Origin of the sequence: Natrinema sp. DC36 (assembly GCF_020405225.1) — an archaeon.
GTDB lineage: Archaea > Halobacteriota > Halobacteria > Halobacteriales > Natrialbaceae > Natrinema.
In genome coordinates this window covers 1-57,671 of record NZ_CP084474.1, presented here as the reverse complement: position 1 = coordinate 57,671, position 57,671 = coordinate 1, and the positions used below count along the sequence as shown (strand labels likewise).

General features: G+C 54.0%; 50 protein-coding genes and 4 pseudogenes (1 of these 54 running past the window's edge). 30 read left to right on the top strand and 24 right to left on the bottom strand.

The annotated features are described in order from the left end of the window. The 5 genes from LDH74_RS22870 to LDH74_RS22850 form a co-directional block, all read right to left on the bottom strand. On the bottom strand, positions 1-427 hold the 5' portion of the coding sequence (locus tag LDH74_RS22870; protein WP_226043056.1) for a GAF domain-containing protein. Its footprint begins 344 nt before the window's first position; the window shows 427 of its 771 coding nt (coding positions 1-427); the start codon lies at positions 425-427; the stop codon falls past the left edge of the window. A 167-nt stretch (positions 428-594) separates the two neighbouring features. Beyond that, complete coding sequence (locus LDH74_RS22865) at positions 595-873, bottom strand: hypothetical protein (protein WP_226043055.1); 279 nt, start codon at positions 871-873, stop codon at positions 595-597. Between the two features lie 169 nt (positions 874-1,042). Beyond that, on the bottom strand, positions 1,043-1,237 hold the full coding sequence (locus LDH74_RS22860) for a hypothetical protein (protein WP_226043054.1): 195 nt from the start codon (positions 1,235-1,237) through the stop codon (positions 1,043-1,045). An 856-nt stretch (positions 1,238-2,093) separates the two neighbouring features. Continuing rightward, the gene (locus LDH74_RS22855; RefSeq protein ID WP_226043053.1) at positions 2,094-2,285 is read right to left on the bottom strand and encodes a hypothetical protein; all 192 of its coding nucleotides are present in this window, start codon (positions 2,283-2,285) and stop codon (positions 2,094-2,096) included. Between the two features lie 52 nt (positions 2,286-2,337). After that, positions 2,338-2,535, bottom strand: coding sequence for a hypothetical protein (locus LDH74_RS22850; protein ID WP_226043052.1), 198 nt, complete (start codon positions 2,533-2,535; stop codon positions 2,338-2,340). 1,465 nt (positions 2,536-4,000) lie between these two features. Between LDH74_RS22850 and LDH74_RS22845 the strand changes: the two genes are divergently transcribed. The 3 genes from LDH74_RS22845 to LDH74_RS22835 are packed head-to-tail and all read left to right on the top strand — an operon-like array spanning position 4,001 to position 6,334. Further along, positions 4,001-4,480: a hypothetical protein gene (locus tag LDH74_RS22845; protein ID WP_226042811.1), complete on the top strand. Its 480-nt coding sequence runs from the start codon at positions 4,001-4,003 to the stop codon at positions 4,478-4,480. Next, on the top strand, positions 4,473-4,898 hold the full coding sequence (locus tag LDH74_RS22840) for a hypothetical protein (RefSeq protein ID WP_226043051.1): 426 nt from the start codon (positions 4,473-4,475) through the stop codon (positions 4,896-4,898). The genes LDH74_RS22845 and LDH74_RS22840 overlap by 8 nt, the downstream gene beginning before the upstream one ends. Continuing rightward, positions 4,895-6,334 carry a 7-cyano-7-deazaguanine synthase gene (locus LDH74_RS22835; RefSeq protein WP_226043050.1) on the top strand — a complete coding sequence of 480 codons (1,440 nt, stop codon included), beginning with the start codon at positions 4,895-4,897 and terminating at the stop codon, positions 6,332-6,334. The genes LDH74_RS22840 and LDH74_RS22835 overlap by 4 nt, the downstream gene beginning before the upstream one ends. Positions 6,335-6,345: 11 nt before the next feature. On the opposite strand, the gene LDH74_RS22830 is transcribed toward LDH74_RS22835, so the two are convergent. After that, on the bottom strand, positions 6,346-6,753 hold the full coding sequence (locus LDH74_RS22830; protein WP_226043049.1) for a hypothetical protein: 408 nt from the start codon (positions 6,751-6,753) through the stop codon (positions 6,346-6,348). A 154-nt stretch (positions 6,754-6,907) separates the two neighbouring features. On the opposite strand from LDH74_RS22830, the pseudogene LDH74_RS22825 reads away from it, so the two are divergent. Next, a pseudogene (locus LDH74_RS22825) lies at positions 6,908-7,399 on the top strand (TFIIB-type zinc ribbon-containing protein); the annotation flags it as partial. Here LDH74_RS22825 and LDH74_RS22820 read toward each other — a convergent pair. After that, positions 7,331-7,567: a hypothetical protein gene (locus LDH74_RS22820; protein WP_226043169.1), complete on the bottom strand. Its 237-nt coding sequence runs from the start codon at positions 7,565-7,567 to the stop codon at positions 7,331-7,333. The pseudogene LDH74_RS22825 and the gene LDH74_RS22820 overlap by 69 nt on opposite strands. A 69-nt stretch (positions 7,568-7,636) precedes the next feature. Between LDH74_RS22820 and LDH74_RS22815 the strand changes: the two genes are divergently transcribed. After that, a complete protein-coding gene (locus LDH74_RS22815) occupies positions 7,637-7,909 on the top strand; it encodes a hypothetical protein (RefSeq protein ID WP_226043048.1) in 273 nt (90 codons plus the stop codon). Positions 7,910-9,173: 1,264 nt separating this feature from the next. Here the strand turns inward: LDH74_RS22815 and LDH74_RS22810 are convergent. Further along, a complete protein-coding gene (locus tag LDH74_RS22810; RefSeq protein WP_226043047.1) occupies positions 9,174-9,650 on the bottom strand; it encodes an ArsR family transcriptional regulator in 477 nt (158 codons plus the stop codon). 115 nt (positions 9,651-9,765) lie between these two features. On the opposite strand from LDH74_RS22810, the gene LDH74_RS22805 reads away from it, so the two are divergent. Then, on the top strand, positions 9,766-10,548 hold the full coding sequence (locus tag LDH74_RS22805; protein ID WP_226043046.1) for a hypothetical protein: 783 nt from the start codon (positions 9,766-9,768) through the stop codon (positions 10,546-10,548). A 33-nt stretch (positions 10,549-10,581) separates the two neighbouring features. Here LDH74_RS22805 and LDH74_RS22800 read toward each other — a convergent pair whose 3' ends face one another. Next, positions 10,582-10,962 (bottom strand): hypothetical protein, encoded by a 381-nt coding sequence (locus tag LDH74_RS22800; protein ID WP_226043045.1) that lies wholly within the window; start codon positions 10,960-10,962, stop codon positions 10,582-10,584. Between the two features lie 546 nt (positions 10,963-11,508). Between LDH74_RS22800 and LDH74_RS22795 the strand changes: the two genes are divergently transcribed. From LDH74_RS22795 to LDH74_RS22755, 9 genes are all read left to right on the top strand, one after another. Next, on the top strand, positions 11,509-11,832 hold the full coding sequence (locus tag LDH74_RS22795) for a hypothetical protein (protein ID WP_226043044.1): 324 nt from the start codon (positions 11,509-11,511) through the stop codon (positions 11,830-11,832). 229 nt (positions 11,833-12,061) lie between these two features. Beyond that, positions 12,062-12,991 (top strand): hypothetical protein, encoded by a 930-nt coding sequence (locus tag LDH74_RS22790; protein ID WP_226043043.1) that lies wholly within the window; start codon positions 12,062-12,064, stop codon positions 12,989-12,991. A 24-nt stretch (positions 12,992-13,015) separates the two neighbouring features. Continuing rightward, a complete protein-coding gene (locus tag LDH74_RS22785; RefSeq protein ID WP_226043042.1) occupies positions 13,016-13,330 on the top strand; it encodes a hypothetical protein in 315 nt (104 codons plus the stop codon). A 679-nt stretch (positions 13,331-14,009) separates the two neighbouring features. After that, positions 14,010-15,299, top strand: coding sequence for an orc1/cdc6 family replication initiation protein (locus tag LDH74_RS22780; protein WP_226043152.1), 1,290 nt, complete (start codon positions 14,010-14,012; stop codon positions 15,297-15,299). A 1,456-nt stretch (positions 15,300-16,755) separates the two neighbouring features. Next, positions 16,756-17,094 carry a hypothetical protein gene (locus LDH74_RS22775; protein ID WP_226043041.1) on the top strand — a complete coding sequence of 113 codons (339 nt, stop codon included), beginning with the start codon at positions 16,756-16,758 and terminating at the stop codon, positions 17,092-17,094. A gap of 777 nt (positions 17,095-17,871) precedes the next feature. After that, the gene (locus tag LDH74_RS22770) at positions 17,872-19,026 is read left to right on the top strand and encodes a hypothetical protein (protein ID WP_226043040.1); all 1,155 of its coding nucleotides are present in this window, start codon (positions 17,872-17,874) and stop codon (positions 19,024-19,026) included. A 25-nt stretch (positions 19,027-19,051) separates the two neighbouring features. Then, positions 19,052-20,614 carry a hypothetical protein gene (locus tag LDH74_RS22765; protein WP_226043039.1) on the top strand — a complete coding sequence of 521 codons (1,563 nt, stop codon included), beginning with the start codon at positions 19,052-19,054 and terminating at the stop codon, positions 20,612-20,614. Between the two features lie 6 nt (positions 20,615-20,620). Beyond that, complete coding sequence (locus LDH74_RS22760; RefSeq protein WP_226043038.1) at positions 20,621-21,994, top strand: ATP-binding protein; 1,374 nt, start codon at positions 20,621-20,623, stop codon at positions 21,992-21,994. Positions 21,995-22,113: 119 nt separating this feature from the next. Continuing rightward, positions 22,114-22,506 carry a hypothetical protein gene (locus tag LDH74_RS22755; RefSeq protein WP_226043037.1) on the top strand — a complete coding sequence of 131 codons (393 nt, stop codon included), beginning with the start codon at positions 22,114-22,116 and terminating at the stop codon, positions 22,504-22,506. A 54-nt stretch (positions 22,507-22,560) separates the two neighbouring features. Here the strand turns inward: LDH74_RS22755 and LDH74_RS22750 are convergent, their stop codons facing one another. Then, a complete protein-coding gene (locus tag LDH74_RS22750) occupies positions 22,561-22,851 on the bottom strand; it encodes a hypothetical protein (protein WP_226043036.1) in 291 nt (96 codons plus the stop codon). 45 nt (positions 22,852-22,896) lie between these two features. Here LDH74_RS22750 and LDH74_RS22745 point away from each other — a divergent pair, with 45 nt between their 5' ends. The 6 genes from LDH74_RS22745 to LDH74_RS22720 all read left to right on the top strand — a co-directional run bounded on the left by LDH74_RS22745 (position 22,897) and on the right by LDH74_RS22720 (position 34,968). Beyond that, positions 22,897-23,463: a hypothetical protein gene (locus LDH74_RS22745; RefSeq protein WP_226043035.1), complete on the top strand. Its 567-nt coding sequence runs from the start codon at positions 22,897-22,899 to the stop codon at positions 23,461-23,463. Further along, entirely contained in the window at positions 23,463-26,120 is a 2,658-nt protein-coding gene (locus LDH74_RS22740; protein ID WP_226043034.1) for a DUF87 domain-containing protein, read from the top strand. The genes LDH74_RS22745 and LDH74_RS22740 overlap by 1 nt, the downstream gene beginning before the upstream one ends. Further along, on the top strand, positions 26,107-30,651 hold the full coding sequence (locus LDH74_RS22735) for a PH domain-containing protein (RefSeq protein WP_226043033.1): 4,545 nt from the start codon (positions 26,107-26,109) through the stop codon (positions 30,649-30,651). The genes LDH74_RS22740 and LDH74_RS22735 overlap by 14 nt, the downstream gene beginning before the upstream one ends. A 57-nt stretch (positions 30,652-30,708) precedes the next feature. After that, the gene (locus tag LDH74_RS22730) at positions 30,709-31,635 is read left to right on the top strand and encodes a DNA primase (RefSeq protein ID WP_226043032.1); all 927 of its coding nucleotides are present in this window, start codon (positions 30,709-30,711) and stop codon (positions 31,633-31,635) included. Next, positions 31,628-33,163: a primase-associated protein gene (locus tag LDH74_RS22725; protein ID WP_006111188.1), complete on the top strand. Its 1,536-nt coding sequence runs from the start codon at positions 31,628-31,630 to the stop codon at positions 33,161-33,163. The genes LDH74_RS22730 and LDH74_RS22725 overlap by 8 nt, the downstream gene beginning before the upstream one ends. 1,283 nt (positions 33,164-34,446) lie before the next feature. Continuing rightward, the gene (locus LDH74_RS22720; protein ID WP_226043031.1) at positions 34,447-34,968 is read left to right on the top strand and encodes a hypothetical protein; all 522 of its coding nucleotides are present in this window, start codon (positions 34,447-34,449) and stop codon (positions 34,966-34,968) included. A 289-nt stretch (positions 34,969-35,257) separates the two neighbouring features. Here LDH74_RS22720 and LDH74_RS22715 read toward each other — a convergent pair whose 3' ends face one another. The 3 genes from LDH74_RS22715 to LDH74_RS22705 form a co-directional block, all read right to left on the bottom strand. Continuing rightward, positions 35,258-35,566 (bottom strand): HalOD1 output domain-containing protein, encoded by a 309-nt coding sequence (locus LDH74_RS22715; protein WP_226043030.1) that lies wholly within the window; start codon positions 35,564-35,566, stop codon positions 35,258-35,260. Between the two features lie 263 nt (positions 35,567-35,829). Next, the gene (locus LDH74_RS22710; RefSeq protein WP_006111185.1) at positions 35,830-36,093 is read right to left on the bottom strand and encodes a type II toxin-antitoxin system RelE/ParE family toxin; all 264 of its coding nucleotides are present in this window, start codon (positions 36,091-36,093) and stop codon (positions 35,830-35,832) included. Beyond that, entirely contained in the window at positions 36,086-36,373 is a 288-nt protein-coding gene (locus LDH74_RS22705; protein ID WP_226043029.1) for a ribbon-helix-helix domain-containing protein, read from the bottom strand. The genes LDH74_RS22710 and LDH74_RS22705 overlap by 8 nt, the downstream gene beginning before the upstream one ends. Before the next feature lie 788 nt (positions 36,374-37,161). Between LDH74_RS22705 and LDH74_RS22700 the strand changes: the two genes are divergently transcribed. Then, positions 37,162-38,043 (top strand): DNA-binding protein, encoded by an 882-nt coding sequence (locus LDH74_RS22700; protein ID WP_226043028.1) that lies wholly within the window; start codon positions 37,162-37,164, stop codon positions 38,041-38,043. Positions 38,044-38,202: 159 nt separating this feature from the next. On the opposite strand, the gene LDH74_RS22695 is transcribed toward LDH74_RS22700, so the two are convergent. Then, positions 38,203-38,652: a hypothetical protein gene (locus LDH74_RS22695; protein WP_226042702.1), complete on the bottom strand. Its 450-nt coding sequence runs from the start codon at positions 38,650-38,652 to the stop codon at positions 38,203-38,205. 24 nt (positions 38,653-38,676) lie between these two features. Beyond that, positions 38,677-39,015, bottom strand: a complete 339-nt coding sequence (locus LDH74_RS22690) for a DUF6516 family protein (RefSeq protein ID WP_226043027.1) — start codon at positions 39,013-39,015, stop codon at positions 38,677-38,679. A gap of 1,161 nt (positions 39,016-40,176) precedes the next feature. Here LDH74_RS22690 and LDH74_RS22685 point away from each other — a divergent pair. Together LDH74_RS22685 and LDH74_RS22680 are read left to right on the top strand one after the other, a co-directional pair. Next, on the top strand, positions 40,177-40,452 hold the full coding sequence (locus tag LDH74_RS22685) for a PadR family transcriptional regulator (RefSeq protein ID WP_226043026.1): 276 nt from the start codon (positions 40,177-40,179) through the stop codon (positions 40,450-40,452). Positions 40,453-40,544: 92 nt separating this feature from the next. Beyond that, positions 40,545-40,847, top strand: a complete 303-nt coding sequence (locus tag LDH74_RS22680) for a hypothetical protein (protein ID WP_226043025.1) — start codon at positions 40,545-40,547, stop codon at positions 40,845-40,847. A gap of 78 nt (positions 40,848-40,925) precedes the next feature. On the opposite strand, the gene LDH74_RS22675 is transcribed toward LDH74_RS22680, so the two are convergent. The 4 genes from LDH74_RS22675 to LDH74_RS22660 all read right to left on the bottom strand — a co-directional run bounded on the left by LDH74_RS22675 (position 40,926) and on the right by LDH74_RS22660 (position 43,051). Next, positions 40,926-41,702 (bottom strand): AsnC family transcriptional regulator, encoded by a 777-nt coding sequence (locus tag LDH74_RS22675; RefSeq protein WP_226043024.1) that lies wholly within the window; start codon positions 41,700-41,702, stop codon positions 40,926-40,928. Further along, complete coding sequence (locus tag LDH74_RS22670; RefSeq protein ID WP_226043023.1) at positions 41,668-42,168, bottom strand: hypothetical protein; 501 nt, start codon at positions 42,166-42,168, stop codon at positions 41,668-41,670. Before LDH74_RS22670 ends, LDH74_RS22675 begins: the two co-directional genes overlap by 35 nt. Before the next feature lie 83 nt (positions 42,169-42,251). Further along, positions 42,252-42,443 carry a hypothetical protein gene (locus LDH74_RS22665; RefSeq protein WP_226043022.1) on the bottom strand — a complete coding sequence of 64 codons (192 nt, stop codon included), beginning with the start codon at positions 42,441-42,443 and terminating at the stop codon, positions 42,252-42,254. 224 nt (positions 42,444-42,667) lie between these two features. Then, positions 42,668-43,051 (bottom strand): hypothetical protein, encoded by a 384-nt coding sequence (locus LDH74_RS22660; protein ID WP_226043021.1) that lies wholly within the window; start codon positions 43,049-43,051, stop codon positions 42,668-42,670. 430 nt (positions 43,052-43,481) lie between these two features. Here LDH74_RS22660 and LDH74_RS22655 point away from each other — a divergent pair, with 430 nt between their 5' ends. Further along, positions 43,482-45,335 carry a DUF4365 domain-containing protein gene (locus tag LDH74_RS22655; protein WP_226043020.1) on the top strand — a complete coding sequence of 618 codons (1,854 nt, stop codon included), beginning with the start codon at positions 43,482-43,484 and terminating at the stop codon, positions 45,333-45,335. A 292-nt stretch (positions 45,336-45,627) separates the two neighbouring features. After that, positions 45,628-46,457: pseudogene (locus LDH74_RS22650) on the top strand (hypothetical protein). Between the two features lie 107 nt (positions 46,458-46,564). Here the strand turns inward: LDH74_RS22650 and LDH74_RS22645 are convergent. Continuing rightward, positions 46,565-47,484, bottom strand: a pseudogene (locus LDH74_RS22645) (winged helix DNA-binding protein). Between the two features lie 138 nt (positions 47,485-47,622). Between LDH74_RS22645 and LDH74_RS22640 the strand changes: the two are divergent. Beyond that, complete coding sequence (locus tag LDH74_RS22640) at positions 47,623-47,946, top strand: hypothetical protein (protein ID WP_226043019.1); 324 nt, start codon at positions 47,623-47,625, stop codon at positions 47,944-47,946. 448 nt (positions 47,947-48,394) lie between these two features. Here LDH74_RS22640 and LDH74_RS22635 read toward each other — a convergent pair whose 3' ends face one another. Then, entirely contained in the window at positions 48,395-49,846 is a 1,452-nt protein-coding gene (locus tag LDH74_RS22635; protein WP_226043151.1) for an AAA family ATPase, read from the bottom strand. A gap of 1,253 nt (positions 49,847-51,099) precedes the next feature. Continuing rightward, positions 51,100-52,142 (bottom strand): annotated as a pseudogene (locus LDH74_RS22630) (Cdc6/Cdc18 family protein). Between the two features lie 214 nt (positions 52,143-52,356). Here LDH74_RS22630 and LDH74_RS22625 point away from each other — a divergent pair. The 3 genes from LDH74_RS22625 (at position 52,357) to LDH74_RS22615 (ending at position 55,991) form a co-directional block, all read left to right on the top strand. Beyond that, positions 52,357-53,742 (top strand): hypothetical protein, encoded by a 1,386-nt coding sequence (locus tag LDH74_RS22625; RefSeq protein WP_226043018.1) that lies wholly within the window; start codon positions 52,357-52,359, stop codon positions 53,740-53,742. Positions 53,743-53,818: 76 nt separating this feature from the next. Continuing rightward, a complete protein-coding gene (locus LDH74_RS22620; RefSeq protein WP_226043017.1) occupies positions 53,819-54,913 on the top strand; it encodes a hypothetical protein in 1,095 nt (364 codons plus the stop codon). Position 54,914: 1 nt separating this feature from the next. Beyond that, entirely contained in the window at positions 54,915-55,991 is a 1,077-nt protein-coding gene (locus LDH74_RS22615) for a hypothetical protein (RefSeq protein ID WP_226043016.1), read from the top strand. Between the two features lie 87 nt (positions 55,992-56,078). Here LDH74_RS22615 and LDH74_RS22610 read toward each other — a convergent pair whose 3' ends face one another. Further along, positions 56,079-56,519, bottom strand: coding sequence for a hypothetical protein (locus LDH74_RS22610; RefSeq protein WP_226043168.1), 441 nt, complete (start codon positions 56,517-56,519; stop codon positions 56,079-56,081). Positions 56,520-56,533: 14 nt separating this feature from the next. Then, on the bottom strand, positions 56,534-57,445 hold the full coding sequence (locus tag LDH74_RS22605) for a ParA family protein (RefSeq protein ID WP_226043015.1): 912 nt from the start codon (positions 57,443-57,445) through the stop codon (positions 56,534-56,536). Positions 57,446-57,671 lie beyond the last annotated feature (226 nt).

Below are 57,671 nucleotides of genomic sequence, written 5' to 3'. Positions count from 1 at the left end.
ACTGATCGACGCAACGAAGTCGCTGGCAATCGTCCTCGAACAGCCAGATACTGACCCACGGAACCTCGAGAATGGCTGTCGCAGTTTCGGTGATCGTTCGAGCAGCACGCTCGGAGTTGCCGTCGACGACGTCGTCATCGGTCGGCGTGTAGACCGTCTCGTCGGCGACGGCGACGGTACCCGCGCCCGCTCCCGCGACGGACCACGCGGCCTCGAGTTCTTCCCCGTCGAACTCGTGGCCGTCCGGGATGTATCTGGCGTGACCGGTATCGCCTCGATGTGACGGCCAGTCCTCGTTCGGTCCCGGATTGACATCCGGATCCGGAAGCCCGTCGACGTCAGCCTCGGCGGCTCCGGCCCCTACGAAGCGAGTCCGGTCCCCATCGACAGCGCTGCCCCAGTCGCCAGCACGGATCGTCGGTTCCACATAACGACAAGGCGTACGAATACTGGTCATATTCCTATCTGCCAATTAACGACATTCCGTACCTATGCAATTGTTTCAAACTGTTCAGGACGCACCTGTAGTTACCAAATCCGGTGTGTCCGTTTCGCGCCCGGTTCGAAAGAAAGAGATCGTAGTACCAACTACCGCTACTCGCCCTCGAGCCACTCGTCCAGCTCGCCGAGCGCCCCATCCGGGACGATCAACTCGTCGTACTCCGCGGGGTCGAATCGATACTCGCTCTCCCGACGCAACGTCACGTAGAAATGCGACTCGTCGATCGGGACATCGGTTTCCGTCACCGGCGAGTACTCGCTTCTCGCCGTGTTGGTCGTTCGACGGGAGACGGTCGAGACCTGCCAGCCGTCGTCGCGATCGGGCGGCGACCGGCCGCGGAACTGTTGGCTTCGGGACTGCGTCTCGGGCATACGCGAAGTCGGCACTCAAGGGATATGGGTCCGTCGGCGAAAGGGGACGGACGCGAGTAACGAGGTTCCCTGGAGTCCCTTTTCGGCCGGTCGCCACAGCCGGCCATGCGGAGTGTCCATGCCCTGTGGGATATCGCTTCGGGCGGGTTTCAGAGTGTGAAGGTCAGACTCACTCTGCCTCTCGATACTCGTCTCGAAGTTCCACGACGGCGTTCACGAGTGAATTGTAGGTGATTGTGACGCCGTCTTCCCCCGCGCGGATGGACTCACTCGAAACGACGACGTTCTCGCCGTCTTTGTAGAACTCAATTCCCTCGGTGGTATCCAGCAACTCGAGGTCGTCGGTGTCGGGGATATCGGGCATCAAACAGAATTGGGTCTCGAGGGCTATGGGTCCATCGGGAGCGGAAATGGTATGCGAGACGGAGGGACCATGGAGTGTATCCCGTCCGACTCTATGGGTCGGCCGGATCGTCAGCCGGCCGTGTGAGAGCGCAACGGCATATGTGATACCGCTTTGGACATGAATCAGTGGGTGAGAGGGCTACGGATCGAGCAGCCAGACGACGCTAAAGACGGCGAAGATTGGGAGGACAACGCCCTTCGGAATCAACGTTTCTTCGTCCATGAAAATGAATTCATGTCCGGAGTATGACTCCTTGAGATTGTACTGTATCCACAACCTCTGACAAACAGCCATCACCGTGATGATCGGCCTCACCAGGGTGGAAATAAAGCAACCTCCAAGCGACCAGCAGATGCGACGGCCAGCGCTGTCTTTCGACTAGCGGATGAAAGCCGTTGTGCTGGCAATCTCCACGGACCAATCCCTATTGGCATCGGACTCAACACGATTGCGGCCCTTGGTTTGGCTGTCGCGTTTGCACGAACGCGACTCCCCCAGACGCCGCGAGCGGGCGTTTTCCTGCCTCGCGCCGCCGCGGCTCTTTCAGAGATATGCATAGATTGGTAATAACTGACATAGTAGACCCAATTGTCGCGTCACATCCCCAGTACGCGACATGCCCGCCAACTCCGCTCAAACATATAGGCGGGCGGTTTTCGAGATACACCGGATTTTGAGTGAAATCTGCTGGCCACATGACTGATACCCCTCGGCCGGATAGTCACGACTGTCAAGTTCGAGGTATACGCGACAGTTCGATCAAGCCGTCCGGCGGCAGTTGCTGCCAGACGCTTTCGCTATAGCTACGCGTCCGTCAGCGGTACTGGTCGCGGAAGGACCCGCTCGAGACAACGTCGTCGATCGTCTCGCCACGCTCGGCGGCTAGATCCCGTGCCCGTTTCCATACTCGCCGGGCATGGTCAGGATCACGCTCCCGGAGATCGTTGTGATAGGCGACTAACGCCTCAGTTAGGAGGGGATCGTTGATCGTCAGGGATGCAGACATACAATCGGGGCCAACGACTGCCGGTAAAAGTGATTCGGCCGACGGGTCACTCCTACCGTTCGTTCTGGATCCGCTCGAGCGTCAGAACCCCTTCTCGCCGCGTCTCCCACTCTGAATCGGAGTTCGGAGACGCGGGCAACAGTGGTTTGCCCTCGAAGAACGATCGGACTGCGCCGTAGGCGTTCCACCGAGTCGTGTTCGTCGGAAATGCGGGATACTCCTCGTCAATCTCTCGATCGGTGAGCAGCACTTCCCACCCGTCGGCCGTCTTCCGGCACTCGATCGAGATATCGGTCTCGAGGTGCAGCCAGACCGTACGGTCGTAGGCACGGTGCGTGATCGTCCAGCCGTCCGGAGCGCTGGCATCGAACAGCGGGATGTATCGGCAGAGCGTCCCGAAGCGACCGACGTAGGCCGTGTCAGTACCGGGTCTGTTGGTGTACTCATGACTAGTGAAACACCGGTCGTACCATGCTCAGACACACCCTCTCGGCGATTAAAACCGTACTGGGGGCCAACCGATACGTATCGTTCTCTCGCTACTGATCTTCCAAAAATTGATCTCCAAAGTCTTTAAGCCGACACAACCACCACTACCAATTGGTGAGGCGTCGGAACCCGAGTGGAAACTCGGGTGACCGGCTTCTTAGAGAACAATGCTAACAACGACAGTGGCCACTGTCGAGAGTAGTGTGATCGTTCGAGGACTCGCTGTGACCTCGAGTCGCAAGTTCAGACCCGTTTGACCGGGACTATCGCGACCTCGATCAGACCCAGACTCCAGTTGTTCATGGCCACCGCTATCCGGTAGTTCACTCATCGTCGTAACTCCTAACGTAGTCCTCCAGAAGGGATCCAAGATGGTGTGGCGTCGGAACCCAACTTCGTTCAGACTACAGGCCAGACAAGGTCCGGTCGGCATAAAAAGGCACCCTTTACGCGCGAGCGTGGACTCGAGTACCGGTTTTCTCCAGATTTTGAAAATATACCTTCTCGTCTCAGAAACTCCTCTCCCAAAATGAGAAATGAAGAGTAAGACAGTGACTCAAATGTGACCGTCCTTGAGGCGCTAATTACGTCAGTCCTCGAGCACGCCGGCCTTCTCGAGCTCGTCTCGAGTAATCGCCCGAATATCGGCCTCACTCCGACCGGTATCGTTCCGCGTAGCGGCGACCTCCTCGTTCAGCGCAGCCATGGCCTCGAAGACGTCCTCGAGTTGGTCGTTCCTTCTCCGGATTGAGCGTAGCCTGTTCCAGCTTATCCGAGATCATTTACACAGGATATAGTGACAGGAACTAATATACATCCGGGATCTCCGAATGGATTTGTTTCCATCCCCATAGTCTGTATAGGAACATGATGGCAACAATAGGAGTAGAGACGGAAGACAAATCGGAGAAGATTACAAGATCGGTGACCGGGTCCAGCTTGTTCTTGACAAAGAACTAAGTCCAGACAACTAGTAGCACGGCAAGAAGGTCATCTCACCGGTATAGAATTCGATGATGCCGGCTCGGTAACTGGGAATCCTAAAGACAACTTTGTATACAAGATTGAACTGGATGGCAGAGAGTTACCGGACCTCCATTTTAGAAGGTGCGATCTCAAAAAGCCGGAGTAGTTACCGAATCTTTAGTACTAACACGAAGAACCCAAGGCGCTGGTGTCACTGGCCAATAACTATTTATCGTTAGTGTTTCAAACTTTCTATATAAATGGGAAGTGCATCTGCTAGTTCCTCAGCTGCATCTAATATAGGCTATGAGGATGCGAAAAAGGGGATGAACAAAGCCTTAGAATCAGACAGAACTCAGATCGCAGTTGATATCGCTGTGACAGGAGCTTTAGCAGTACAGCCCAACGGTCCGGCAAAAGTCACGACCTACTCCTACCTCAAACACACAAACACCTTTATCCAGACAACGAACCAGGACGGTATCCAAGCAGGTATCGAGGCCACCGGAAAAAGCGCTATCCAAGGAGAGATCGTAAACCAGATCTCTGGAGGAGTAGTTCACAGCTCACAGCAAGCGGTTTCAGCGGCTTCTGAAAACGAGACAGTAGGAAGAGGGGTTGATGAAGTAAACAACAACTTTGGCACGCCTTCAGAGGAAGCCGCGAAAGCTACTCTTGGAAGCGTTATCTCAAACGGTGCTGATGCGATGAAGACAAAAGGTTCGAACGACGATGAGTGAAAATCCGTTCGTAGACGATGAGGAGGCGGAACAGAACATCCAGGAGTTCATCGAAGAACATGGGAACGAAGGCCTGTTTGTGGTCTACTTCCGCCAGTTCATCTTTAGCTTCATAATGCAGGAACTGAAGTCTAGCGACGACGAAATCAACGATATTGGAACACAGCTTCATCTCAGTGCAGACGGCGATCAGTTTCTCAAAGATCAACGCGAACAGATGTTGGAACGGTGTGAGCACTGGGCTCAAGACCTCGTCGACCATCTGAAAGAAGATGACGTCGTATCCGAGGTCATTGAATCCGGAGACATCTCTCGGCTTGAAGACGACGACATTGAAGAGCGCGTTCATCAATCGATACACGAGAAGTTCGGCGAATGGGAAACTCTTCTCGAAACATTTCTGGAGGACCTAGAATGACGACGGAGAAATACTTCGCTCTGCGGCATCCTGAGTTTCGGAAACGGGCTGACTCGAAGATCCGGGAAAAGGATGAGACGGACTACGAAGAGGTTATAGCGGTTGTTCCATACAAGGAGGACAAGTTTCCTCATGAGGAGGATTATAACAGAAGGGTACCTGCGGAGGCAGATGAGTCTATCAAATACGATCACTCTATCACACATCACCTATTCGGAGAACGGGTACCAGATATTGTTTTAGATCTTGTTGAGATTTCAGTGATCACGTTTGCTGCTGATAAGGCGGCAGACCGCGGAATCCAGATTGACAACGAGGATCTTGATGAGAGCCGGCTTAACACCCGGAACATCAAACTACAGATCCCGGTCCTCTCACCAAAGATGGCGACCGAAGAGATGGAACAGCTCTACTCGGAGATGGTGTCTCATATGACTCGAGATATCATCGAGTACGACTTCCAGCTCGTCGATAAGCAAGAATCCGTAGAGGTATCTACTAATCAGAGTGAGTTTGATGCGGTTTGTCTTCTTTCAGACGGATTGGACAGCACAGCCGGGATCTACCATAACCTGAGGCAAGAAACAGACTCGGAGCACGTTACAGTCAACTATGGAAGCGGAGCCGGATCGAAGGCCAAAGAGATAGCGGACCAAGCAGATGTTAGTTCACGGATCTTCAGAACACAGTACAACGACAAGGGTGAATCGACACAGTTCTCTCGAGGACTGCTTCATCTTAGCTTTGCAGCTGTAGCGGCGTCAGCCCATGGAACCGAGGAAATACGGTGTTTCGAAAACGGGATTATGGCCCAGTTCCTCATACTATCAGAGGGCTGGATGACCACCAGAACAGTTTCACCGTTGTTCTTGACCTACTTCAACAAGATACTGGACAACGCTCTTCCACAACCCATCGAAGTCAAGAACCCGTTCGTCAACCTCACCAAAACAGAGATCATAAACAAAATTCCCAGCACAGAGTTAGTCCAGAAAACCCTTTCCTGTCCTCACAAATCCTGGTTCGGACATAACAACTGCGGGCTCTGTATGCCCTGTCTCATACGGAATATCGGTATCATCAGAAGCGACCATGAAATCCCATTAGAAGTTCTATCCAGATACGATCCACTGCTTTCAGCGGACTTCGAAGACCAATCCTTCGAGGTAGATGGCAACGAAAATCTGAACAATTCTGCAAACACTCCAAGTATATTCTTCAAAGGAATAACGGAGATTGCATACTTCTGTCGCCGTATCTTAGAGGATGACCCTCGCGATCTCGCAACTGAGCATCCGGAGCTATTGAACAAGCCGATATACGAACAACACCGTCAATTCGCTGAAAACTTCACAGAAGCCTTAGAACTAATTTCCGAGCAGAACTCTACCATCCAGACCCTAATAACCGGTCAACAGCACAAACTACCCCAGTAGCCCTGTAGGATCTATCGATTTTCACGGATCTGTTCCTGCAAATCTCTAAACGACTGTTGGAGCCGAGCCATCTGCGTTTCAAGCTCAAGGACACGGTCAACTAACTCCTCGTACTCCATCACCTGACATTTCTCCGTTTTTCGATCGCTGTCTCGGAATACTAGCTCTGCATCTTCAGTAAGGTTTACCCTTTCCGGTGCTTTGAAGATCCGTTTCTGACCGTCGACAACTTGCTCAGTGTAACCTTCCGGTTTGTGGATAGTGATCAGTCCGAGATTTTCGAGCTTTGTGAAACAGTAGTTGACCTCGTGGTTCTCCAACGTGGTTTCGGAAGTGATCTTCTGGACATCATCATAGCCTTCCCGAATCTTCTTGAGGACCGCTAGATCCTTCTCTCGGAGCGGGTGTTCATCACTCATAGAGCCCTTCGTTACGTTGTTAAGGACTACAACGCCGTAATTCAATCACGCCAAATCTCTCAGTAAGTGTGCCAGTCCTGTACAGAGTCTTTCGTCCCCTCAATGGGTGAGGGATTCGCCGTGCTGGCGAATCTCCAATAACTGGTGAGAAAACATGGCAACGAGAGATATCTATGAAACGAGCTTCGACGAGGACATCTAGACAAACTCCAGCACGAACCAATGTCCGGAGCGCGATGGCCTGGTCACTACCAACTCGGTCGAAACCATCTGTGTGGACTGTGGACTCGTTATTGACGAGCAACGAATCGACCACAGCCCTGAATGGAGAACTCACGATCAGGACCAGCGAAAGCGGACGGGTGCTCCACTTACAGCAGTACGTCATGACCGTGGACTTTCGACCGAGATCGGTCGCTGGAAAGATGCGAACGGAAACAAACTCTCCGGACGAAAGCGCCAGCGGCTATCCCGAATGTGGCGTGAACAGACTCGTGGCCGGTTCCAGTCGAAAGCCGAGCGAAACCTCGCACACGGGCTGGGTGAAGTTCGAAGAATTTCGAGCGTCCTCGAGCTTTCAGACTCGGTCCGTGATCAGGCGTGCCAACTGTTCCGGAGCGCTCAAACCGAAGACCTGCTTCGAGGCACTGAACTGGCGAACGCCGAGATTCCATTTTAATTCATCTACGTCAACCATGCACAGAAGAAGGAACTGGTCTGTCTCGAACAGTTCTGTGATGCAGGATTGGCTACCTATCTTCGCTCCCGCCCCGTCGTAATCGGTGATGCCGTCGCACTCTATGGGGTCGACCATCAGAAATCGTGGGACCACGGTCAGCTAGGCTTTGAACGTCCACCAAGCGGGGTCGCGACTCTCCTCTGTATGCATCAATCGGTCGCACCGCTCACCGGGAATCCGAACCCAGATTGTCACCTGCAGGAGATTCTCGAAGAGAGCACGATTTCGATAGACGGACTTGCTCTCGGCCATCTTCATACGAACGCTGAGAAGAAATTGAATGGCTGCTCCGCGTTTTGTGGTGGGGCGACAGAACGACTGACTAGCGACCTTGAGCCAAGCGTCGAAACCATTACTGTCGAGAAGGGAGAGATCCGCCGTGAACGCCATGTCTTGCAACCCCACAGTAGTCCTTAATCTTAAGAATAAGGTTAATTTTGCGCAGGGCTGGGTTTTCATTGAATCCTCGAGAGCGACAACATCGATACGGTACTCCGAGAATACGATGTCGTCCTCCCAGCAATTTCGACGAACGGAGCTCGCAACTTGATGAAGCGGCTCCGTAAGGATGCCGACCTCGCCTTCGACAGTGACTATCTGAAACCCCACGGCGCTCGTCGAGGACTAGGCACGAACTCTACGCTAACGGTCATGCTGAATTAGCGCAGTCAGCGCTCCGTCACGCCAGTATCGAGACGACCTACGAATCCTACTCCGATATCCAAGCTACAGAGACTGCGCAGCAGGTCGATGATCTACTGAGCGAATGATTTAACCAACAGGAAGTTTCTGTAGTAGTTTGTTGGTTAAGAACCAGCACTAGCGGAAGACCACTTAATCGTAATATTAAGATTAAATTTGCTCAGAAATCGACGTGTCGAGAGATCACGTGCCGACACTCACGGTGGGGAAGGAACTCAGAGGCACGTTCTGCCGTTCCATTCTCGTGTTGACTCGCATGTTCCTTGATAAGTGACTGAAGCATTGTGAGCAGAACAGCTCCATCTCGAGACTCTATATCTCGTTTGATGCCACAGATTTCTGTCGTTCGATAGTCATCGGGCCCCATCCACTGGTAGACGTACTCTTGGAATTAGCTCGGGACGAATAGTTTTGTACCCGTCTTAGGTTCGACATCGCGGTACTTTCCGTTCCTATAATCGTGAATGCTCGATCTTCATCTAATTCCGTGCGTTCAGTTACCTCGTCGGTGATTCCTCGTATACTGCAATTGCCCTCAGTCAGTTTCCTGCATAGAATCTCTGCGATTTGCTGGGCCTGAGACTTCGGTATTCCTTCATAATACTGGTGTATCGCCTCAGAACGAGCGTTAACGTCGTTCCAATTGTACTGTGGAATCGTCTCTGACGGTTCTTCCTCGGTACAGGTGTTCCCAAATACCTGGTCAATGAGTCCCATAGTAGGATTAAGATTTGTTACCATAAAATGATTTACACGAGTGAAGGAGTGTTACACTCGCTTTTTCATCGAGTCAATTCAGACATCAACCCTAATTTTTAATCTTAAGAATAAGATTATACCATATCAGCCGAGGTTCAGCGCCAAGATGAATAGGAGAAGTTCAGTCGGAGAAAAAATGCTTTCCGAAAATTCGTTGGATAGGGTGCCGGCAGTCCGACTAAGAGTCGATCGGGTTGACCTTTCCTATCCCGGACACCCGTTATAGAGCGTTAGGTGTCTCGGACTCGGGTTCATCAAACTCGAGGGCGTCAGTGACGGCCTCAGGGAGATCTGGTCGCGGAGCGTCTTCGTGACGCATCACCCGCTCAGACTTGTTCGTCTCCTCATAGACTGCGCGTGCTATCGGGACGCCCCGGAGGAAGTTGTGTTCATAGAGGATCTCGACACCGCGTTCAGTCGGTCCCCAGAATTTCGAGGGGAGATTCCGCGTTGACGCATTCGGTTCATGAACGTAGACGTCAAGGATACCTGTCTCTCGAAGCCGCTCAAGTTGGTCGAGGATAGCGGCCTCGTTCTTCGGGATCATGTAGTCAAGTTCGGCCAGCGACACGAGGTGAGCTGGATGGCCGAGGATTAACTGGATGATGAGGTGCCGAGTCTCCTGCGAGAGCAGCTCACGTATTCGTCGCTGCTCTGCAAACGGATCCTCGAATCCCTCCGGAGCCGTATCGCTCATATCTCAACCTAGCCTTCTCGACTGCATAATGGTTTGGGTTAACTAGGTCAATGAAGTCGTTGTTTAACTGAGTCAATCAGAAACGCCTATGACCCAGCCAATTGTGTCCAACGGTATGAGTGGTCCGTCCGTTCCGCCGAACGCAGGCAAAATCATGGCAGCCGTGCAGCGGGCGTTACGCGGCCTTGACGTCGGGTCCACCGAAGCGACCCAGATTCTGTCGTGGGCAAACAGTGAGACGCCGGCAATCTACGACCGCGACCAGACTGCCTATCTCGTCCTTGGAAGCTATCGTGATCCGTATCTCCGACGCGTACGGGCGGTCAGCGATCGATTGAACCGCCGCTATGGAACATACGCATTTCTCATCGGCGACCTCACCGACATCGATATCCCACGTCTCCCTGAGTTTCGCGTGAAATTCCACATCACAGCAACACTCAGTGACTACGTTGCTGCCGTCTTCGAACAGGATGCAGGTGGTGAAGTCAACGAACTCGGCAAACTTGGTGAAACCGAGTACTTCGAGAAGGCGTTCGCCTTCCCCCGCACGTACCACTGGGAAATGGAAGAAAATCTCGCAACTGAACGCGATGTTCTCGCTGCTGGGGCACAGATTATGGCTGCTACGGACATCGACGAGGAGACGAAAGCTGCAGAACTCGAGGCACTCGTCGACCGGGCAGAACACGCTGGTATCGACATCACGGTCGACGACATGACTAGCAAGCTCGAGGATCAGCAGATCGACGTTCCCTCGTACAGCTGGGTTCACTTGAACGACTTTCGCCTCTTTGAACTCCACAGGCGGTGTTATCCCTGGACAACTGTGGATGAACTACTCAGAGCAACGGACGAGCTTCCAGGGTCTCCTAGACCGGGCTGGGAACAACAGTAGAAGAATAACCTTATCCTTAAGATTAAATTTCTCCTATGGGCGTACTTCCTCCAATATCTCGAATGCATTCGAAAGGAAGCCTCGCCAGCCATTCTTCTCAACGTACTCGAAGTCCGGGGAAAGGATAGCGAGTTTTGTGAGTTCCTCTTCCCATCCAGCCTGAGGGTGAGTGTAGACGATCCAAGGGGCAAAGCTCGGTTTGGGGTAAATCTCGTACTCACCACCACGCTCACCCCTAATTCTCAGGGTTGTTTCGCCAATGCTCGTTCCAAAGCCAGTGATAGTGTATGAAGTCGAGTCGTAGTTCCAGTCTACCGTCTCCCAGATTACCCGATAGTCGCTAACAGTGCTCGATCGATGCTTTCCAGCGAGTAATTGCTTCAGTAAGAACCTCGAATACAGATTTCTCTCCATGTCGGGTCGACCAATTGAGGACGACACCACTCTGAGCGGACATCCAGAGATGTTACTTTCCAGATACAATAAACAAATCGCTATCAAATACTCCAAGCTATAGGAGACGCATTAATCCTAATCTTAATTCTAGTATTAAGATTAGTTCGGTTGGACATCGGCAACAACAGCAATCGATAGGCAGGAGAGGGTAGAAGAGTCTGCGAGAGTTTAGTGAATTTGGCTGCAGGACAGGCTGCGATGGGGACACCATTTGCAGTGATCGCCTGCAGTGTAGTCATCATAGGTCGAGCCTTCAGCCTCTTGTAACCGTGTGAGGAGGTCTTCCCGACACTGATCTAACTCGTCTCTCGAAAACGAACGAGTACTCATGTCGGGGCCAACTGAACCGACATAGACATAGCCGGCTTCATCGATTAGTTCGTCGAAGAGCTGTTGGCATGCGAGCAGGTAGATCGGTAACTAGATGTTGTCATCGAGAATAGCTCTCCAATTTAACCAACAGGACTAATGCCTTCTGCCCCCAATTGTTGGTTAAGTCGTCACATGTCGTACTCAGAACCAACGATCCCACCCGAGGTTCCCGGAGAGTTAGCGGCCTTACTCGATGAGTGTAATGCGGAAACACTCCGATCTATTGCCAAGTATGTAGGTGCACTCGCAGAGTATCAAGAGCGAGAAGAGCGGATCAACGAGGGTGAAGATGAAGAGACTGCTCGAGAACACCCTGAGGATATGCCCGAAGATGTCCCCACCAAAGCGACGCTGACAGAGAAGGAAATCAACGGGAATCGATATTACTACTGGCAGTGGAGAGAAGGTGATAAAATCAAATCCCAGTACAAAGCCCCAGTGAATCCAAGCGAGTGAGGGTTAACCAACATCTGGCTGATTGCTAGCGCACATGTTGGTTAATTCTGTGGACTTGTTGTTGCAGGTACCGATATCAATATCTTGCTGTACGGTGGATATCTTCCCCGTATTCGGGAGAATCAGATCTCAATAGATACTCAATTCAGAGCGTGGCCGAAGTAGCCGAGGTTAATCTTAATGTTAATGTTCAAATTAGATTTAAGTCGATTGAGTATGTGCATCCACTATGAGCGACCAATTCACCGAAGCCCTCGATCAAACAGAGGAGGCACAGGAAACCTATGCGAATCAACTCGGGATCAAACCAGAGAAGATTCCGTTTACGGCTGAAACACTTCCTGACGCGGGTATTGCGGTACGCACGAATCAAGATCTGCTCAATGAAGTTGCGAGCCACATCCTGAATCGAGCAGGCCACATCTCGATCGTCGATGAACGGGGAGCTGGGAAATCTCACTTCCGTGATCTCGTGTACGATGCTCTTTCAGAGGGGCCTCGGAGCGAGGAGTTCCGAGTCGCTCGAATACGCGAAGTCGAGTCCATCACAACCCGTCGCTTCTATACGCGTCTTCTTGACGAACTCAGTGAGTACAATGACCTTGAGATTCCAGAGTCGTACCCTCATGCCACAGACGAAGTTCGTCAGCTTGTCGAAGAGGTTGCCGAACAACTCGAATCTCTCAATATCGCGTGTATCATCCAGGTTGACCAACTCGAGGATGCAGCTCGGAATACACGAACTTTCGAGCAGCTACTAGCCGCTTTGCAGAGCGTCGGTGACCTCGGAGAAAGTGAACCTGTATTCATTCTCTTCCTGTTCGGAACTGAACGTGCTGGTGATCGAATTGACGAACTGCGTGAGACGCTCAGTTCGCGACTCGTCGCAAAGGATCGAACATTGGAACGGTTCGGATTCGCAGAAACCGAGGAACTCATCGCCAGGTGGCTTGCCTGGGCCCGTGAAGAAGAGTACGATTCTGGATATCCGTCTGACCCCTATACAGCGAATGCCATCGAGACTATCGTCGAGGTCAGTGATGGGACCCCGCGTGATACTCGACAGAAGTGCTATCATGCCTTCCGAGCTGGCGCACAGCAGTTCGCTGCCGAACGAGACGTCGAAATCACGAACGAGACGTTAGACGCATATCTTTAATATTAAGGTTAAGAATAAGGGCGTATGAGCAACGACAATCCATTTGGCGAAGCAATGGATGAGGCATCGGAGGAAAAAGACCGAGAAGACCAGCAACCTACATCAGACTTCGATACTGAACCCTACTATGACGCGCTCAACACTGGCGTAAAGGACCACACGATAGGCGTCTCCGTGAGCGAAGAGATGCATCAGTTCTGGCGTGAACTCCAGGATACAGACGACGTCGACGTCGACCCTGCCCAGTCCATTCGGAATCATCTCGAAAATCTCGCGCATCGACATCCCGACGTGTTTGAACGAGCAATGCGAAAGCTCGAAATCGATCGCGAGATGTGATCATCAAGTTAACCAACAGAGAATTGATATCCAATCCATTGTTGGTTAACTAACTCACATGATCGAATACAGCTCTTAGATTAGTGGATACGGCTACACTATACCAGTTTCTTCGCAGTTACGATATCAATCAAATCCACAACGACATCGTCAATTCGGCTATCCTCACCGAGGATGTCAAGGGTAGCTTCGAGATCTGTTTTCAGTTCGAACCGGCGACGAATGAGTCAGAGTTTACACTTCGATGCCGGGGTGTCAGACGTATAGCTTACACTTCGATGACGGGGGAGACGGAGACCGTGTCGAAGAACAGACACTCAGATTCGCACGAAGTTGAGGCGAACCTCATTACACATCGATGGCGGGGGGCCTCTTATCAAATGTACTTCGGAGACGGTTCTATCACAGAGAGCGTGAAACCGGATATTACGGGGATAGGTTAGTTATATTGCCCGAATAAACATCGACGGGGGTGAATCTTTTTAACGCTCCGGCGTACACTAAGCGTATGACCGGTAGTGATCAAGACGGGACGGATCAATCTCTTCTTGGTGAAGGAACGCATTCTAGAGTTGACGAAGAACAAATAGAAACTGCTCATGAAGAAGTTGTCGGAGACACGGTGCCGGACCAAGATAAAGTAACTACTGAAGACAGTACTCAGCGATCGATCCGGGACATGCTCGACGATGAGGGGGAGACATCAGTCTTCGTCAATCGAGACCTTGTCGAGCCAGACACAATCATCGATGAGGAGCGAATCGTCGGTCGTGACGATCAACTTGAATCTGTTGTCTCATTTCTGAAACCGACACTCCAAGGAAATCGCCCCCCGAATATGCTGTTATACGGTCCTGCTGGGACAGGGAAATCACTCATCATCGGGGCAGTCACACAACAAATTATCGAGCTCTGTCAATCGAAGGGCAAACGCTTCGGTGTAGTTGATATCAACTGCCAGCCGATCAACACCCTCGACCAAGCAGTCTTCGAACTCGTCCAGACCGTTGCGAAGGATGTCGACACGAAGATCGGCGTACCTGAAACGGGCGTATCGACGAAGCATAAATATCGACGACTGTATAAACTTATCAACGAACACTATGACTCGGTCATTTTTATCCTCGACGAGATTGACCTCTTGGTCGGCCGGCGAGCAAAGGACGAACCTGCCTATTCAAAACTACTCTACCAGCTGTCACGAGCGAGTAATACAAACGAAATCGAAGGGCAGGTATCAGTTGCTGCACTGACGAATGACCCGAAGTTTATGGAGGACATCGACGGTCGTGCCGAGAGTTCATTTAATCCGCGAGATGTCTATTTCCCAGATTATGACGCAAATCAATTACGCCAGATACTCGAAAATCGTCGTGATGCCTTTCGGTCTGATGCATTAACTGACGACGTATTACCCCTCGTATCGGCATTTGCAGCACAGAGTCATGGGGACGCACGAAAAGCAATTGATTTGTTTCGCGGTGCCGGTGATCTCGCGGATGAACGTGGTGACGAGAAGGTTCGCGAAGACCATGTCCGCGAATCCCAGGAGGAAATTGACAAGGATCGGTCATTAAAACTTGTGGAGGGACTGACGACCCAAAAAAAGATCTCACTTTACGCGACAGCCTCTGTTGCGCATTTCTCGAATTGGTCAGGGAGTTCCGTTCCAAGTCCAGTTGGATTCAAGGTCTATCAATGGATTACCGAAGAGATAGATGCTGACCAGATGACCCGCGAGACATACGTCAAGTATGTCAAAGAACTCTCCACCTATGGTCTGATCTCGTCCTCCCGGAAGAGTCGAGGACGTGGTGGCGGAATGTACATGGAGTTCACCTTCACAGGAGATCCCGCAGCAATGATGAACCGAATTGTCGATGATACTCGAATGGAAGCAGTTTCCGATCAAGAAGATCTCCTCCGAACTGTCATCAACTCACAGTTAAAGAAGTTCCATAATCAGTGAGTTAGCGGTGGGCCACGCAAAGGAACTCCTCGATCCCTCACCCCCCGTCTTCGATGTGTAAACTTGGATCCGATCCGATAAGGACACATCTCAAGGTCAGCAAAGTGTTACTGACACAATCAATGAGTGAAAAGTCAGGGGCATTATCAAGCTTCCTCAAGAACTGCGACAGAAGACTGCATCCCAATGTTCTCGTGAACACCCTCCCCCCGTCATCGAAGTGTAAACGGCAGAAAGAGGTGAAGGTCGAAGATCGGGATGAGAGGTTGTATCGGTATCAGAGGACACAAGAACGGAGATATCGCAACAAACAACCATTGTGACGGTCTCGATGAGAAGAGAAACTACGCTCAGTTCGTCGGAGTTGATTTCCTCCTCACCTTGCTATCAGGTCTAGTGCGGATATGGTTATTACGCTTCCTATATAAAACCTTGCCAGACTAGAGACAACCATGAATTAGAACGTGAATCTACTGTTTGAGACCGCCTCTACTGTGTATATCTCCTTTTTTCGTCGTTTTTCACTCTTCTCACGTTCTGCCCCCACTCCTCTCGCAGAGTTTTACACATCGATGACGGGGGGGGAGTGTGGGGAGGTCGAGTCTTACTCGCAGGATACCCTCACTGGCGAGCCGACATCGGCTGCACTCTTCTTACTGTCCGATGGCGCTTAGCGTCGCTACGATCAAGGACCTTCCAGATAAGTTCGCTGTATCATCTCTCACTACTCGATGATAATCCTTGTCTGCTTTTCAATTGCAATATTGTATCTCTTTTTCATGAGTGTAGGCTAACATTGGCTTAGCTGTTAACCCCGCGACTTTAGGTGCGGGAGGAGGTCAATTGCAACCCTAAGTCTCAATAGTTACTCGGTGGAGTCTTTTGGATCGACGGGTGCGATGTACTTGTTCTTCCAGGAATTCCCCTTGCGCCACTGGCAGTACCCTCATCGTCAGTAGGATCGGTCGAAATCCCGCGTTCTTCGAGGGCAGTCTGTTCATCACCAGTGATCGAGGCTGCGTTCTCGAGTTTCAGTGACTTCACGCTCGCGTTTAGCGCGTTTCCAGCGGACAAGTTGGTCAGCATATGTACTCACTTGGTCGAGGCGCTCGGGTAGCTGGCGTTCGAGTGGCTCGTAAAGGGCGTGCGGTCGACAAACGGTCCATACGCTGGTGATGAAGGGGTTCGGTTCCACGCCAACCATATCATTCCGTTGTCAGACGGTGGATCGAACCGGCTGTCGAATGTTTGCGGCGCTAGCAATCGCTCTGTGGGTCGTCCTCGTTGTTCGGAGAATCACCCTCTCCACAGAATGGGCTCATTAGGTTGATCGTGTGGCTGCCAGTCATTCTCGGAGCATAGGCAATTGCCTGTGACTATATACGATGTCCGATATAATTGTATCTATGGATAAATTAAGGATCAAATCTAAATACGAGCACCTAAGAGAGCGAGTATGGCACGCAAAACGAAAGGTGCCCGAGTCCTGACCGTCCTGTTCGCATTCATTGCAACTACTGGGATAGCTGCTGCCCAGCAGAGCGAGATCAACAATTCTTTGTCGGAGATTGAGTCATTCGTCGCAACAACACTCGGCCAGATCGGTGTCATCGTCTTTCTCGTTGGTGCCGCTGCCTGGTTCGTCTCCCGCAAGCATGCCGACCGTGCCCAGTGGGGTTGGCGAGGTATGTGGGGCGGCGCTGGGATGATCGTCCTCTCAGTTAGCTATAACGTGTTCGTGACGCTCTTCGAAAACCTCGCCCCGGGGATGGTCATGCCCTGGATCGCCTTCTAAGTAGCACAGCCAATAGAATCACGACTTACCCCCAATCGATCCCCTTTCACCCCACCACGAATGGATGGCCAACGATTGTCGCTTGTACTGCTGCTCATTGTCACCTTGTCACTTTCAATTAGTGGTACGGCGACGATGTCCACCGCGGAGATGACGGCCAACGACACAGACGTCTTCATCTCCGATAAACCGGATCCCGAGGCTGGCTCAGTCCCACCGTTCGTACTCCCAGACCTCGAGGACGTCGATGAAGAAGAGAATATCTCGGTAGCAGAGCTAAGTCAGACCCGCGATTTCCACTATTCGACGACCCAACCCCCGTATCAGGTTGGCCCGGATCAGCAGACGCTGCGTGAGTACCGCCTCGACCAACTCGAGTCGATCAGGCGCAACGAGTCGACGAGTCTCTGGCTCCCCGACTCACACCGATCGAATGGTACACTCGTAACGGATGCTCACGTAACGATCCTTGGGACGGCAGAGGGGACACAAACCCGTCTCGAGTCGGACGCAGGAGACCAGTACGGGAATGAGAGTGAGTTATTGCTGGTACCGCGTGACGGGACGGTCCTCACCCACCTTGATTATTCGACTCGCATCCCGGAGGGGACCTGCGTCACGACCAACCAGACCCGGACCTGCCTCAACGTCACACTCCTCGATCAAGAAACCGACCGGACACTCGAGATCGGGTCTCAGTCATGGAGTGGCGATCCAGAGACACCTCATCAACTCGACTACGCGGACGCGAACGCGAGCGGGGCGACAACACTGGAGGTGGAAGCGACGATCACCTCGAGGCTTGCAGTCCAGGAGACCACCTACGTCCGTGAGGGGACTGACTGGGTGCTATCGAATACAACCGACAATGAGACACTCGAGCTCTCCCACACGGTCCAAGACGAGGCTCCCGTTGTCGTCACGACGAACCAGGAGCTGTCGATCGAGCAGACGATAATCGAATCAGACGACGGCATCGACCGGCTCATCCTCGAGTTCGATGGCCCGGAGACGCTCCATGACCGTCGGCTCTGGAGTACTGTGACGTTCGAAGAAGGCGCTGGCAGGATCGAGAATATCTGGGGCGTCTACTCACAGCGCCAGTATGATACCGCCACGCGGGGTCATCGGCCAAGTGATGAGCTACTGATCTCGCCGGATCAAACCGAGTCCAATACGACGGTACCGGTGCTCAACGACGCATCGTCGGGAGTGTCGACAGGGAATGAGACGCTCGAGCGACAACTTCCAGCGCCAGCGACCCAACAGGAGACCGTTCCGTTCCCGAACATCCTCGAGAAGCAACTCGTCGCACAGCGAGATGACCCCACGCTTGAGGGAGAACCAACCAACCTCGTAAACCCACCAGAACTAGCTAGTTCGAATAGCTTCAGCTTCGCATCCGAGCCAGCACCACTCGATGAGGACGTCAATCTCTCCTCGGTCGAACCGCGTGGACAGACGACGCTCACCATTACAAACGCAGAGCAGCCGATCGCAGAGGTTCGCGACATCCACGGCGATCCAATACCGGTATCGACACAGACTGTCCAAGAGCGCGCCGCTCAACTCGAGACGGAGATCCTCAACGACACGCATGCAGAGTTCCACCTTTTCGAGGAAGATACCGGCGAAGCGCTTGGCAACAAGACTCTCTGGCTCCACGGTGCTGCCCAGGGACAGGTTACGACCGGCTCGGACGGAACCGTAGTCGTCAAACGGAGTGACCTCTACGTGAGGGCTTCGTTCACGGGCGAGACCGATCCTGCGGAAGAGGTGTACTACAGTCCAGTTGAGACGCAGGCCACATTCCAGCCAGAGGCGTTCAACATTTACCAGCTACTGATGAGCTTCACTGGAGCATTCGTCTCGATCATTGCCTTCGTGATTTTGTACATTCCGTTCGCGTATATGAGGGGTGCAAACAAATGACCGTTCGAACTCGATCCAGTACTGTGTGGGTGCACACCCACTCCACAGCTTCCGCGCTGACGGCCACAACAGAGACCCTGCTAAATCAATGACCATTCCCAGACTGTCCGTTCCGATCAAAGGCATCACAGAAAGCGTCGACCCTACGATACTGGGGTCGGCCCAGAAGAGCTTCCCCATCCTTCTAGGTGGTGATCCCGCCATCATCGTCGCGTTCGTCAGTGATTGGATCGCCGACTTCTTCATCTACATTTTGACTGGGATCCTGGGGTTCATCACTACCCTCGTTGCGGGCGGGATGCAGTCGTTCATCATCTTCGATAGTCCCTACAATGATCCGGCAATGCAGGGTGCCTTCGAGCACAATCTGGCAATTTTCCCGCAACTGCTGGTGATCGTCTTCATGGCTGGGATCGCCTCTGCTCCGTTCTCCGATCAGCGGGAAGTGACGAACTTCATGCTGGTCTGGAAAACGTTGAAGGTAATCATCTTCGTCGCCGTCGGCCGTCAGATTATGCACTTTGGTCTCCTTCTGACAAACGCGATAATCCTGCACATTTACACCGACGACTACGGTGATGCGTTTGGCCCCGAAGTGCTCGAGGCTGGATTTGAAGGGGCAGCTTCGCTGGGCGCGGGGGCCATCATCGGTGGGATCATAATCAACTTGATCTCCGTCGCAGGCATTCTGCTCGCGCTCGGAGTCTTTGTGTTCCGGGAGTTCCTCTTCCACGCGACATTCATCTTACTCCCTGTTCTTGGGGCCATGTTGTACCTGGATTTCGGTCCACTCCGCCACAGCTCGGCGATCGCGAAAACACTCTTGCGGGCAACAGCGTACATGCTGCTTGCAGGGATCGTGATGGCGGGGCTACTCCAAACAGGTGCGGCAGCCGTTGGCGCGTATTCGGATGTCGCCGTCCAGGGCGAGGAAATGACTGAGGCAGAGTTTGGCGAACTCATCGAAGCAATGCTCTTCTGGCTGATCGGACTGCTCGCCCCTGCCCTCGTCGGCCTCAAAGCTGCCGCGATGGCAGGGATGTCACCGAGGGGTCTCGGCCGTCGGAGTGCAAAGAGCAGTTCGAGTTCTCAAAAGCAACCCTCTTCAACAGGCAAGTCGGGTGGGAAGTCGCGACGCACTGCATTGATGGAGCAGGCGAGGTACGGAGGAGCGAGAGGGGCCAGATGGGGCGACAGTCTGACGGGTGGAAGGGCGAGCAGTGCTGCGAGCAGAGTGGGATCACGCGTCGGCCAAACGAAAGCAGCAGTTGGGAGTGCAGCTTCGTCGAAAATCCCGGATCGATATGTGAGCGGAGGTAAGAAAATAGGATCAGGTGCGAAGAAAGGTGGAAAACGCGCAGCTTCGGACGTGAAAGCTGGAGTCTCCTACGGACCTCGAAATCTTCATGAATCCCCGACTGAGTGGGCGGCGGCCGGGTTGGAACGCTATCGGGAAAAGCCCGTTATCGACACGTCGTCTCAACAATCGACCAGTGGTGGGGCAGTTGAAGCTAGCACCAATGCTGCAGACACATCGCCAGACCCGGAATCAAGTCAACAGACACTGGACGAATACGACAACAACTAACGGAAGATGGAAGAAACATCCCAACCTAAGAGTGTCCTGAAGAAAGTCGTTGTCGGCAGCATTTCTCTCAGCCTCTTTACTGCGAATTATGTTATTGTTCCACTCGGGATCATTTGGATTGTATCGTATTTTTCCGATCCGATTATAGCGCTAATTGCAATCCCTGTGATTTGGATGGCGACCCCATTTACTGCACTTCTGCTGACTGGTGGTCTCTACCCACTTCATGGTGACAAGCCCGAACAAGCGGATCGGATCTGGCTGGTTGGAACTTTCATTGGAACAGCGATATTGACAGCAGTGTGGTTTCTTCCTGCCTGGGAGAATAACTGGCCTGCTTCCGCAAGCATCCTTGCTCCGCTCCGAATACCCTCTATGTTTGATAACTTTTGGTACATGGGAGCCAGTTGGCTCGTGTGTGTTCCACTGATGCTATCTGTGAGTATTGGAACCACCGTAGAACTTCTCGACGAGAAAAACTCGACGGGAGAAGGAGAGCAGACAGATACAGTGGACGCGACTGCTCAGAGAGAGAAAGCCGAGACCAAACCCAAGACGTCCCACTCCAGCGATGGAGCGACTCAAGAGCAACCTATTCCCTCTCAACTCCAATACGGCTGGCAGTCTGCGCCTGATACAAGATTTGCGGACGTTGGTGGGATCGAGCCGCTCAAAACGGAGATCGAGCGCTCGGCGATCCGGCCGCTGACCCGACTCGATGCCGCCTACGAACGCTTCAACATCTCTCCACCGAACGGCATCCTCTTCTACGGTCCTCCAGGGACAGGCAAGACGCTGTTCGCTCGAGCCATTGCTGGCGAACTCGGCCACCCGTATCTCGAGCTCTCGGCGGGCGATATCAAATCGCGCTGGGTCAATGAGTCTACCGAGCAGGTCAACCGACTGTTCGCGGAGGCCGCACAGTTCGATCGGTGTGTGATCTTCATCGACGAGATCGACGCGCTGCTTGCCTCCCGTGAAAGCGATGTCAATCGCGAGCACACCCAGGTCGTCAACGAGTTCCTCGCTCACCTGGACGCCGACGATCCGAATTACCTCGTTATCGCAGCTACGAACCGCGCTGAACTCCTTGATGAGGCGGCCACTCGTCGGGGTCGCTTTGACCAGCAGTACGAACTCGGCCTTCCAGATCGCGACGCTCGAGAGGCCATTTTCCGCGTCCGGCTCGACGAGCTACCGACGGACCTTGACAATACCGCATATAGGAAGATGGCCGAGCAGACAGAAGGGGTCAGTAGCGCAGATATCGCTGGGATTGTCGACGATGCCGCAATGCGCGCCGCCGAACGCGACGCTGACGAACTTACGCTCGAGGATCTCCACATGTCGCTCCCAGACCAACCAGACCAACGGTCTTGAGACCGTGCCCAGCAAGAGGTAGGTTAGGGCCGCAAGATCGTTCAAAATGTGCGCTTCATTGGAACATCAAAATTGGGAGTAACTTTTAACTATATATCCCTAAGACGTACAGATTGCCTATGGAAACATTCCCTATCGCAGGGCGTGTCGTTAATACGAAGTTGGTTTTCGGGTTGACCGCCCGAGAAGCTGGTGAGGTTCTCGTTGTTCCGTTTCTGGCCATGGGTATTGCCCAAAGCCTCGGCTTCACTGGGACACTGTTCCTGGGTGCCGGCGGGATCGGACTCGCCATCGGCATCCTCACTCTGCTGGTTTCCCCTGCCGGCCAACGACCCATCAGCTACGCCCGTGCCGCCGCCGAGTACTATCTCGGGTCGAATGAGTACCACAACCGGAGAACGCGACCTGAACCAGAGACGCCCGTCACTCAGGACGTTGTCTACGTTCGGCAGGCTGGCCTCGATATCGAGACAATCGAAGCCGAGCAGGAAGCGGAAGTTGACGGACGGTGATCGATGATGGGGACTGCACCCACCGACGAGACAGCCACCGAAACAGCCGCAGAATCACACGACGAGGACGAGGAGCCCGTTGTCCAGCCGACTGCCAGCAGTGACCACACGCCGCCCACACCCGAGTCCGACCTCGAGGTCCTGCGAGCACTCGACAAATTCCTTGACGATATCGACACGGATCTCCCAACCGCTCGAGAGCGCTCCCGAGCGCGTGATCACTTCGACCTCAAGGATCGCCTTGGTGGATCGACAACGACCCAGGAGACACTCAGCTTCGACTACGTCCGAGAGGATGGCATCGCCGTCGATGGTGACAGTTACATCGGCCTCTTGAAAGTCCATCCGCAGAACTGGCTCTCGCTCAGTGAACAGGCTAGACACGACACGATGAGCGCGTACATGTCCTTTCTGATGTCGCTTGAGTTCAGCGTGGCCGTCCCCTGCTACCCGAAAACGTTCGACCTTACGGGGCACCTCGAGCGCTTCTACACGGCATCATCGAGGACGACTACTCGAGAAGAGACGCCGATCCTCCAGTACGGACGGAAGTTCTACATCCAGTGGGCGAGCAACCAGATCAGAGACGCCGACCTCAAACAACGCGATTTCTACATCGTCACCCGTGTCGACGCCGACCAAGTCCACAAGAATCTCGACACGGGAAGCGTTCTGAGCCAGCTTGGCGATCTCCCGCTTATCGGCGCCGCCTGCTCACGAGTGCTCGCTCATACGCCATTCGGCAATTCGCACGAGGATGCACGAACTGAGCTCTGCATTCGCGAAGTGAGACAGCGACAGCGCCGGATTATAAACAAGCTCGGCCGGACGGAGGTCTCGATCGACCAAGTAACTGACCGTCAGGAAACCATGGAAATCCTATATCACTACTACAACCACGTCGACCCGCAGTTCGAGAAGTTCAACCAAGCGACCAAAACGGAGGGTGAGTACTGATGGGCTTCCTTTCAGGACTTCGTTCTCGTCTTACTTCGGGCAATAAGCACACGCTCAAGGAGATCGATGACGAGACGTTCGACCGGGCAGCAGCGATCCTCGAGGCTAACGGCGACGACCTTACCAAGGAAAACATCCGCGAGCAAGCCGAGCATCTCCTCGAACTCGAGGAGGTCGACGAAGGGGAGTTCCGATTGGGTGTCATCCAAGACGACACCGAGCAGTCGCTCGCCGACCGAGATATCATCGCCCCACGAAAGCTGAAAGAGGTCTCCAACTTCTTCGAATCGGGGTACATGATCCGTAACGACAAGTTCGTCCGTACGTTGACGATTCACGGCTACCCCGAACGCGTCCCCTTGGGCTGGCTCGATGAACTGTATACGACGAACGATCACGTTCGGGTCACTCAACACATCCAGCCACGCGATACCGGCTCCGTCCTCCGTAAGTTGCAGAAACGCCTCACCCAGTTACGGGCTCGCCTCCACAAGAAACACAAGAAGAGCCAGACCGACACCCACGAGGAGGAGGCCGACCGCGACATGGTCCAGGATCTCATCTGGGATATCATCCTCGGGGAAACGAAGCTGTTCGACTTCGCGATTTACATCGAAGTGGTTGCCGACACCGAACAGGAGCTCAACGAGGCAACCGAACGCGTCGTTGATTCACTCAGTACCGCGAACGCGGAAGCAGTCCCCCTCGAGAAACGGCAAGTCGAATCACAGGATGCGCTTGGCCCCCTTGGTGACGATCCGATCAAGTCGACCCAGTTGATGCAGGAGACCGCCATCGGCACGATGTTTCCGTTCATTGAGCCGGTGATTACCGATCCCGAGGGAATCTTCTATGGGTTTGATACGACGGACACACCCGTAATCCTCGACAGATACGAGCTCTCCTCGTACTCGAAAGCAATCGCCGGTACAATGGGTTCCGGAAAAACGTTCGCCGAGAAACACGAGATGTACCATCGGTTGATGATGGACCCCGAGATCGAGATGCTGGTTCTCGATCCGCTTGGAGACTTCGTCGACTTCGCGAATGATCTTGGTGGGCAAGTGATCCGCTTCGGCGGCGATAACACAGTCAATCCGCTTGAGATCCAGCGGGGCATCGACGACGCTGTGGACGATCCATTTAAGAAGAAATTGCGCTCGGTGATGGAGCTGTTTCGCATCCATTTCTCGGCGGTGACCGAGCAGTCGTTAAGCAAGGAACAAGAGGGAATTCTGCGGCGAGCGGTCCGACTTGCCTACCTCCAATACGGTATCACGGAAGAGACAGTGACCCACGAGAACACGAGCCCGACGATCAAGGACCTCCTTGACATCCTCGCGGAAATCGCCGACGGTGGCCTGCCATCGGAATTCCTGGAACTCCACGAGGATGCGAACGACGAGCGAGTGTGGCCCGAGATTGACCAGCTCGAGACACGATTTCGGGATGGCGACGAGCAGTACGCTTACCAATTATTGCTTGGTCTCGAGGCGTTCCAGAAGGGCGGCGAGAACGACAATCTGACCGGCCGGACGAACGTCGAACTCGACAACCGTTTAGTCGTCATCGACATGTCGATGTTTGCTGACACGGGGCAGGCACCACTGTTTATGCACGTGATGTTCGACTGGATCTACCAGCGAGCGGCCAGCGATCACGACCGCCGGACGCAGGTGACGATCGACGAGGCTCACTACCTGTTGCGGCGGGAGGCGACGACAGATATGATCGATCTGTTCATCCGGCACAGTCGTCATTTCAACACGGCAATCACGCTTATCTCCCAGACTGTCGATGAGTTCGTCGCCCAGTCGGACGGCCAGTCCAAGGAGGCCGCCGAGAAAGCGCGCAACGTATACAATCTCTGTGATATCAAGCAAATTTTTCACCACGAGTCGGTCAGCGACGAGATGGTCGACTTCCACGACCTCACCCCTTCCGAGCAAACGTTCCTTACGACGGCCCAGACTGGCGAAGACGGGGGCTACTCGGAGTTTTTGTTGGGTGTCAATGAGTGGTCGAAACCACTCGCACTCCACGTGAACGACTACGAAGTCAGCGTCCTCGATGATGATCTCGATCCGTGGGAGTATCTCGCTGAGAACCGGTATATCGACGCCGATGACGCCAGATTCCTTGCCGTAGAGGACCGACTCGAGGACTATAAAATTCCGGAGTCGTTGCTTGAGGAGGCGGATCTGGATGAGATTGATAAGGAGTCTGAGACCGACGAGGCGGTCGTCGAGCACGCCGATCAAGAGCGAGCCGATGTGAAGACCGAATATTACGAAAGAGACATTAGTGAGATTGCTGAGGCCGGCCAAGGAGCGACAGCAGCTGTAGATGAGGGACCAGGGGAACCGCATGAGAAGAGAGCGGAGGATTCTCGTGCTGAAGCCACAGCGGATCAAGAAGACGATCTCACCACGATCACTGGAATCGGCGAGACGTACGCAGGGTATCTCGCCGAAGCGGGTGTCGAGACGGTTGGCGAGCTCGCTGTGGCAGATACCGAGTCACTTTCAGAGAAGATGTCGATCCCGCACACGTTGCTTGACGAGTGGGTCGATGCTGCTAGCTCGATCTGTGAACCGGAGACCGCGAGTGGGGAATCCTCCCCGACTACGGAGGTGACAACCGATGCAGACGACTGAGATAACCGAGAGTAACCCCAACGTCGACGCTGAATCCCTTGAATGGATCGTGACAGAGGACGAGCAAGTGGAGCAGATCTCCGACCTGGACGTGCAGTGGACTGGTATGCCACTGTTTCGAGGCGGATCTCGGACATTTCTGGTCGCACTCGTCTTCATAGCGGTCGCGCTTGCTCTTGCGACGGAGAGCATCGCCGGGGTCACAACAGGACCGTCGCTCGTCGGGCTCGAGTCCTACACGCTCGCGGTGGAGGGAACTAGTATCGAAATCCCACTGTGGTGGCTGAGTGCTATTCCGTTCCTGGTTGGCCTGATAGGCATCGCGATCAGTGTGCGTCCGATTGTTCGGGCGCTTCGTACCACCTACGTCCTCACCTCGGAGAAACTCTATGTCCGCACGCGGGGAATTCGTGGCGATGGGTTCACGAAACTCCCGCTCGACCGTGTCGTCGACACCACTTTTCATCAGTCCTCCATCGGCCGGCTGTTGTCGTATGGAACCGTCACGTTCAGTACGTTCGACCATACGTCGCCCGAAATCCAGTGTTGGGCGATTGAGGACCCAACAGAGCTTCATGAGACTGTTCTCGAACTCGAAGCCTCCGCTGCCTCGCCACTTGAGCGTAAACAAGAGTACATCCGAGTTGTGCCGTCGACGGGCGAGCGACCGCCACGGGAAGTTATCAACCAGATCCGTCCCTTGCACGACGTCCGACGAGGTGGGGTGCCGTGGTGGCAGACACTCAACCCGCTTTCGGATCCCGACCCGCTTACGTTCGAGTTTGTAATCTACAGCGACGGGACGGACTCTCCGATCGAATTTTACTACACCTGCGAGCAACACCTGTCCACGCTCTACGATCGACTCAACTCGGCCTATCCCGACTCCGTGGAAATCGAGCGTGTGACTGTTGACTTTGCGGAGAAGCTCATCACTCCACAGCAGTACTCGTACGACGAGTTCGAAACCGCCCTCGAGAACGGCACTCTCCAGTGTACACCGGCTGAAGTCGAGGCACTCGTTCGTGTCCGGGGCTCCAAACCGACGCTTGCTGACGGAGGAGCTACGACCATCGGTGAGCAGGTCGATCGAGACAAGACTACCGAAGAGAACACCAGTACGGAGGCGTCTGATTCCGAGGCTTCCGATTCTGAGTCTTATTCTCCTCCCAGCTCCGATTCCAGTCTCCTACTCGGCACGCAACTCCCGAGCATCGACCTCGATGCACTCCGTGCGAAAGAGAAGGCAGAAAACCGCGATCCAGGGTCGCTCACGTTCGCCCTCGAGACGCCAGTTGACACTGGTGAGGGGGTACTTGCCCGGCCACATCCAGATGAAGTTGAACCGTACGGACTGCGGTGGACCGGCAGCGGAGACCCGTTGGCGGCAATCAAGAAATTCGATCAGAAAATGGGAGAAACTGATCGGTCGAAGGCGAGCTCACACGCGCCGTTGACCGTGCTAATCGATCATTTTGCAAGCACGAATCATCCAATCGTCTTCCAGGCTGCGTTCGAAGGCGAGCCCGATCTAACGAAAGAGGGTGAATACCACATTGACGAAATCGAACAGGGTCGCGAGACGCTGTGGGGTGAAGCCACCATAGCCCTTGAAGAGCTTCTACGCGGTCCAAAGAATAACGAGTCGTCCTCGTCGCGGTCAGAGTCACTCAGTGAATCCCGATCTGAGCGCATTACCGAGATCAAAAACGAAGACTGGGGCCATACGTTCACGACCAACCTGCGGGTAGTGACTGTCCCCACGAACTCGTCTCTGAGCGACACGTCCGAAATCGAACACGGCCTACGGAATCTGAGTACCGTGTTCGATCCGCTTGCCGGTGACTACTACAAACTCGAGAGCGAAACCCTCTACGAGAAAGGAGTTCTTGAGCGCAGTCGGCGCAAGCGGTCACGACGCTGTTTTGATCGGTTTCTCGATGGTGAGGTCGTCGCTGGTGGGCGGGTGAGTCGATCCAAACCCGACCTGCATCTCGATCCCGGCGAGCTCTGCAATCTGGTGATCGTTCCCAGTACCGAGCATTTGACTGATGAAGCAGTCAAAGAGACGCATGCGAATCCCGAAAGCCGCACGGCTCTTCCCGGGTTGGATACCGCCCAACGCCGCCAGTACACCACGGGAATGGTCCTCGGTCAGGACGCCAACAGTGCCGTCGAGGGGCCGCTTCGGTTACCGCCGAGCCGGCAAACACGCCACTGGTTGCTCTGTGGCGCGACTGGGAGCGGGAAGAGCCAAGTTACGTACCACATGTTGCGCTCGCTCGCCGAGACGACACCAGGGCCGAACGTCCTCTTCGACCCGAAAGGCGACAACATGTGTCAAAACTACCTGATGGCCCACTACAAGAAATTCGGGCACCTCGACGACGTGTACCACTTTCGCGTACCGGAGACGCTTCCTGCCATCTCGTTCTTCGATATTCGGCCAGCGCTCGAGGGGAACGATCGCGAGACGGCAGTCAAGGAGAAAGCCGACCACTTCCACGAGCTGATGCGGATGATCATGGGAGCGGAGAAGTACGAACAGGCGTTCGTGGCGAACGAAATTCTGACGTTCCTGATCCAAGCGTTGTTCGATCCGAAACACGGTGACGACGTCTTCGGGTTGGATGATCTCGTCGGGGCCGCGACGAGAATGCATCGTCATCAGGAGCTGCCGGAGGTTTCGGAGATCAATGCCGACATCCACGACTCACTCGCCGCCCAGTTCGCCAAGGACGAGAACCAGTTCGACACGACGATGGGGGCGGTGATGAACCGGCTGAACAAACTGAAAGAGGATCGCCACCTTCACTGGATGCTTCGACACAAACCCGGTCGCGAAGTCGAATCCACCGGAGACGATCTCTACGGCTTCCACCAGCAGGAGACCCATTTCGACTTCAGTGAGTTCCTCGAGGAAGATGTCACGATCCTGTTCGACCTGGGTGACCTGTCGTTACCCGCCCAGCGCGGGTTCACCACAGTCTTATTGAGTAATCTGTGGCACTCGATCCAGCGACGGCGGCGGACGAACCCCGAGAACGTGGTCAACGTCATCATGGAAGAGGCTGCACCGTTCGTCGCGACCGAACTGGTCGCCGATCAACTGCTCCCCCAGGGCCGATCGTCGGGACTGAGCCTCGGCTTCATCATGCAGTATCCCGAGCAGGTCAAGAAGTTCCACAATGGGAACGGTGCGTACGAGGAACTGCTGACAGAGGTGCATACGAAACTGATTGGTGACATCTCGATGAAGAACCGGTTCGCGAAGACGTTCACGCACGACGAGTTATCTGTGGAGGATGTCAGGAACCGGAACAACCGGATGGCAGCGGGCGAGTGGTTCACGAAACTCGTCTCCCCTGGGTTCGGTGAGGAGCGACCAGCGCCGTTGACTCTGCACTCGCCCCCGATCATAAGCGGGCATCCAGAAAGCGACGAGCCGTTGACGGCGGTCGAACAGCAGCAATTCGACGAAGAGCTTCTGCCGGAGGTGCTCGAGCGGACTGAGGACGAGTACGGGTTATACGTACCGACCCACGAGGACGCGATGGAGTGGTCAAATTGGAGCGATACAGATCGGCGGGCTGGTGCGCCGCCGGCGCTGGACGAAGATGAGAGTGCAGAGATAGTGGAGTCCAACGAAGAGAGTGAGGTCATAGAAGCCCAGCAGGCGCTCGAGAAGACCAGCCTTGACGATGGGGGCGACGATCAGTACGATGATCGAGACGATAGCAGTAAAGCAGAGACTACCGACGACGATCCAGTTGACGTTGCAAACGGAGCCGCCTTCTTCGATTCGTCCACGGGCGAAGAGGAATGCCCAGTCTCGGACGATGAACTTCGGCGGCGGGGGCTCTCTCGAGACGACGCGATCTTCCTCAAACGTGTTCTTGACGCGATGAACCGTGACCTCCCGGAGTACACGCTGTTGGAAGGGATGGGCGAATTACAAGAGGATCTTGATGGGGTTGACGTCGACGTGTTGATCGAACTCGGGCTGCTCGAGAAAGGGAAGGTGGACCGACGACCGTATTATACGGTGCTTCCGGATGGACGAGAGCTTCTCGGCGAGACAATCACCGCCCAACCGGGGATTGGAGATCTTGGAGAGAAGACGCCACACAAAGTTGGGGTCGAACTCCTGGTGCGCTGGCTTGAGACTCTCGAGGAGGTCGATCGAGTGGAGCGATACTATCAGCAGTCCTCGGAGACGATTTTCGACGCTGCCGCGTTCGACGTTGATGATGAACTTGTGTGGGTTGGAGAAGTGGAGATGACCTCAAATAACGTGGAGGCAGTTGTGAGTGATTACGAGAAGATGGCTGCGGTCGACGCGGATGCCGTGTGGGCGTTCCCGTCACGTGACGACGCTGGCGAGATCGTGAATGTGCTCGCCGATGCAGAACGTCTTCCTGAGAATGTGAGTGGTCGAACAGCTAACTCATTTTCACGTCTCCAGGAGGCAGTCGAAGGATTCGAAGCCGATGGAATGGCGACTATCCACACCTTCAGGAAGCTGACCTAAACAAGGTGAAATAATGAAGGTTGATATGACATTCGCATTCACCGGTGGTAGACCCTTATGACTTGGCGACAGGCAACCCGTGGCGAGGTCTATGCGTACTATACCGAGGAGTTCCCCGAGTATGTAGACCAGTTGCCGCCGTTCATCACACCAACGGCACCGAAAGAGTTCGGGATCAGCTTCCGCGAGCGCCATCCCATCCGCAAAGCGGAGCGCCCCGATCGCGACTTCATTCGACGGCCGACGTGGCGCACTGACTCAGATGGCGAGCCGATTGCACAGAACTTCAGCAACGTCGAAGAACTCGTCTCGTTCATCCAATCTCCCGCACGGTACGACCCGTTCCAGGGGAGTGAATACGCCTTGGCTGATCCCGATCTGCTCGAGAAGAGTGATCCGATTTCGGATGGCGTCTACTACGGGTTGGACAACTGGGACCGATCGTGGGTTCTCGCGGTCGATATCGATGCGAAAGGCATCGCCACAGCACGCGCTGAACGCGAACTTGACGAGAATGACCTCGAGATCCAATCAACAGATGTGAGTCGTGACGACGCGTTGCTCGCCGAATTCGAGATTTGTGACGCCGATCCGAGGGGGTATCCCTACTCGTTCGAGGACATCGACCGTGCGATCGAGTACGGCTTCGAAACACGAGACCTCTTCATGGATGTATTTGCTGCCGAGAAGACGATGGTCGTCTATTCCGGTCAAGGCGTCCACGTCTATCTGCTCGACAACGAGCTTGAGTACGGGTATGACGAGAAAAGCCGAGAAGTGCTCAACGATCTCTTGCTCGAGCGTTATGAGATCCCGATCGATCCCGTTGTGACTGCCGACCGAAGCCGTCTCCTTCGCGTGCCCTACTCGTTGCACGCAGAGGTCTGCCGTGTCGTCCAGCCGATCGAGAGCCCAGCGTTCGATCCCCGAACGGAAGCCCGACCACAGTTCCTTGAAACCGAGCGTGAACTTACCCATGATTGATCCACGAGAGACCGAGCGAGACGCCTACCTCGCTGCAGCGATCCCTATCAACTACACTGACAGAGAGATCGTTCAATTGTTCACCCGCGGGTACGACCGCTACGTCGTCGATAATACGCCAGACCGAGAGACGCTGCTTTCGGATATCGAACAGTTCGGGACTGCTGCGTTCAAGAGTTCCAAGCGTAACCGTCCGCTCGAGTACCCATTCGTCGACGAGCCCGCAACGCTCGTTTTGCTGGCTACTCTCAGTTCAATCTGCGTGAGCGAACAACCTCGCTTCGAGGACACGCCGCCTCGGCAGAACCAAGTCCTTCACAACATCCGCGAACTGTTCGCGACTAACCTCCTCGCACTTGTGCATGAGTACGACGATCCAACGCTCTACCAAGAGATGGCTGAGGTCCTCTACGCGAAAGGCCCCAGTCAGGACGGTCCCCACCCGGGTCGCGTTTGTACGGACGTCAAACCGATGCCCGAATTCGACGAGGAGGTGACTGCCGATACCGAGTACGATCTCTACGTCGAGATCCCAATGGCGGCTGCCTCTCGAAAGTGTCTCGCTCGAGCATCCACCGAAGCGACGAGTGCCGACGAAACGGGCGAGATTCGAACGCAGGTCAAGGACAATCATCTCTACGTCCCACTCGACCACCTCCATGACACTTATCGATCGTACGGCAAGCGGTGTTTTGGCCGGCTACAGGCAGTCCAAGAGGATGAACTCGGCGAGCCACAACGCAAGTGGCTTCGAGAGCACGAAACTGCCATCACCGAGCGGACTGACTACGCCCTCGAGATCGGCCACTACGAGAAGGTGTGGAAAAACTGGGATCAAGGCGAGCAGATCGTCCGACTACTCCGAAATGCTGTGCAAGCATCACCACACACTCAGATCGGTGAGTTTCATACTGCTCAGGAGTTGTCCGATGCTCTTGAAGTATATGAGCCAGAAAACGAGAGTGAACGAGCCCAGCTCACACAATTGTCGACCCCCCGAAGTGTAGGGAACTCGCTTGCAGATCACTTATCGCATCGATCGGTGACAGTCGATCGGGGTGACCGCGTCAATACGTATCGGATCGGCCACTCGGGCGGTGGATCGCGGCCACTCGAGATTACGGAACTCGAAGACCTGTTTGAACTGCCTTGTCTTGCTGCGATGGATGAGCGACTCCAAGAGGAGAAACCGGTCCGAAAAGACCTCTTCAACCTCGTTCGGATGGTAATGTGGCTCCCGCAGTACCGCGAGAAATCCGTCGACGCGATCACCGATGAACTCAAAGACCTGTTCAGCCGGTGGCCATGGTTTGATCCAGAGATCTCTGCCTACCAGATCAAGTACGAAGCCCGACGGGGCGATCGTGGAATTGGCCCCGACGGGAACACACCCCTGCCAATGAATTGTAATAATGACGATATGCAACGGTACTGTATTGGCAAAGAGCAGTGCCCCTACTCAATTTATGGTAGCCTTCCATTCCCCGACGATATGTACGACCAACTCGAGGAAACCGACCCCGTTTAGTATAGCGATGAACTCCCTCGGATCCAACCCTCTCTTTAGCCCATTCATTTCACAACTATACAGAGGATCTTAAAACCGGATTTGGCGCTATTCTACTAAATCAATATAATATCTGGAATACATTAATTACATATACTAAACAGGAGATAAAATCACGTTGCGTATTATCTGAGCCTTCGTGATGGAGAAATCAGCAGATAAGGGATATTCTTCTAAGAATGTGATATCGAACTGTCCCTTCTGCCGTTCTTCAATTTGAACATTGAAACTCAGAATCGACTGAGTTGGGTGGCTGAAACTCCCCGTTGCGCGTTTTTTGACTTTCGTGCTTGAAATTTTCACTCGTTGCGCGTGTTGTTACGGCCTTAGATATGTGCAACGGGGATTTAAAATGATTTGAGTCCGCAAAACTGGTCGTGAATGACGAAAAATCGTCCAAAGGAATGGGGAGGTATGCAGAAATAGAGGTGTGCGCGACGGGGAATGAAACGTGGAGAGTCAGAGAGCAGGGTAGGTAAATACGTCAGGATATAGTGAATTAGATAGGAGGTGTGTTATGACTCGAGAATGGTGGGATTGAGTTGGGTGTAGAAAGGTGGAAGGTAGGGGCAGTAACAAGGGGGCGGACGGAAGGAGAATGAGAGAGGAGTGAGAAGCATTTTCAGAATACGATCAGTGGGGGACTGGAGAGCGGTAGAGAGGTGGGTGAGGGAGAGGTGTGAAGCAAGGTGATAGATATACAAGAAAGTTGAGAAGAGAGCAGAATGTGAGGGGCCAATAGAGAAAGAAGAGGGGTGGGAGAAGTAGAGAGAGGATGGTGCTCGAGAAAAGAGAGTGAGGTCTGGAGAACGAGTGAAGGGCGGAGAACAGGGTAGAGTGTGGTGATCTGAGGAGAGGGGAGTGGGGCAGAGGACTGGAGCAGGGAACTGGAGATGAAGCTGAGGAGAGGTGAGAGTGGGAGGAACGTACAAGCTAGTAGCCAGGCCGTGACGGGAAGTTTGGGGAAAAGCTCGAGGAGAGAGAGGACTTGGAGGGAGAGGTGGTGGAGCGGGGGTTGCTCTCCTCGAGGGGAGGATAGAGGCCATGGGGAGGATGTCGACGGTGAGATTGGGCTCGAGGCAGTGGTGAGTGAAGAGCAGCAGAGGAGACGTGAGATTGGATGATTGCGATGGTGGTGGACGTAGCGTGTCAGGGAAGACATTAGGCTAGGCGACCGCGAGGCGGTGTTATTTGCCCACCTGAGAGGAGTGAGTCGGGATATGAGCTGGACTGACCAACACTAGGTGGAGGAGGCAGCGGATGATGATCAGATCCTGAGTGAGGAATTCGACGACTGGGTTCGAGAAGGAACAGCGCCAGGCGAGGAAGACGAATCGGAGGTAGACCAAGCTGATACCACAGTGGACGAAGCCGGCAGTACAGCCGAGGATAGTGAGGGTGAGCAGGACAGGGTTGCATCGACGAGTTCAGGTACTGTCTCGAGGCAGGGGTCAGACAAGCCACTGATGATGGACCAGTGTCCGCGGTGTGACGGTCGCGAGTTCGTTTCGAAAAAGCTCGTGTACGAGGAGTTCCACTACAGCGAGGAGGGCGAGCTCGAGGGGCACCAGAACAGAGTCCGAGCTGAGTTCGAGTACACGTGTCTGGAGTGTCAGGAACGGTTCCACGAATTGCCGAGGGGTGCGCGATCGTACTACTCGGAAGTGGCGGTGCTGGGGCAGGATCTGCGACGAGCGATTCAAGTACAGCTGCGAGCATGGAGCAGTTTGATGAGATCCTGGATCCGGAAGTCGTACAGAAGGTAGGGAGTCGGTGCGGTTTGAGTGAGTGGGAGGACGGGAGTGGTGAGATGAGGTAGGTGAGTATGGCGAGCGGGACGACGGGCGGACCGCCCCGCATAGCACCGCCCTCCCACGATCACCCGCCCACCTCCAGGTTCCGGGCTGCTCGCTCGCTTTCTTCGAGCTCGCTGTGCTGCCGGGCTTTCCCCCAGTGCAGAGTGTCATAGGTTCTTCTCAAAGTTGATTTCTCCCAACACACCAGTGAATCAGCTGGTATGTAGGTGGGCGAACTTATCGGCAATAGTATGTGGTTCTACATAATTTCATCAGGTGGAGAGTCTGTGATTTTCATCGGATCTTCGTTTCGCACCAGAACAGTACATCCCTCGTGGGTGAATTCCACGGACACATCTGATGAGATACGCTGTGAATGTCGCATCAGCTCGTTCAGCGCCTCTGGGTTGATGCTGTTGTAGAGCGGATCAAGGTCACACTCAGGAGTACCTTTTACAGCAGCAATTCCTCGTATTACAGTCTGTACTATGGATTCCCACGGTTGTTCTTCTACAACAACTCCTGACCCGCCGTCCGCGGCTATCTGATGTTGGTTATAGGATTCCATACGATGTTATGACTAATTATATCCCTCTACCAAATTTCCCCCTCAACATATGGAGTGTAATATTCTGAGTGAATTTCTCTCAGACAATTAGCGGTACATCTATTGCCTGTACATAACACGGAGTCTTCTTGAAGTGATTCGAACTGAAGCATCAGCTCATTATGCAAGAGTGCGCACTGAACGGTACCTCTCCTCAACAACTGTCTGTCGCCCTCCGTAAAGGAAGTAATTTTCGCACCCCGATACTTTCGCATTAAGAGGCGTCATGGGGGAAGGTGCCGGTCATACACGTTTCGTCGGTGACCAATCGCCTCGACGATGAGAACGTTGTCGTCGCGATCCCATGTGATGATCGCTCGGTAGTCGCCGGCGCGAAGTTTGTAATATGGGTAGCCGGAAAGACGCTCGAGTCGGTGTTCGGTCCAGTCAGTCGCCTCATCGACTTTATTCATCACACGATCGGCGACTTGCGGGTCAAGGTTCTCAAGGTGGCCGATCGCTTGCTCAGTGTACTTGACGTCAGTCATTCAAGCCGAGGCGCTCGCGAACGTCGTCGGCTGATTGCGTTTCGCCCTGCTCTCGCTGCTCGCGGCTCTTTTCAAGTTCTTCAAGCGTCTCGTCAGAGAGCCTCGTCGGTGGATCGATCCAGTCGCGGAGTGCGTCGCGGATCGCTTCCGACCGTGAGGTATACCCGCGACGCTCGTACTCCTCGTCGATCTCCTCGAGGAGCCGGTTTGGAACCCGGACGTCGATTTTGTTGGTGCCGTTGCCGTTCCCTTCACCGGCATCGTTAGTGTCAGTACTCATTACCCTGTGAGACGTGCGTCTCACAAATAAATGTTTGCTCTATACCTAACGCGTTTGGTCTGGTGATCTTGCTTCTCGAGGGCAGACCGAGTATTGTGCAGTTGAAACAGCCAGTACCTCTGGGTGACGATCGAGACAGCAGTCCGAGTGTTGGACAACTGAGATCGGCCTGGCGGGGATGCGACGTGGACGATCGATGGGTTCAATATTGGTGGTGAACGGGACACTCGAGAAGAGAGGGAGAAAGGAGTACACTTCTACCGAAAGCCCTCGGCCGCTCGGCATCCCGCGCCTCGCTGCGCGCCTCACTCCCTCGCTGTGCTCGGTCGTTGCGGTGCTTACGTCGGCGGGGGACGGCCGAGACGTCCTCGCCCTTTCGAAGCCCGCCAGGCTGTGCTAAAGGTGGGGATGCTGTAGCTGTCCCTCGACCGCTGTAAACGAGACGGCACGCCCCGCTCGCCTTCCCTCCCTCTGCATCGCTCGCGACCGACCATTCCGGGCTGCTCGCTCCCGGTGGTCGCTGTGCTGCCGGGCTTTGGTTTCGACGCCAGCAGGTAACCGCGAGGGGTTGCGCGGCGTCGCTGCTCACCCCCCACGGTTACTCCGCTGGACGCTCGCGCCGGTAGTCTCGGCGCGCGGTGCTGGCTGGTGGGGGTGAGTGTCCCGCTCTACTCGCGCCTCAGGGAACCTGAAGGCGCGAGCGAGAGCGGTTACAGGAGACGAACACAGTTGGGACTCAGAGGAGTTGAAGGTGAAGACGCGTTGGAAAGCGCCTTCGGTGTTAAGCAATGAGTTCTACGAACTTCCGAGATGATAAAACTTCGGATGGATCGAGTGTCAACCAAGAGGCGGCTGCGGAGAAGACGGACGCAGGCGTGGCGGTGGAAGACGAGTTCGCGGAAGACATCGTGGATGAGACGCCGGAGTTCCAGGCGTCGGTCGAGCAGGAGATCAACACGAAAGTCGAGACGAACCACCCGGAGACGATGGTTGGACGCGAGGAGAACGAGTTCGGATACCTGCCACTGGCACAGGAAGAGCGGATTCGGGCTCGAGAGGAGGAGCTCGAGTTGATCAGCGCAAAGGCGACGTTCGGAACGCAGGAGGGGCGAGAGAAGCGGACGCGAGAGATCGTGGTCGAGCAGCGCCGAGAGCGGCGGGTCGAACGGGTGGACCCCCGCTCGGAGCTGGAGCAAGAGCAATTGGCGGAGGTCAACAAACAATCGGTGCGAATCACGGAGACGGTGCGTGGAGGTCCAAGCCGGGCGGCAGTGAGCCGTGGACTGGCGGAGAAGGTGACGGACGGGACGTCGATGATCGACGCAACACTCGAGGAGATGGACGAAGTGAAGGCCGAGTCGGGAACGATCGTCGACATCGCAGATGTGCCGGAGGTAGAGGCAGGCGAAGTGGACGTGGAAGGCGAGATCATTAAACTATGGGAGCCCTCGCAGCCGTCGATCAGCCAGGTTGGACTGATCGCGGATGCGACCGAGAAGATGAAGTTCACGATCTGGGAGAACTCCTATCAGACAACAGTGAGCGAGGGAGAGACGGTGCGAATCAGGAACGCGGCGAAGAACTGGCACAACGAGCGATGCAGCCTGGCTGTGACCGGCTGGAGTCGCCTCGAGTTCCCCGAACGCGGGCGGTGGTGGACCCAGGAATAGGCGAAACAGCTCTCTTTTTTGTGTGCCCAACCACACGCTCGCTTCGCTCGCGCCCTCCCCAGCCTCCTCGCTTTGCTCCCTGTGGTCGCATCGCTCGTCCCTCGCACGTTCTGCGCGCTGAAGCGCGCATTCATCGCGCGCCACCGCTGGCACGGCGAACTACGGTGCGGCAGCCGCCGTGTCGCCAGTCTCTGGATCGAAGGGGAGGTTGATGACGAGTTCGTCGAACCAGACGACCGGGCGCTTACTCTGGCCGTCTTCCTCGAAGAAGATGATGCCCAGCTGGGCGAGCCGACTGAGTTCCTCGTGGACATTCTTCACGTCCCGATCAACGACCCGTGCAGTCTCGTTGATGCTGGCTGGCTCTTCCCGGCGGATGGCCTCGATGAGATCGAGGACGCGCGGCGTCAGTGTCTCCATGAGGTCGTCGTAGCTGGTAAACGAGAGCATCGGCGTGGAATCCACCGAATTGCCCCGCTCGAGCGCCTCGATACCGTCGGTAACATCATTGTGGAACTCACTGGACGACTTTACGGTCACGACGAGGGTTGATTCGGCCCGAAGCTGTTCGCGCTCCATCGGATGCAGCGGCGGCGTAGTATCGTTCATGGGAATCACCGTGGTGTGATGGCCTCACTTGACCTCGAACTCGGATTTCGGGATCTCGCTCCAGAATCGTTCCCAGAGTTCGACCATCCCGGGGAACGTGATTATATCTGGGTCGGGGTCCGGTGCGACGTGCAGTTCGTGCCCTTTCGTGTCCTCGTGCGAATTGTCGTACCGACGAATCGTCCCATCGTCAAGCGTGCGGGGTGGATCCGGCTCCGTCGCGCCGTAGTGGAGCTTGTAGGCCCACCCAGACGGGTACGCGTCGCGGTCTGTCCGCATGCAAAACACACGGACGACGGTCCCGTTGGAGTACTTCCTCCCTTCGCTCACGCCATCGAGGTCGTCGTCGGTCAGTGAGGCCATCCTCGTCCATTGGTACACCGACCAATACAATAAGACTATTGGTCAGGAGAACAATAGCAGTCGTCCCACTCCCAATACTCATACAATTCCTCTTCACCAGTCCATTCCACCACGTCGTGTCCTTCCCATTCGCCTGTCTTCTCGTATCCTTCTCGGGACCATATCGAAAGATGGTTTCTCGCAGTTTGCCACTACCTTCACCGTAAGAGTCGTCGTTTGGACTCACAGGTAATGGACGATTCAGAAGCCATTCGAGGTTCGTCTTTGCACTCTCGAGATTCGTCGTATAGTCAACGTCCGAGTCCAAGCCTTTCGGATGGCCGAAATGCGAGCCGATCGACTTGAGTGACTTTTCCTCAACCGGAGTATCGAACTGGAAGACATCAGCAGCGTCTTCGCGACTGTAAATCAGGTAGGCGTAGGCTTCTTCCATCTCAGAATCACGCCTAGCACGCCCGATCCACTCGCTTAGTACAGGTGAAGAATAGAGCAGACACAAACCATAGCGCCAATTTGCAGATTACGAAAAGTTCCCAGACTTATAACTAAGTCATCTAACAGCCCGAGATGCAGTATCCATATATCCGGGTTGGGGTAGTGGCCGTCATTCAGCCAGTGCAGGTTGAGACGCGCAGTTCGATTCTCGAACCCGGACCTTTCTTCGGAAACACTCTGTTCGCATCTCTGCTTTGCATCCTACTCCACCAGCGATTGCTCAGTGCTGGAGGATTACTTCATAGCAATTGCCGACCACAGTTCTGACAGTTCTCATATCGGTGGTCTACCTCTGCCTCACAATTGGGACACTTGAACTCAGGATTGAAGACTAAAGAACAGTTACGGACCCGCTGATAAATAGATTCAATCCATTCCATAGTGTCCATTGTTTGTTTGGGAGTTATAGATTTTTTGTTTAGAAGGATAGTATTGACTGCGAAATACGCACATGTAGTGAACGGATAGTTCCCTCCAGATTCGGTGAAAAGAACGCTATGCGGATCGTTCGATGACACTCTCGAACCGGCCTCTGCTGCATTTTTCGGCATTTGATTGAGTGAAAAACCTATCAAACAGATCGCGATATTCTACTTTCACAGTGCGAAGACATACAATTCTCCGTGGAAAGAAGTCAAATGCTGCATCGTTGAATACTCTCGTAATATGGATGACCTCACCGGCTTCCAACGAGACCTCCTGTACGTGATAGCAGGCGCCGACCGCCCATCCGGCCAAGATGTCAAGGAGGAGATAGAGGAGTACTATGAGAGTGAAATCAATCACGGCCGGCTGTACCCAAACCTCGACACGCTTGTCAACAAGGAGTTGGTCGAGAAGGGCGAACTCGACCGACGGACGAACTATTATGCGATCAGCGACACAGGAGAGCAAGCGATCCAAGATAGACGAGAGTGGGAAGATCAGTACGTCGAGTTGTAGTGCATCCATATCCGTTCGTTCGAGAGCGTTGGAAATTCCGACCGTTTTGCCAATGAGAAGGCTTATACTGGCAAAATTAAGTCTACCACTGTATGCCAAGTGAGAGAACGATGACAAATATCGTTACAATAATCGGTCGTGGAGTGCCATCCAACTACGAAATTAGCGTCGATGGTGGTATCGAACCAGTTGAGGCTGACCCGTTCGAGAAATCCACAGTGGTCTCGGAACATGCTGTCGAGGGGACGATCGAAACCGGAGTCCAACGGTTCCGGTTTTCTGGAGAACTGGCGAACGTGCATGTTCTCGATTGGAACGGAACCATTGCATCCGAATCACCGAGCACACCAGAAGTCCACATCGATTACGGCGTCCCCAGCCGGAAGAACAGCTAGACTGGCAACGCGAGCTCGATTCACTAAATCCTATGGAGTTGTATGCAAAAGCGCTTGCTGCTCGAGCGGTGGGCCCATCTACACGGCCTGGTTGTTCCCGGTAGATCCTGTTGCTGTGAGCGCGGCTGCTAATCGCAGCCACGGCCCGACCGACAGATGATTGAGTAATCGCTGGGGATCCGGCGGCCAGAACAGTACGCTGCCTAGTGGGTCGTCGGGATCACTGTATCGCTCTGGCGGAAGGATTGTCTCGAGAAGGGCGTCGGCGGCGTCAAGGAGCGTCTGGTTCTCCTCAAGGACAGTTGGAACAACTGAATCGCGGCGTTCGGAAGTAGTCTGGGACGATAATGCCAGACGATATCCAGTCTCGTCAATACGGATGAAATCGAACGCCTCGAGCCGGTTGCGATAGTTCTGGATGGTCCGTGCTGAGACGCCCGCTCGGTCGGCAAGGTTACGCTGTGACAGGCGGCTTTCGGCTATGAGAAGCGTCTGAGCGATTCGGCCAACTGTCGGTGGAAGATCGGCGAGCAACTGCTTGGGTTCGAGTGTTCCCAACGCGTAGCGGAGTTCGTCCGGCCGGAGCTCTCGGCTCTCGTCTTCGCCGGCGAGTTGCTGGAGTGCTCGAGCAGCAGCGTACGGAGAGCTGGCTACCGCCTGTAGTAGCGAAATGTTGTCTCGAGTCGGTCGGAGGTTCTTGGCCTGCAGGATCCGCGTTGCAGCCATCGCGTAGGCCGTTCGATCGACCGTCAAGAGGGAGACGTAGACAGCGAATTCGGGAGTGTCATCAGCGACCGCTGCTGGCCTCTCGAGTGTGTCCTCAAGATATCGGTGAAAGTCGGTGGACGTCCTCACTGCGAACGACGACAGAGCCGATGAGCGTCCCCAGCTGGTCATCTGCATCAACAGTCGGTGTGAGTGCGGTGCGACGCTTTTCCTCGCGAGACTCGAACAGCTGTCGGTACGAGGCAAACACACCGTATTTCCCTTGAATCGCGGCCGAAATACTGATCGAGGTTGCGAGCTCGTCTAGCGAATCGGTCTCGAGTCCTGACGGGACGCAAAGCTCTCGAACGATATCGATTTCGAGGGCATCGAACAGATGGATGATTCGCTCTCTGTCATCTTCCGATATTGACTCGAACAGCGCTAACTGGTGGCGAGCAATCTCGGTGGGTGGTGTCGAGTGCGTCCGGTCGCCAGCCATATGACAAAATACTCCCGCATACCCCATAGGGTTCCCTATTTTCCAAAATCGGCCGCAGTCTATCGATTTGGGTAAAATGTCCAACACTTCATTTAAGTTCGAAGTTCCCCCCACTTGATCCTCCTACAATCACATGCTCAGTAATTGCATCAGTACCACCCCTCGAACGTATCAAGCATGGCCTGCAGGGCAGCAGCTTACATCTGCCGCTGTTCCGCTACGAGTGGTTTTTCGCGCTCCCGGAGAGGCGAGGGCTCTAAATCGAGTTCACCGAGATGGTGATTTTCCGTGAGTAACCGTTTGGGAAGATCCTGCTGGTAGGCGACGCCGGCGAAGAACTCCTCAGTGACAACGACATCGGTGTAGGGGATGGCAACCGCAAGGGCCATAATATCCTCGAGGTCGTTGGCCTCAATATCACGGTGTCGGTGGAAGTCTCGGCCGAGGATGAGGTCGAGGTGGGTGTAGTAGGTGGGGAACTGGTTGAAGAAGCCGTCGAACCCACTGAAGGCGGTGTCGCGGGCGATGATGGAAATTATGTCGATGTCGATGGGGAACCGTTCTACAGTGTGGATGAGGCCGGGAAGTACGTCGTTTCGGAAGCTTTCGATGATCAGCTGTACGCGGCGTTCCTTGTCGGTGTCGGCGATGTCCTCGGCCCCTGTCGAATGGATTCCAGCGTCTCGACGTACTCTGCGCGTTCCGCTTCGTCACGGAGCTCCGAGATGTTGTCGAAGAAGTCGTCGGACTGAATCATATGCCGGGTTACCTGCTCCGATCGGAGGACTTTGTGGACCTTCCACTCGCCCTCGATGGGGCTGCCATCGCTGGTGATCCGAGGGTGGCCATGAGGTTCAACGAGGCCACGGCTGAAGATCTGATCGGCAGGGTCGATCTTGGGGAGCAGGTCAACGTGCCTGAAGATATACGCCATGATTTCGGTACCGATGGCGTCGAAGTAGTTCCGCATACAGAAGTTGTTGGAGAGGTCGATCATCAACTCGTAGAGCTCCCCGATTGAACGTATCGTCGTGGTGTGCGTCGGTTTCCATGAAGCGGGCGATGGAGTAGGGGCAGATGGCGTCGCCGTCATCGACGGCTTGCCGGACGGTCTCGTATGCGTCGGTGTGCTGGGAGTCGGGATCGTGACGACCGGCGTGGAGCTGGCCCCATATCTTATGGTCGAGGTAGTGATGGTAGTATCGTCTCTGTCGAGCCTGGGCACGGGAGCGGCGAGTGTCTACTCGAACGTTTCCTTGTCGAGATCCTCGAACATACAGATGAGGAACAGTTGGTCGCACGTAGATTTGAGCTATGGGGCCCCGACGCCCTCGACTTGGGAACCGATGGAGTCCGGTGAGTGTCTTCGATACTAGAGTTCCAGTTGCACAGAGGTTTTTAAGGAATCGGCAACAACTGATCTACCAGTGGCGAAGAAGAGAAGCAGTAACCAGCAACTCGAACAAGCTTCTCGAGGAGAACTGCTCTCCCGGTTAAATGAGTTTGTCGTCAATTCGTTAGATAACGATTTTGGGCTCGATTTCCAGATTACGTTGACAGAACAGGGTGAGGATACCCACCAGGAAGTGCAGTCGATTAATTTCTACATACAATTGAAGGCATCCGAAGAGTTCACTGGTGAGCGGGCGACATTCGATCTTGCGACTGACGATCTTGAATTGTATGTGGAAACATCACAGCCGGTTGTACTGGCGCTGTACGACGACGCAGCAGACCAGTTCTACTGGAAGGTGATGCAGGACTACATCTGGGATACATTGGATAACGAGACGCCCAGATGGCGGGAACAGAAGTATAACCGTCTCCACGTCAGCAAGCAGAACACGTTCGAGGATACGGACGCCCTCAAGGACGCCGTTGTCGCCAGCCAGAAGCGGATCATCCGCCGTCAAAATATGGGGCTGGGACTGGGGGAGGGAATCCACTTTTCGTCCGCAGATCTCGGTGAACTCAATCGGGAGATCAGCAGCAGCCTGCTGAGCTTCAAGGGCCATTCCCTGATCAAGTCGCAGGAGCTCATGCAACAGGGGAACACGGAAGAAGCGCGAGAGACGCTGGTCGAGGTCTACAACGCGCCGAAGAAGGACGAGGGGAAGCTGAAAGCCCTTGTCGGCCTCGCCCACACGTACAATTCACTGGAGCCTGAGGAGGCCGTGACCATCATCGAACTCTCTGAGAAGGCCATTAACCTCGCCCAGGATCTGGACATGGACGGCCTCGGATACTATACCAAGATCCACAGGCACCAGTCAGAGCTGTTCATCCTTCTGGAGAAGACCGAGGAGATACTGGTGTCATTGAAGTTCCAGGGTGAGGATACGGATTCGTTCTTCGCGTATTATTTTAATGAGACCCTGATCAAGTTGCTTGAAGAGAAAATCCATATCTTCGGCAAGATCAACAATGCGCTGAATCAGCTGGTTGACGGCGACCACCTCTACGAGTTCATCGTGAGCCTGCCCATCGTGCTTGACTACATGTCTAATCAGATCATGCGTCTCACGCAGCTGCAGATCGTGGACAAGGCTGCGCTGGGCGAGGATAAGCACGATCACCCGCTCGTTGAGCAGTGCGAGCAGATCCTGAATATCGTTGATGATCCAGAGATCCAGATGCTGCTCGGAAAGAGTCTCGGGCGGTACTACTATTTTACGCTGGAACCGGGGAAAGCGAAAAAACACTTCACAACCGGGATCAAGGGGGCGGAGGAACTCGGTGACGAGCATACCGTTGAGTTCTTGCAAGAGCTGCTAGACGATGTCGAGGACCAGCCGGATCCATACGAACGGGAAGAGGTGAGTAAGGAAGAGGTGGAGGAGATGAGCCTGTCGGAATACCAAGAGATGGCAAAGGATATGCTGAAGATACAGGGGATTGACCTTGACGCGGATAGCGAGGATCGCACTGTAGATGCGGTCCGGCTAGGGGTCAAGGATATCGACCAGACGGAGTACTTCCGGCACTGCGAGCACCTGCGGATCCGCCAGCTATCGACGAGCCCGCTCGGCCAGTGGCTCAGCCTCCACACGCTAGGGATGAAAATGGTGTGGTGTAAGCACGGTGGAGCGATAGAGAGTGTGAATCTAGAACTGGCGTTTGATGGGTTTATAGACCAATATTGCGAAGGCTGTGAGCATCACTGTCCACGGCCGGACGATTGGGAGCCCAATCTGTCGTGGTGGGAGGAGCAGACACAAGATCCTCAGCTCGAAGAATTTCTCGACAAGCGTGAAGATCCGTGGGCACAGGATTCTGGATAGACGATGTTTCCTATAGCTTCCTAATTCGGAGAGCATTAGTCGTTGTCTCCGATGTCGGCCCGTACTGCGGATTCTAATAGGTGTCACCGCCTACTTTTAAATCAGAATTCCTCGGAGATCGTTCGCGAGCGTCTCGGACGAATCAGTCGAACGGCACAAGAGATCATCGAAGTCCTCGAAGACTGAGTTCTCGGTTGTTTAACCAACGCTCGATAGGCGATCCCGCTACTCGTTGGTTAAGTTTTTTAGCTCCCGTGAATGGGCGGAGGCGCATTCCACCCTCCACTAAACCATGATAGATCGGTATCTAAAGGCTGTTTTGGCAGAGGCGGAGCGTGTCGCTGAACATCACGACCAGGTCGCTCGATCCACAGACTCCCCTGCACACGAGTATCTCCAGTATGCTGTTCTCCGGATACTCGAAGGCAATTCAGAGGTGATACCCAAGCGACTCCCGCAGGCCGACGACGTGACGGTCGGGTATGGGCAGGACAAATCTATGTTCGACAGCTGGGGTTCCGACGTCGAGTGGTGGGAGACGGTGACACCACGGAAGGAGTGCACGCGGTTTTGGCTGTTCTACCCCGACGAGCACTCAATGGTTCCCCGAGCCATCGTCAACGTGATGGCCGCCCTTGGTGCGTGGAGCATCTGGGAGGGGGATGCTGCCGCCTGTGGTTCCTACGACCATCGTCAGCGTCGTGAAGTCCACTATCTCTGGCCGGAGGGTCATCCAGTCGAAGAGCTTCTGCAGGAGCATCTTCAGCACCCTGACGGCGCTGTCGCGCCAGACGGTGGACAGGCTGGCGATATCCGCGACCGTATGGTCGTTTCTGAGCAGGCGACACAGCAGGATGCTCTCGAGCCACGAACCAGACGCGCTGTCGACGAACCGATGAACGTCTCGCTGCTCGCGAAAGGCGGCCGGTACGAGGTAGCGTCCGTGTCCGGGAACCGCTACACGTCGATATCATCGGCAAGTCGTGTACCTGTCCAGACTGGCAACAACGGACTCCCGAGGGCGGTTGCAAGCATATGCGCCGGGTCGACTACGAGATCAAACAGGGACGAGTTCCAAGACCAGACGGCCGGCTCCCTGCTGAGCTGGACGTTCTTTCTTAACAAACGATTCCGTCAATCCTGGCTGATGTTGGGTGATTCGGACGGAAGAACGTGCCTCGCTCGGACGACGCGTAACTCCTCGAAATCGGCTCGTTATCAGCACTCGATCACTGGTCGATTTCATACTCAGCCGCAAGCTCTTGGAACTCGTCCCACTCGGGGAAGCGATCATCGTCGACATCACCGTGGGTCTCGAGATACTCGAGCAGGACTTCAATTTCGTCTTCAAGTCCGTACTTCGCCGCTCGGTCCCGCAGCGTTTTCTCGTCGACGTCGATGCGGCTGAGCAAGAGAAGACAGTACGATCGGTGGCGAACGCCGTTATCGATCAGCAAGGTGTGACAGCAGAGCTCCGCCGGCGAAAGGTCCTCCATATCCTCAGAGTAAAGGTAATAGCGGTGGCGAGTCAGTAGGAACAGGAGATCGAAGGCCGCGAACAGGGCGAGCCCAGTTTCGTGGAAGTTCTCAACGTCGATCTCCGACTCGGTCTGAGCGAGAAATTCGTCGTGGTCCTCCCAGAGAATCGTCCCGTTCGGCGCGACTGCTTCGAGGCGTTGTCGATGGAGATGGTGAACCAGTTCGCGTGCGAACTCATGTAGTCGGTCGAAGTTGCCGTTGAAGTCGTAGCGGCCGTCATCCGTGCCGACGAGACCGCGGTCGCGGAACCGCTTGAGAACTTGGTTGACCGTATTGCGGTAGTTGCCGCTCAGGTCGGCGATTTCGGCAACGGTTCGCGGCTGGTCGAGATAGTTCAGCACCTCGAGGGCCTTACCGGTCAACAGCTTGGGGAATCAATGTGAGAGTGCTGGCGGACGAGATCTTGGTAAACTTCGACGGCTCGGCTGTCAGAGGGAACAACCCGCTTTCGACGCCCGTCGCGTTCCGTGTACACCAGCCCGTTCTCCCTAAGGTCCATAACGGCACGGGAGAGATAACTCTCGCTGTGGTCGAGTTTTGTCGCGAGGTCAGAGATCGTGTCGCCCCGTTCAACGGTGGCGAGGACCTCAAGTTCGATACGCCGAAGCACGATGTAACATAGTACGAAACTTGTATATAAGGATGTTTCGAGTAGTGTTACAAAATGCGGAAGTGGTTAATCTCGAGTGTCTTAACCAACAAAACTATGGGCCGCTGGTTCTTGTTGGTTAATACGAGGAAACTGCCGATGTCCTACGAGCCACCGACCCCGCCCGCAGGCCTCCCAACCGAATTAGTCGAGACTCTCAACGAGTCTACGCCGGAACAGCTCCGGGAGGTAGCCCGCTACGCTGAGGAGCAAGCCGAACACATAGAACGGAAGACCCGACTTGAGGAGGAATCGGACAAGGACGACGTCGATGATCGCCCCGAAGACCTTCCAGACGACGTCCCTGCAAAGGCGACGATTACGATCAAAGAAATCAACGACAATCGCTACTACTACTGGCAGTGGCGAGACGGAGAAAAAATCCGATCTCAATATAAAGGCCCCGTCAGTCCCGACGAGTAGACGAGATTGAACCAGAGCCGAAGGTTTGTTTTAGCACCATTGGACTCGTAGCAGACAACACCCCTCAGAGTGTGAATGGGATCGGTTTACCGACACCCCTCAGTGTGAATGGTCTACCACCAGGGGTGCCGTGATTGAGAAGCTCTTAACAGCAGAAGCCCCCGCACGGTAGGAGGTTTCTCCACGACGTCCTCATCGAGGACACCGACGACGATTAAAAAATCGTGGGATCCACCCCCCGTTTTCGAGCTGTAAATCGGAGAGGGCGAGGAGACAGCACATCATATGCTATAGAACGTCGTATCTCTAAGGTTACCCACCCCCCGTTTTCGAGTAGTAACGAGACACCCCGACAAATGACACCCCCCGTTTTCGAGCTGTAAGCATCACCCGGGCCGCGAACACCCCCCGTTTTCGAGTAGTAAGTGCGGGGGGAATTTGAGCGAGATTAGTTCTTGCTCTGGAACTGCTTCAGCCGTTCGCGGACAACCGCGCTGATAGTCGCCTCTTCGTGAGCTAGATCTTCGAACCGGGAATCCTCACGAATCGTCTCCATGATCGTTTCCGGATCCTCGGAGAGGGAGAAATACATATGCACCCCTCTGCCTCGCCCCTTGCCTCGACGCTCGAAGTCCAGTACCCCGTACGTACTCTGCTCTGTGACGTGATTTACGAACGTCTCGCGACTGTACTGATCCGAATCCATCGTATCAGCAATGAATTGGTACGTCTTGAACGCAGGTCCAGCAGGTATCCACTCAGGATGTTCTCTTGCGTAGTGGGCAGTGGCCGCCACAGCGTAGATGGAGAGTTTCTTTTGAGTGGATATCCCGCTAATATGGCGTAGTTTGCGATTTTCGGTGTATTTCTCCTGGGCTTCACGGACATCAGTCTCGATAACAGTGTCAGCTCCACGCCGCTCGGCTAATTCGCCAGCCCATCTGAGGAGATCAATTGCTTTCCGTGCATCACCATGGGTTTGGGATCCGAACGCGGCAACAAGCGGAACGACGTCATCTGCGAGTGATTCTGGCTTGAAGGCGTCTCGTCGGTTGTGGAGAATACTACGGAGTTGGTTCGCATCGTAATCATCGAAGAAGATGTCATCAGGATTGTAAGAACTCTGTGCGCGGCTGTTGAGGTCCTTCATGAAATCGGCGTAATTCGTGATAGTCGTGAGTGAGATCGGCCCATCAAAATCGGCGTAATTCGTGATAGTCGTGAGTGAGATCGGCCCATCAAAATCGGCGAGTTTTCGAGCCCGTGAAAGCTGGTAGATGAGAGAATTGTACTCTGCTTCCTGATACGGTCCCTCGAGCATATCGATTTCATCGAGAATGAAGATGACACCGTCATAGTACTCGCGCATCAGTTCGTACAGTCGCTCCAGCTTCTGATCCGTTGAGACTCCGGTTTGGGGAACACCAGGATCAACGCCGAGGTCGTCGCCAGCAGCTTTAACTAACCGATAGACAGCCCGATCTGCAGTCTTCGGCCCCTCGCAGTTGATTGAAATGACCCCGAAGGTCTTGCCTTGGGATTCACACAGTTCGACGATCTGTTTGCAGACTGCATGAATGATGAGCGACTTCCCAGTTCCAGAGGGACCACTCAGAAGCATATCTGGGATGCCTTCGTTCTGGAGCATGGGTTTCAGATTGTCGACGACACGGCCCAGTTGGTCATCACGACCGACGATACGATCCTCGTCGATGATGGTATCTGACCGAACGAGGTCTTTGTTCGCGAAGACCCCCCCAGACGACTCAGTTTGTAGTCGATCCCGGATTGAGATGCCACCACCGTCACCGTTTGTTGCCTCTTGAGAAGAATCGGCGAGTTCCGAGCCATCCTCGAACGTCGACTGTGACGTATCGGGAGAATCTATCTCCTCACCCATCGACTCGGGATTATCAGGAGCAGCAGAGGAGGATTTGCGATCCTTTTCACCTTCTGGATGATTCGAACCCGCTCTACGTCCCTTTCGTCCCATTATGAATCCCCTCGGACTCTGGGTATAAAAATGTGGACCCTTGTGGAGTTGTAACCGGATGAAAACAGGCTATCTAACAACTACAGCCGCGTATTCTCGAAGTGAGCCAGATACCGTCTTCGGCATCTATTACCCACCGTTGTCGAGTTGTAAGGGGTCGCCAGGAATCTCTATCGTCGAACTCCCTCGATGACCCAGAACCCCCCGTTTTCGAGTTGTAAGACTTCAAGGAGCGTTATCACACCTGGTCTGATTCTCCCACCCGCCCCATTTTCGAGTTGTAAGTAACAGTGAGTCGCACTGAATATAGAAGCAAATCTGTATCGTCTGAATTTTGGAATGATGCTTAGGGTGAAACGGTGTATCCCACACCCCCCGTTTTCGAGTAGTAAGAACCAGAATTGTCGCCAAAGGGCAACGCTCGTAGGAGCAGTTCACGAATGAGAGTAATACCGGTTTACAAACATGATGGGTGGTGAAGTTCGTGTGGTGTTCTCGAACATTCTACCCCCTCCCCCCTTTTTCGAGTTGTAAGTCGCCGGGTGCAAACCACTCCAGACGCTATGGAGTGAGAATGGAATTCACAAAATAGGACGTAGAGGCGATGAAACGTGGTGATCTCCGGGATCGGAACCATATACGGGATTAGGAGATTCTCTATACCCAGAGATCTCAATCTTCTAGCTGGGCTAGAAGATTTATTTCTTTTGTCCCCATTACGGGTATGGTTAGATGACGCATGGCATAAACTTTCGCTTTTCTAGTTGCAAGTTAGAGGAATGGATGTTCAGGTCTTCTATCGCGTGTATCTGCCACAATCAGCTGTTTTGCAGCCCCTCTTCCTGTTCACCCCCCTCCCCGTCGTCATGAGTTTACAACTCGAAAAAGGGGGGAGGGGGTTCGTTAGGCCCAGTCCGTGATATCAACTACACGTGTTCCATTGAACTCGCGTCGGATGTCGTTCTAATTCCAGTCAAAAGGAGACAGTATGCTCTCGACAGCTCGGACCAGCTGCGTTTCGTAGTACAATGCGTCGTAGGTGTCGATCTCTTCGTAGGCGAGGACGACGCGGTCCTACGAGCACCAGGTCATCGAGCCGCTGGACCACGAGCAATCGGGGCTCGGTGAGTTCACCTCCGGATAGGTGACGGAGTCCCTCGTCACTGCATCGGCGATGCGGCCGCCGAATCGACGAGCGAGTATTCTCGATCTCGACTCGTTCCCTCCGCCTCGAGGAGGTTATACTGGGTCATCTTGGAGAGGTAGGTTCGGACCGTCCGTTTCGTCCGTGGATCGTCAACCTCAGGTCGTCAACCTCCTTGGTATAGCGCTCGTGTATCTCGCTAGGCCCGACTGGGCCGTGGTCACGAACGATGTTGTAGACGACCCGCTGGTACGGGGTGAGTGAATCGAGGCTCTTCTGCTTGATTTGGGCCCAGGCATCCTCGGCGGCGTCCAGGAGGATGTCGTCGGTGATTCGCTCGCGATTTTCGCGGTCGGCCTTGCCGGCTGCCGTTCGGAGAATACCGATTGCGAGACGGGCGCCGCCGGCGTATTTATCAGCTATCTTATAGACATGGTCGTCGGTGGTGACGTCCTCGTCAAGCCTCCACTTCGCACGAGCAGTCAGAATGTCGTAGAGTTGCTCGTTGTGGTACTTGTCCATCTGGACGTGTTCGCTGGAGCGCAGGCGGCTCACGAGGCGGTCGTCGACGCGGTTGAACAGCTCCTCTTTCTTGTTCGCGATGCATATGACCGCGAATTGTGGCAGGCTATGGAGATTGTAGATGACACTCTGGTCCTCTAGCTGGTCGACCTCGCCCAGAATGACCACGGTTCGAGGGCCGTCGTGCTGCTGGAGGCGGTCGATGAGTTCGTCGTGAGGTGTCGATTGGCGATGGATGTCGATGGTCGCGCCGAGGTCGTCGAGGATCTGATAGAGCGTTCAGAATCGGGTGTAGTTGCGCCAGCAGTTGACGTAAGTGGTCTCGATGTCGAGGACCTCCTCTCGGAGCCGCTCGGTGACGAACTTCGAGATGCAGGTCTTGCCGGCGCCGCTGGGGCCGGTGACGATGGCGGTATCGGCGGGTTCGCTGTTCGTGATGGGATCGAGGACGCTGGAGAGGTGGTTTACCTTGGCGTCGCGATGCTCAACTTCCCGAGGGACGAACCCGGAGCGGAGGACGCGAGCACCGCGAATCATGCGTTACTGACAGACTGTTTTCATCAGGTATTAAAAACGCGACTGGTCATTTCCGGAAAGAAGCTGTCAGCGTTTCTGGGTTTCGTTGGCGACCGTGCGTGGTCGGGTGGTTCTGCCTGTGAAAAACTGGTCGTTTCCGGAAATTTCCAGAACAGGCTCTATTGGACGCTAAAGCGACAGAATCATTACAATGATTCTATAGAACTCTTAGTAGATGGAGATCAGCTCTGTTAGGGTAATACGATATGATTTCTACCGTGACGGACAATATGACCAGGTAGATTCATCTCTGCAAGAGAACTTTGAAACCCGGACAGAAGTTGACACACAAATGCTGGACTTCGGTGGGACGGAAATCGAGACTGAGTCAGTACTCTATACTAATGCGAGTGATCAGATTCAACATGACTCGTTCGAATCAATCCGGACATTCTTAATCACCGATCCCCTGCCGGAGTATTTCTGTCACACGCTTACGATAGGAACGCTTACTTCCACAGAGCAAACAGAAATGGATGTTGGGGACCCGATGGGGAATCGGACTCGACGTGAAAACTGGGTTGATGATCTTGAATCGATTGCTTCTGAGTTCTGCTCTAGTCGAATTCAACCGGATGGTCCTGCTCCTGTTTCGATTTTGGTTGAACCAACACAGGAATCACTTACAGGGGACTTATGGGAGTCATTCAATCCGGAAAATCCTCTTGCGGTATCGGGGATATTTAACGGGAATGGAGGCACTTTGGAGGCGTATGGATTCAAACCCACTGGACAAATTAGCGCCATCGAACCATCATATCTATTGACGTTTGAGGAACACCAAGTGGTTGACTTCCCACTTGCAGTTCTCGTAACTCGTGATCAGAGCCAACCAGATGCAGAGAACTCGATCGAGTATTGGATGAGGTGGATTGGATTTTCTTATACTCGCATCAAGGCTATCACATCATTATTGCTGGTATCACACTGGTTGGAATGGCGGCGGCAAGAAATATCAGATATTGATGACGAACTATACGAGTATAACCTACCCAATTCAAATTCGGGGGACTCGGAACATACACTGCGTGACGAGGAGCAAGACTTAGAACAACTACGGCGGGATTGGGTTGAATCGCAGTCAGCAACCGCTGATGAATTCCACGAAATTGAACAACTCGTTGGACACTATCAGCGCGAGGACAATGCCACTATATTTGATTTCCCCGCCGGACAAGAGACTACCCGCTCATATTGCTATACCTACGTAGGACAGTTGAAAACTGAACTCCAGACTCTATCAGAGACACTAAACCGAGTGGAGACGAAGTTGGAGATGTTTATTTCTGTTGTTCAAGATCGAATCCAGTCAAACGCAACCAAATCGAATCTTCAATTGCAAAGCAAAGTCAAGAACCTGACTATCCTCTTAGCGATAATTGCAATCGTTGAGTTCGGCCTTCGGTTTCTCCCAGATGGATTCTGGCAGACACTGATTCGATTCCTTCAGCTGGTGGTTGAGTTCGCAGCCCAGAGTGCGACCGCTCTATTTGGAGTAATAGCGATCACGGTGGGATTCATCTTGGGATATACTCACGGCTGGTTGCGGCGCTGTATATAGCGAATCACCATTATTTCTTTATTCGTAATACTTTTGAAGAGTCCCAATCCATGTGGTGACAGGACGACCACGACGCATGCATGGATTTGTAGACGGATCGGCGTTCGATTACGGGAGCACGAGTTGGGCCGATTTTGAAGAACTCATCTCCCGCCATATCAATGAAAACCCACGGGACAAAGCGCGGTATAAAACGATTCTCTCGCCGGAGCACCCCATTGAGGTCATTAAGGACGCAGTTGACTATATCCCCAAAGCAGAAGTCACCGTCTCCGAAGAGAAGGATTTCTACAGTGTAGAGGTGAATCGCACGATTAAACGGAGTGATCGCGACATCGAAGGCTCATTCGCACTATTCCAACATGGAGAGTCCCCAATATGGACTGCCGTAACGGGGTATTCCCCGGATTTCTTCGATCGCGGTCTTTGCTGGGTCTTCAACCAGGCCGAACCCGATATCTCTGACTTTTTTGCCGATTCAAGTGAACTCAGACAGATCCTCCGTCAGATTGAACAAGAGTTGTCCACTGAAATACTGGTTAGCAAAGCCGTTGTGTACTCACGGAGTGAGGAAGGAACCATATCCTTCCGAACACGGCCTTACAAGGAGGTGTTCACTGATGGGCAACTTGAAGACGGGTATGTTGATAAGTTGAATTTCAACGTACGGCGTCAGGATAATGAATTCTTCAGTGGGTTCATCAGTCGTGAAGGGGTGACCAAAATCGAAAGTGGGGATCCAGAACTATTCCGCCGGTATCTGCTGGGGGCGTTCGTCGAAACTGTCGCTGATAAAATTGAGGTGCTGTCCCAACGGGACCGTGATGAGACAAACGAAATCAATGAGATTGAGCTTGAGTTCGAATCTGATGTCTTAGCGTCACCTACGGATAATCAGGAGTTGATTGAGGCTCTGAGTAATCTCACCAAAAGCACGATGACCGTTTACCATGATAACCCCTATGCCCATGTCTCTGTGGTAGACTTCGTCGATGGGTCGAACTGTGACATCTACGTCACGGGATCCAAGTCGGTGTCAATTGTTCCAGGGTACAAAGGCTCCGTAAACTCTCTAATGCGAATCGCAAACCAGCTGTCTAAGGACTTTCAAGAAGGCGCACTCACGCTGCGTGATGCACCGGAGTATAGCCTGACGGATTTCGTAGCTTAATATGAGTAGCTCTGAAACCACCTGTGTCGACCGCCGCCATCACACGTTTAGAACGTATAACGATACGGTCGATGTGATCAGCGGATGGGAGACGGTATTCGGAGTGTACGAGTCTTACTTCGATCTGTATTACTTCGACCGGTTCCCGGCGTCGACACCTGATTCGATAGAGTACACCCCCGACTTCACGGTTTACTTTAACGATGACTATGGAGTGACTGCTAAGGTACTCCCGAAGACCTTGCATCTGGACCCGCCCGAGATTGCGGAGTCTCTTCTCGAAATGCTCTCAGAATGTGATTCAGGGTTTGCCATCACACGGGCAGATGGGATGGATGTAGTTCCAACCGATATGGATGTCGTGGTCTTCGTTCCGGACAGCTATTCATCCCAGTTCGGGAATATTCTGGATACCCGGCTCAGTAGCGACGACTTGGACATCAAGAACAACGTCGTACTACTCCGATATGGGATGGACGATGAGCGTGCGCACTACATCTTTCAACGGGAAACCGCGCTTGAGGACGAATTTCGGGAGGACGAACTCCCGGATGAAGAGTCACTAAATGAAACGATCGGCCCTGACGGTGATTATCAGTCGTACAAGCTGGGGACGCGTGAATTCCTTCGTCCGAAGACGAAAAAGCCGATTTACAATGTCTCACCGCCGGAGTCGTACTTGGCGACGTTTCTCTGGATGAAGGAGTTTCCCACCGAATTGGCGAGAGATGACTTCATTGATTGGAAGAAGGGGAAAATCAATAAACAGAAACAGATCTCCGTCGACTGTCAGAGGTTAACTGATAAGCTCAACACCGAACGGATTGTTGATGGGGAACTACGAGTTGAGTGGATTACCCAGACACTGGAGTTCTTATGCACCACGAGGTATGCGGAGGGTGACGACAACTCGTATCATGTGATGTATACGGGGTTGGTTCGTGACATCGACATGTCTGGAGACAAGTCTGAAGAGTACCAGCGAGCCACCGAACTGGCGATGAAGCTCATAAAGCGGTACTGCAGGTACGGGGAGGACACTGATCGAGATGGTCAATCTTCACTCGACGATTTCTAACCAGACAAGAACTACCCAACGGAATCGATCAAGAGCCATTCTGCTATTTTACCGAGTCGATCATTCTAAAATACAAGAATCAATGATTCATTGATCGATGTCTTCCTTTGCCAGTTCGCGAATTTTCTCTTTCGTCTCTTCTTGGTACTCGTTGAACGCCACTTCGAAGATCCCACGGTAGAAGTGCTTGTTCTTCTCGAGCGTGACGTTCTCTCGTTTCAACTGCTTTTTCAGCCGCGTGAATGTGACCTCGATATCCTCGCTTTGCTCCGGTTCAACGTATATCGTGGCCGAGTCCCAGTCCTCCCGAATGTTCAACGGTTCATCATTTGTTTTCGCTGTCTCCTCAGTTGAGGGTTCAGTACCCGTTGTGCCAGCAGCCCTCTGCTGACCGGATTGATCTTCGGTAACGGCCGCAGATACGCGATCTTGTCTCTCTGCTTCCGACGTCGCCTCCATCGTCTCCTCGTCTGTGACCGCGTCCTCCTCTTCCCCTTCGTCTGAAGGATCCTCGAATCGCTCATCCATTCCTCGAGGCATACTTACACCTCCACCTGCGTTTTGTCGAACGCCCGTTCCATGGTTTCTGCAACCTCGAGGAAGATATCGCGCTCTACTTGCTGGTCGTTCGCGTCCTCCCATTCGAAAATATCTCGTCCGTTGTCCCACGCACGCTGGATCGCCACCCGCATTGGGAGTTTGAAAATCGGTGCCATCGACGCGAAGGACTCGTCGAATGCGCTGAGGAACTTTTGCGACTGACCGTCGTCACGATACATATTTGCTAGGAGCCCGACGATAGCAATCTCGAGCTGCTGGTTGTCCTCGATGGACTCCAGTTGGTCCCACAGGTCATCCAGCGCATCCCGTGACGTTGCTTGGGTTTGTGCAGCCAGGAAGACGTTCTGAGCCGCGATGAACGCCGCATCCGTCAGGACTGAGAGGTCGGGAGGGCAATCGACTACGATAAAATCGTAGTTGTATCCGTCGTCAACCATCTCTTCGAGAGCGAGTTTCAGCGTGAGACGAGCATTCGCATCGTCCATCCAATCTCGAGCAAGGCCCATGTCCTTGTGACTGGGAATCAGGTCGAAGTTCAGGTGGTCGTACTCGTCGGCTTCGATCACGATCTCTGAAAGACTAGTATCGTGCGTGCGCGGATTGTCGACGAGTACGTCGAGCAGGTTCTCGTCATCGGTGACTAGTGTGTTGGGGAGGTCGTTCTTCGGGCTTGACGGATCGTTGTCGTCGCCCGGACCCAGTCCAAGCCCTTTCGTCATGTCGGCTTGTGGGTCCATATCAATTGCAAGAATATCGTGGTTGCGAGTGGCCAGTGCCGCGGCACTGTTGATCGTCGCGGTTGTCTTTCCCGTCCCGCCTTTCTGGTTGCCGAAGGCGATCGTAGGGATGCCAGTCGATGGTGTGACGCCCCATCCACGTGGTGATTCGGTCATAGTTCGATCATTGAATCAATGACTCATAAATCCATGTCAGACACTCAGTTGTATCTCTCTCAATACGATTCCGTCGTATATCGGCGTTTGATGGGATGAAGGTTATGATTCTCTCCTTTTCGAGAACTGTCTTTGAATCATTGACTCACAGACTCATTGATTCACAACGTCAGGATTTCACTGATTCATTGATTCAATAATTTCGTGATGCGGGTCTGGTGTTCCT

Bases quoted from the DNA above. Each gene is read 5' to 3' on its own strand.
- LDH74_RS22750 (WP_226043036.1), bottom strand. From the start codon at position 22,851: ATGGACTTTCAAGAGGCCGATGTAACTGTCACCATCGACGGCGATGCC.
- LDH74_RS22780 (WP_226043152.1), top strand. From the start codon at position 14,010: ATGCTCGACGATGAGGGGGAGACATCAGTCTTCGTCAATCGAGACCTT.
- LDH74_RS22695 (WP_226042702.1), bottom strand. From the start codon at position 38,652: ATGAACGATACTACGCCGCCGCTGCATCCGATGGAGCGCGAACAGCTT.
- LDH74_RS22755 (WP_226043037.1), top strand. From the start codon at position 22,114: ATGGAAACATTCCCTATCGCAGGGCGTGTCGTTAATACGAAGTTGGTT.
- LDH74_RS22685 (WP_226043026.1), top strand. From the start codon at position 40,177: ATGGATGACCTCACCGGCTTCCAACGAGACCTCCTGTACGTGATAGCA.
- LDH74_RS22745 (WP_226043035.1), top strand. From the start codon at position 22,897: ATGAGCGCGTACATGTCCTTTCTGATGTCGCTTGAGTTCAGCGTGGCC.
- LDH74_RS22790 (WP_226043043.1), top strand. From the start codon at position 12,062: ATGAGCGACCAATTCACCGAAGCCCTCGATCAAACAGAGGAGGCACAG.
- LDH74_RS22805 (WP_226043046.1), top strand. From the start codon at position 9,766: ATGAGTGGTCCGTCCGTTCCGCCGAACGCAGGCAAAATCATGGCAGCC.
- LDH74_RS22800 (WP_226043045.1), bottom strand. From the start codon at position 10,962: ATGGAGAGAAATCTGTATTCGAGGTTCTTACTGAAGCAATTACTCGCT.
- LDH74_RS22730 (WP_226043032.1), top strand. From the start codon at position 30,709: ATGACTTGGCGACAGGCAACCCGTGGCGAGGTCTATGCGTACTATACC.
- LDH74_RS22665 (WP_226043022.1), bottom strand. From the start codon at position 42,443: ATGGCCCTTGCGGTTGCCATCCCCTACACCGATGTCGTTGTCACTGAG.
- LDH74_RS22860 (WP_226043054.1), bottom strand. From the start codon at position 1,237: ATGCCCGATATCCCCGACACCGACGACCTCGAGTTGCTGGATACCACC.
- LDH74_RS22610 (WP_226043168.1), bottom strand. From the start codon at position 56,519: ATGGATGAGCGATTCGAGGATCCTTCAGACGAAGGGGAAGAGGAGGAC.
- LDH74_RS22810 (WP_226043047.1), bottom strand. From the start codon at position 9,650: ATGAGCGATACGGCTCCGGAGGGATTCGAGGATCCGTTTGCAGAGCAG.
- LDH74_RS22605 (WP_226043015.1), bottom strand. From the start codon at position 57,445: ATGACCGAATCACCACGTGGATGGGGCGTCACACCATCGACTGGCATC.
- LDH74_RS22835 (WP_226043050.1), top strand. From the start codon at position 4,895: ATGACGACGGAGAAATACTTCGCTCTGCGGCATCCTGAGTTTCGGAAA.
- LDH74_RS22735 (WP_226043033.1), top strand. From the start codon at position 26,107: ATGCAGACGACTGAGATAACCGAGAGTAACCCCAACGTCGACGCTGAA.
- LDH74_RS22710 (WP_006111185.1), bottom strand. From the start codon at position 36,093: ATGACTGACGTCAAGTACACTGAGCAAGCGATCGGCCACCTTGAGAAC.
- LDH74_RS22640 (WP_226043019.1), top strand. From the start codon at position 47,623: ATGTCCTACGAGCCACCGACCCCGCCCGCAGGCCTCCCAACCGAATTA.
- LDH74_RS22795 (WP_226043044.1), top strand. From the start codon at position 11,509: ATGTCGTACTCAGAACCAACGATCCCACCCGAGGTTCCCGGAGAGTTA.
- LDH74_RS22620 (WP_226043017.1), top strand. From the start codon at position 53,819: ATGCATGGATTTGTAGACGGATCGGCGTTCGATTACGGGAGCACGAGT.
- LDH74_RS22690 (WP_226043027.1), bottom strand. From the start codon at position 39,015: ATGGCCTCACTGACCGACGACGACCTCGATGGCGTGAGCGAAGGGAGG.
- LDH74_RS22615 (WP_226043016.1), top strand. From the start codon at position 54,915: ATGAGTAGCTCTGAAACCACCTGTGTCGACCGCCGCCATCACACGTTT.
- LDH74_RS22680 (WP_226043025.1), top strand. From the start codon at position 40,545: ATGCCAAGTGAGAGAACGATGACAAATATCGTTACAATAATCGGTCGT.
- LDH74_RS22635 (WP_226043151.1), bottom strand. From the start codon at position 49,846: ATGGGTGAGGAGATAGATTCTCCCGATACGTCACAGTCGACGTTCGAG.
- LDH74_RS22705 (WP_226043029.1), bottom strand. From the start codon at position 36,373: ATGAGTACTGACACTAACGATGCCGGTGAAGGGAACGGCAACGGCACC.
- LDH74_RS22785 (WP_226043042.1), top strand. From the start codon at position 13,016: ATGAGCAACGACAATCCATTTGGCGAAGCAATGGATGAGGCATCGGAG.
- LDH74_RS22775 (WP_226043041.1), top strand. From the start codon at position 16,756: ATGGCACGCAAAACGAAAGGTGCCCGAGTCCTGACCGTCCTGTTCGCA.
- LDH74_RS22830 (WP_226043049.1), bottom strand. From the start codon at position 6,753: ATGAGTGATGAACACCCGCTCCGAGAGAAGGATCTAGCGGTCCTCAAG.
- LDH74_RS22700 (WP_226043028.1), top strand. From the start codon at position 37,162: ATGAGTTCTACGAACTTCCGAGATGATAAAACTTCGGATGGATCGAGT.
- LDH74_RS22760 (WP_226043038.1), top strand. From the start codon at position 20,621: ATGGAAGAAACATCCCAACCTAAGAGTGTCCTGAAGAAAGTCGTTGTC.
- LDH74_RS22840 (WP_226043051.1), top strand. From the start codon at position 4,473: ATGAGTGAAAATCCGTTCGTAGACGATGAGGAGGCGGAACAGAACATC.
- LDH74_RS22740 (WP_226043034.1), top strand. From the start codon at position 23,463: ATGGGCTTCCTTTCAGGACTTCGTTCTCGTCTTACTTCGGGCAATAAG.
- LDH74_RS22725 (WP_006111188.1), top strand. From the start codon at position 31,628: ATGATTGATCCACGAGAGACCGAGCGAGACGCCTACCTCGCTGCAGCG.
- LDH74_RS22660 (WP_226043021.1), bottom strand. From the start codon at position 43,051: ATGATCGACCTCTCCAACAACTTCTGTATGCGGAACTACTTCGACGCC.
- LDH74_RS22625 (WP_226043018.1), top strand. From the start codon at position 52,357: ATGGAGATCAGCTCTGTTAGGGTAATACGATATGATTTCTACCGTGAC.
- LDH74_RS22815 (WP_226043048.1), top strand. From the start codon at position 7,637: ATGCATCAATCGGTCGCACCGCTCACCGGGAATCCGAACCCAGATTGT.
- LDH74_RS22820 (WP_226043169.1), bottom strand. From the start codon at position 7,567: ATGGTCGACCCCATAGAGTGCGACGGCATCACCGATTACGACGGGGCG.
- LDH74_RS22845 (WP_226042811.1), top strand. From the start codon at position 4,001: ATGGGAAGTGCATCTGCTAGTTCCTCAGCTGCATCTAATATAGGCTAT.
- LDH74_RS22715 (WP_226043030.1), bottom strand. From the start codon at position 35,566: ATGGAATCCTATAACCAACATCAGATAGCCGCGGACGGCGGGTCAGGA.
- LDH74_RS22855 (WP_226043053.1), bottom strand. From the start codon at position 2,285: ATGTCTGCATCCCTGACGATCAACGATCCCCTCCTAACTGAGGCGTTA.
- LDH74_RS22865 (WP_226043055.1), bottom strand. From the start codon at position 873: ATGCCCGAGACGCAGTCCCGAAGCCAACAGTTCCGCGGCCGGTCGCCG.